Annotated in this window: 51 protein-coding genes; 32 read left to right on the top strand and 19 right to left on the bottom strand. The window is 54.1% G+C overall.

What is annotated here, in order from left to right; translation table 11 throughout:
• Positions 1–12 precede the first annotated feature (12 nt).
• The 5 genes from ACTHYN_RS08510 (at position 13) to ACTHYN_RS08490 (ending at position 5,242) form a co-directional block, all read left to right on the top strand.
• Positions 13–423 carry a MarR family transcriptional regulator gene (locus ACTHYN_RS08510; RefSeq protein ID WP_441812027.1) on the top strand — a complete coding sequence of 137 codons (411 nt, stop codon included), beginning with the start codon at positions 13–15 and terminating at the stop codon, positions 421–423.
• A gap of 4 nt (positions 424–427) precedes the next feature.
• Positions 428–1,822, top strand: a complete 1,395-nt coding sequence (locus ACTHYN_RS08505; RefSeq protein WP_441812023.1) for a DHA2 family efflux MFS transporter permease subunit — start codon at positions 428–430, stop codon at positions 1,820–1,822.
• Positions 1,823–1,904: 82 nt separating this feature from the next.
• Positions 1,905–2,942, top strand: a complete 1,038-nt coding sequence (locus ACTHYN_RS08500) for a L,D-transpeptidase family protein (RefSeq protein ID WP_441812022.1) — start codon at positions 1,905–1,907, stop codon at positions 2,940–2,942.
• Positions 2,943–2,996: 54 nt separating this feature from the next.
• Positions 2,997–4,457, top strand: coding sequence for an NfeD family protein (locus ACTHYN_RS08495; protein WP_441812021.1), 1,461 nt, complete (start codon positions 2,997–2,999; stop codon positions 4,455–4,457).
• Entirely contained in the window at positions 4,454–5,242 is a 789-nt protein-coding gene (locus ACTHYN_RS08490; protein ID WP_441812020.1) for a slipin family protein, read from the top strand. The genes ACTHYN_RS08495 and ACTHYN_RS08490 overlap by 4 nt, the downstream gene beginning before the upstream one ends.
• A 55-nt stretch (positions 5,243–5,297) precedes the next feature.
• Here the strand turns inward: ACTHYN_RS08490 and ACTHYN_RS08485 are convergent, their stop codons facing one another.
• From ACTHYN_RS08485 to ACTHYN_RS08475, 3 genes are all read right to left on the bottom strand, one after another.
• Complete coding sequence (locus tag ACTHYN_RS08485) at positions 5,298–5,579, bottom strand: Lpp/OprI family alanine-zipper lipoprotein (protein ID WP_441812019.1); 282 nt, start codon at positions 5,577–5,579, stop codon at positions 5,298–5,300.
• A gap of 202 nt (positions 5,580–5,781) precedes the next feature.
• Complete coding sequence (locus tag ACTHYN_RS08480; RefSeq protein ID WP_441812018.1) at positions 5,782–6,342, bottom strand: L,D-transpeptidase family protein; 561 nt, start codon at positions 6,340–6,342, stop codon at positions 5,782–5,784.
• A gap of 117 nt (positions 6,343–6,459) precedes the next feature.
• Positions 6,460–8,175, bottom strand: a complete 1,716-nt coding sequence (locus tag ACTHYN_RS08475) for a potassium/proton antiporter (RefSeq protein ID WP_441812017.1) — start codon at positions 8,173–8,175, stop codon at positions 6,460–6,462.
• A 294-nt stretch (positions 8,176–8,469) separates the two neighbouring features.
• Between ACTHYN_RS08475 and ACTHYN_RS08470 the strand changes: the two genes are divergently transcribed.
• Positions 8,470–10,134, top strand: coding sequence for an OFA family MFS transporter (locus ACTHYN_RS08470; protein WP_441812016.1), 1,665 nt, complete (start codon positions 8,470–8,472; stop codon positions 10,132–10,134).
• Between the two features lie 7 nt (positions 10,135–10,141).
• On the opposite strand, the gene ACTHYN_RS08465 is transcribed toward ACTHYN_RS08470, so the two are convergent.
• Positions 10,142–11,218: a substrate-binding domain-containing protein gene (locus ACTHYN_RS08465; protein ID WP_441812015.1), complete on the bottom strand. Its 1,077-nt coding sequence runs from the start codon at positions 11,216–11,218 to the stop codon at positions 10,142–10,144.
• A 94-nt stretch (positions 11,219–11,312) separates the two neighbouring features.
• Between ACTHYN_RS08465 and ACTHYN_RS08460 the strand changes: the two genes are divergently transcribed.
• From ACTHYN_RS08460 to ACTHYN_RS08425, 8 genes are all read left to right on the top strand, one after another.
• Positions 11,313–11,849, top strand: a complete 537-nt coding sequence (locus ACTHYN_RS08460; RefSeq protein ID WP_441812014.1) for a formate dehydrogenase subunit gamma — start codon at positions 11,313–11,315, stop codon at positions 11,847–11,849.
• Positions 11,850–11,866: 17 nt separating this feature from the next.
• The gene (locus tag ACTHYN_RS08455) at positions 11,867–13,426 is read left to right on the top strand and encodes a formate dehydrogenase beta subunit (RefSeq protein WP_441812013.1); all 1,560 of its coding nucleotides are present in this window, start codon (positions 11,867–11,869) and stop codon (positions 13,424–13,426) included.
• Between the two features lies 1 nt (position 13,427).
• Positions 13,428–16,349 carry a formate dehydrogenase subunit alpha gene (gene fdhF, locus ACTHYN_RS08450; RefSeq protein WP_441812012.1) on the top strand — a complete coding sequence of 974 codons (2,922 nt, stop codon included), beginning with the start codon at positions 13,428–13,430 and terminating at the stop codon, positions 16,347–16,349.
• A complete protein-coding gene (gene fdhD / locus ACTHYN_RS08445; protein WP_441812011.1) occupies positions 16,330–17,205 on the top strand; it encodes a formate dehydrogenase accessory sulfurtransferase FdhD in 876 nt (291 codons plus the stop codon). The genes fdhF and fdhD overlap by 20 nt, the downstream gene beginning before the upstream one ends.
• The gene (locus tag ACTHYN_RS08440) at positions 17,202–17,432 is read left to right on the top strand and encodes a formate dehydrogenase subunit delta (RefSeq protein WP_441812010.1); all 231 of its coding nucleotides are present in this window, start codon (positions 17,202–17,204) and stop codon (positions 17,430–17,432) included. Before fdhD ends, ACTHYN_RS08440 begins: the two co-directional genes overlap by 4 nt.
• Before the next feature lie 115 nt (positions 17,433–17,547).
• Positions 17,548–19,500, top strand: a complete 1,953-nt coding sequence (locus ACTHYN_RS08435; protein WP_441812009.1) for a diguanylate cyclase domain-containing protein — start codon at positions 17,548–17,550, stop codon at positions 19,498–19,500.
• A 166-nt stretch (positions 19,501–19,666) separates the two neighbouring features.
• Positions 19,667–20,977: a methyl-accepting chemotaxis protein gene (locus ACTHYN_RS08430; RefSeq protein ID WP_441812008.1), complete on the top strand. Its 1,311-nt coding sequence runs from the start codon at positions 19,667–19,669 to the stop codon at positions 20,975–20,977.
• Between the two features lie 149 nt (positions 20,978–21,126).
• On the top strand, positions 21,127–21,759 hold the full coding sequence (locus ACTHYN_RS08425) for a class I SAM-dependent methyltransferase (RefSeq protein ID WP_441812007.1): 633 nt from the start codon (positions 21,127–21,129) through the stop codon (positions 21,757–21,759).
• A 60-nt stretch (positions 21,760–21,819) separates the two neighbouring features.
• Here the strand turns inward: ACTHYN_RS08425 and ACTHYN_RS08420 are convergent, their stop codons facing one another.
• Positions 21,820–23,052, bottom strand: a complete 1,233-nt coding sequence (locus ACTHYN_RS08420) for a type II restriction endonuclease (RefSeq protein ID WP_441812006.1) — start codon at positions 23,050–23,052, stop codon at positions 21,820–21,822.
• A gap of 54 nt (positions 23,053–23,106) precedes the next feature.
• Positions 23,107–24,462: a DNA (cytosine-5-)-methyltransferase gene (dcm, locus tag ACTHYN_RS08415; RefSeq protein ID WP_441812005.1), complete on the bottom strand. Its 1,356-nt coding sequence runs from the start codon at positions 24,460–24,462 to the stop codon at positions 23,107–23,109.
• A gap of 339 nt (positions 24,463–24,801) precedes the next feature.
• Here dcm and ACTHYN_RS08410 point away from each other — a divergent pair, with 339 nt between their 5' ends.
• Together ACTHYN_RS08410 and ACTHYN_RS08405 are read left to right on the top strand one after the other, a co-directional pair.
• Complete coding sequence (locus tag ACTHYN_RS08410) at positions 24,802–25,398, top strand: hypothetical protein (protein ID WP_441812004.1); 597 nt, start codon at positions 24,802–24,804, stop codon at positions 25,396–25,398.
• Between the two features lie 95 nt (positions 25,399–25,493).
• On the top strand, positions 25,494–25,952 hold the full coding sequence (locus ACTHYN_RS08405) for a very short patch repair endonuclease (RefSeq protein ID WP_441812003.1): 459 nt from the start codon (positions 25,494–25,496) through the stop codon (positions 25,950–25,952).
• A 6-nt stretch (positions 25,953–25,958) separates the two neighbouring features.
• On the opposite strand, the gene ACTHYN_RS08400 is transcribed toward ACTHYN_RS08405, so the two are convergent.
• A complete protein-coding gene (locus ACTHYN_RS08400; RefSeq protein WP_441812002.1) occupies positions 25,959–26,366 on the bottom strand; it encodes a hypothetical protein in 408 nt (135 codons plus the stop codon).
• 591 nt (positions 26,367–26,957) lie between these two features.
• Positions 26,958–28,268 (bottom strand): NAD(P)/FAD-dependent oxidoreductase, encoded by a 1,311-nt coding sequence (locus ACTHYN_RS08395; RefSeq protein ID WP_441812001.1) that lies wholly within the window; start codon positions 28,266–28,268, stop codon positions 26,958–26,960.
• A gap of 197 nt (positions 28,269–28,465) precedes the next feature.
• Here ACTHYN_RS08395 and ACTHYN_RS08390 point away from each other — a divergent pair, with 197 nt between their 5' ends.
• Complete coding sequence (locus tag ACTHYN_RS08390; RefSeq protein WP_441812000.1) at positions 28,466–29,026, top strand: TIGR00730 family Rossman fold protein; 561 nt, start codon at positions 28,466–28,468, stop codon at positions 29,024–29,026.
• Positions 29,027–29,162: 136 nt separating this feature from the next.
• Entirely contained in the window at positions 29,163–30,476 is a 1,314-nt protein-coding gene (locus ACTHYN_RS08385; protein WP_441811999.1) for a nucleobase:cation symporter-2 family protein, read from the top strand.
• Between the two features lie 14 nt (positions 30,477–30,490).
• Here the strand turns inward: ACTHYN_RS08385 and ACTHYN_RS08380 are convergent, their stop codons facing one another.
• Entirely contained in the window at positions 30,491–31,237 is a 747-nt protein-coding gene (locus ACTHYN_RS08380; RefSeq protein WP_441811998.1) for a spermidine synthase, read from the bottom strand.
• 24 nt (positions 31,238–31,261) lie between these two features.
• On the bottom strand, positions 31,262–31,594 hold the full coding sequence (locus tag ACTHYN_RS08375) for an ankyrin repeat domain-containing protein (protein WP_441811997.1): 333 nt from the start codon (positions 31,592–31,594) through the stop codon (positions 31,262–31,264).
• Positions 31,595–31,746: 152 nt separating this feature from the next.
• Here ACTHYN_RS08375 and ACTHYN_RS08370 point away from each other — a divergent pair, with 152 nt between their 5' ends.
• On the top strand, positions 31,747–32,370 hold the full coding sequence (locus tag ACTHYN_RS08370) for a YbhB/YbcL family Raf kinase inhibitor-like protein (protein WP_441811996.1): 624 nt from the start codon (positions 31,747–31,749) through the stop codon (positions 32,368–32,370).
• A 35-nt stretch (positions 32,371–32,405) separates the two neighbouring features.
• On the opposite strand, the gene ACTHYN_RS08365 is transcribed toward ACTHYN_RS08370, so the two are convergent.
• Positions 32,406–33,161 carry a lipo-like protein gene (locus ACTHYN_RS08365; protein ID WP_441811995.1) on the bottom strand — a complete coding sequence of 252 codons (756 nt, stop codon included), beginning with the start codon at positions 33,159–33,161 and terminating at the stop codon, positions 32,406–32,408.
• Positions 33,162–33,302: 141 nt separating this feature from the next.
• Between ACTHYN_RS08365 and ACTHYN_RS08360 the strand changes: the two genes are divergently transcribed.
• The 6 genes from ACTHYN_RS08360 to ACTHYN_RS08335 all read left to right on the top strand — a co-directional run bounded on the left by ACTHYN_RS08360 (position 33,303) and on the right by ACTHYN_RS08335 (position 41,721).
• Positions 33,303–35,495, top strand: a complete 2,193-nt coding sequence (locus ACTHYN_RS08360) for an FAD-dependent oxidoreductase (protein ID WP_441811994.1) — start codon at positions 33,303–33,305, stop codon at positions 35,493–35,495.
• Between the two features lie 23 nt (positions 35,496–35,518).
• Positions 35,519–36,487, top strand: a complete 969-nt coding sequence (locus ACTHYN_RS08355) for a radical SAM protein (protein WP_441811993.1) — start codon at positions 35,519–35,521, stop codon at positions 36,485–36,487.
• A gap of 106 nt (positions 36,488–36,593) precedes the next feature.
• Positions 36,594–38,000, top strand: coding sequence for a sodium:solute symporter family transporter (locus tag ACTHYN_RS08350; protein WP_441811992.1), 1,407 nt, complete (start codon positions 36,594–36,596; stop codon positions 37,998–38,000).
• A 293-nt stretch (positions 38,001–38,293) separates the two neighbouring features.
• Complete coding sequence (gene ectA, locus ACTHYN_RS08345; protein ID WP_441811991.1) at positions 38,294–38,809, top strand: diaminobutyrate acetyltransferase; 516 nt, start codon at positions 38,294–38,296, stop codon at positions 38,807–38,809.
• A 143-nt stretch (positions 38,810–38,952) separates the two neighbouring features.
• Complete coding sequence (ectB, locus tag ACTHYN_RS08340; RefSeq protein ID WP_441811990.1) at positions 38,953–40,218, top strand: diaminobutyrate--2-oxoglutarate transaminase; 1,266 nt, start codon at positions 38,953–38,955, stop codon at positions 40,216–40,218.
• A gap of 54 nt (positions 40,219–40,272) precedes the next feature.
• Positions 40,273–41,721, top strand: coding sequence for an aspartate kinase (locus ACTHYN_RS08335; protein ID WP_441811989.1), 1,449 nt, complete (start codon positions 40,273–40,275; stop codon positions 41,719–41,721).
• Positions 41,722–41,733: 12 nt separating this feature from the next.
• Here ACTHYN_RS08335 and ACTHYN_RS08330 read toward each other — a convergent pair whose 3' ends face one another.
• The 3 genes from ACTHYN_RS08330 to pdxH are packed head-to-tail and all read right to left on the bottom strand — an operon-like array spanning position 41,734 to position 43,752.
• Entirely contained in the window at positions 41,734–42,342 is a 609-nt protein-coding gene (locus ACTHYN_RS08330; RefSeq protein ID WP_441811988.1) for a DNA-3-methyladenine glycosylase I, read from the bottom strand.
• 23 nt (positions 42,343–42,365) lie between these two features.
• Positions 42,366–43,148, bottom strand: coding sequence for a 4'-phosphopantetheinyl transferase family protein (locus ACTHYN_RS08325; RefSeq protein ID WP_441811987.1), 783 nt, complete (start codon positions 43,146–43,148; stop codon positions 42,366–42,368).
• Positions 43,117–43,752: a pyridoxamine 5'-phosphate oxidase gene (pdxH, locus tag ACTHYN_RS08320; RefSeq protein WP_441812026.1), complete on the bottom strand. Its 636-nt coding sequence runs from the start codon at positions 43,750–43,752 to the stop codon at positions 43,117–43,119. Before pdxH ends, ACTHYN_RS08325 begins: the two co-directional genes overlap by 32 nt.
• Positions 43,753–43,934: 182 nt before the next feature.
• Between pdxH and ACTHYN_RS08315 the strand changes: the two genes are divergently transcribed.
• A complete protein-coding gene (locus ACTHYN_RS08315) occupies positions 43,935–46,766 on the top strand; it encodes a DUF748 domain-containing protein (protein ID WP_441811986.1) in 2,832 nt (943 codons plus the stop codon).
• Between the two features lie 56 nt (positions 46,767–46,822).
• The gene (gene yfbR, locus ACTHYN_RS08310) at positions 46,823–47,404 is read left to right on the top strand and encodes a 5'-deoxynucleotidase (RefSeq protein ID WP_441812025.1); all 582 of its coding nucleotides are present in this window, start codon (positions 46,823–46,825) and stop codon (positions 47,402–47,404) included.
• Between the two features lie 32 nt (positions 47,405–47,436).
• Here the strand turns inward: yfbR and ACTHYN_RS08305 are convergent, their stop codons facing one another.
• A complete protein-coding gene (locus ACTHYN_RS08305) occupies positions 47,437–48,471 on the bottom strand; it encodes an SPFH domain-containing protein (protein ID WP_441811985.1) in 1,035 nt (344 codons plus the stop codon).
• Positions 48,472–48,473: 2 nt separating this feature from the next.
• Positions 48,474–48,932, bottom strand: a complete 459-nt coding sequence (locus tag ACTHYN_RS08300) for an NfeD family protein (RefSeq protein ID WP_441811984.1) — start codon at positions 48,930–48,932, stop codon at positions 48,474–48,476.
• A 243-nt stretch (positions 48,933–49,175) separates the two neighbouring features.
• On the opposite strand from ACTHYN_RS08300, the gene ACTHYN_RS08295 reads away from it, so the two are divergent.
• The 5 genes from ACTHYN_RS08295 to ACTHYN_RS08275 all read left to right on the top strand — a co-directional run bounded on the left by ACTHYN_RS08295 (position 49,176) and on the right by ACTHYN_RS08275 (position 52,863).
• Positions 49,176–49,979: a class II glutamine amidotransferase gene (locus tag ACTHYN_RS08295; RefSeq protein ID WP_441811983.1), complete on the top strand. Its 804-nt coding sequence runs from the start codon at positions 49,176–49,178 to the stop codon at positions 49,977–49,979.
• A 102-nt stretch (positions 49,980–50,081) separates the two neighbouring features.
• Positions 50,082–50,489 carry an NINE protein gene (locus ACTHYN_RS08290; protein WP_441811982.1) on the top strand — a complete coding sequence of 136 codons (408 nt, stop codon included), beginning with the start codon at positions 50,082–50,084 and terminating at the stop codon, positions 50,487–50,489.
• 79 nt (positions 50,490–50,568) lie between these two features.
• Positions 50,569–51,177, top strand: coding sequence for a TonB-dependent receptor domain-containing protein (locus ACTHYN_RS08285; RefSeq protein WP_441812024.1), 609 nt, complete (start codon positions 50,569–50,571; stop codon positions 51,175–51,177).
• Complete coding sequence (locus ACTHYN_RS08280) at positions 51,152–52,531, top strand: PepSY-associated TM helix domain-containing protein (protein ID WP_441811981.1); 1,380 nt, start codon at positions 51,152–51,154, stop codon at positions 52,529–52,531. The genes ACTHYN_RS08285 and ACTHYN_RS08280 overlap by 26 nt, the downstream gene beginning before the upstream one ends.
• Positions 52,528–52,863, top strand: coding sequence for a DUF3325 domain-containing protein (locus ACTHYN_RS08275; RefSeq protein WP_441811980.1), 336 nt, complete (start codon positions 52,528–52,530; stop codon positions 52,861–52,863). The genes ACTHYN_RS08280 and ACTHYN_RS08275 overlap by 4 nt, the downstream gene beginning before the upstream one ends.
• Before the next feature lie 31 nt (positions 52,864–52,894).
• Here the strand turns inward: ACTHYN_RS08275 and ACTHYN_RS08270 are convergent, their stop codons facing one another.
• The 3 genes from ACTHYN_RS08270 to ACTHYN_RS08260 all read right to left on the bottom strand — a co-directional run.
• Positions 52,895–53,554: a hypothetical protein gene (locus ACTHYN_RS08270; RefSeq protein WP_441811979.1), complete on the bottom strand. Its 660-nt coding sequence runs from the start codon at positions 53,552–53,554 to the stop codon at positions 52,895–52,897.
• A 316-nt stretch (positions 53,555–53,870) separates the two neighbouring features.
• Positions 53,871–54,389 (bottom strand): Hcp family type VI secretion system effector, encoded by a 519-nt coding sequence (locus ACTHYN_RS08265; RefSeq protein WP_441811978.1) that lies wholly within the window; start codon positions 54,387–54,389, stop codon positions 53,871–53,873.
• A gap of 209 nt (positions 54,390–54,598) precedes the next feature.
• A partial coding sequence (locus ACTHYN_RS08260) for an energy transducer TonB (RefSeq protein ID WP_441811977.1) occupies positions 54,599–55,102 on the bottom strand: 504 nt, incomplete at its 5' end.

The following is a 55,102-nucleotide window of genomic DNA, read 5'->3' as shown; positions in this document are numbered from 1 at the left end:
GCGGTTGCAGGTCTGGGGGTTGAATTAGGCCGTGTGAAGTCACGGATTCAGGTATTAGATGAACGCTTGAAAGATCTGGGGGTTACCCAGGCCCGGTGGACTACCATGGTTTATCTTCAGCAAGGTGGCGAAGGACTCACTCAGCGTGAATTGGCCAGCCTTATGGCTATTGAGAACCCAACACTTGTGCGCCTGTTAGACAGCCTGGAACAACAGGATTTGATCGAACGCCGGGCCTGCCCCAATGATCGCCGTGCGCGCCGCCTGTATCTCACCGACGGAGGGCGGGATTTTATGGAAGTGCTGTCTGTCCGGGCCAATGAGTTACGGGAAGGTATGCTTGAAGGTGTGAGCGATAATGATGTTGAGGTGGCCTTAAAAGTGTTCCATAAAATCATGGAAAATGCTGAAAAACAGAAATAATCACTTGGGTGACAACTCTGTTGAAGGCCTAATCGGTCGCTATGGCGCCAAATGGCGCTGGCTGGCCGTTTGTACGGTAATGCTTGGCACCATCGCGACCGTATTAAGTGCCACCGTGGTTAACGTCGCACTCCATGAAATCATGGTGGAATTCGGCATTCGTCAGGGCCAGGTGCATTGGCTGGCAACCGGATTTATCGCGGCCATGACAACCACCATGTTGGCTTCTTCGTGGTTGCTTGACCATTTTGGTGTGCGCAAAACCCTGGCGTTTGCCATGGCTATGTTTACGCTGATTTCGCTGGCTGGCGGATTAGCCAGTTCGCCAGGGCAACTGATTGCTGCCCGCATTGGCCAGGGGGCTATGGCGGGCTTAATGCAACCCATGGGCATGTACCTTGTGTTCCGCATCTTCCCCCGCAATCGGCGGGGACAGGCTATGGGCATCTATGGCATGGGGGTTGTTCTGGCACCTGCACTTGGACCGGTGCTGGGCGGTTTTCTGGTAGACCAGCTAAACTGGCGTTTTGTGATGTTTGCCCCGGCGCCCATTACCTTTCTCGGCGTGTTTATGGCGTTGCGGTTTTTGCCAACGCCCGAGTCCCGACCTACCCCTTATCAATTTGATTTGCCTGGGTTGATACTGCTGGGTGCCATCGTAGGGCTTTCCCTCGATACCCTCAATCGCATCCAGAACCTGGGTGGGCAGGAAGCCAGAGTGACTATTGAAGGGCTTGTGGCGTTGGTGTTTCTGGTCATGTTTGTGCGGCGCGAAAAGCGCATAAAACACCCGTTAATAAATGTAAGCCTGCTGCGCAAGCCCAGTTTTTTGTCTGCCAATTTAGGTGCTATGGCGTTGGGGCTGGCGCTGTTTGGGTCTACCTATCTGATACCACTATATGTTCAAACCGCGCTGGGTTATAGCGCGACAGAAGCCGGCCTTTTGATGCTGCCGGCGGGCATTGTGCTTGGCATGACATTTCCGTTGGTCGGGCGGCTGGCCGATCGTGGTGGTGATGCCCGAAAACTGGTTATCTTCGGAATGGCGGTGTTTGCCTTATCAGCCATTTTGTTTGCGTTATCTGAGCTCACCCTGGCGTTTGGCTGGCTTGCATTGTGGACGGTGTTCGGCAGGGTCGGAATAGGGTTTATGTTACCGTCTTTATCCATAGGCGCGCTGAACCCGCTCAGGCCCGAAGAATTAGGCGCTGGCTCCAGCACCATCAACTTTACCCGGCAACTGGGCGGGGCGTTTGGGGTGAATATTGTGGCACTGACCATTGAGTTCGGCGAGCATAACGCCGGTATACCCACCATTAACGCCTTCCACACGGCATGGTGGCTGGTTGCCGTATTTGTCGCTGTTGCCGTTGTACCTGTTTGGCGGATGCGAGTGTAGAATCATGCGGTGCAGGCTTGGAACTCCTGGGAGTATCCGATGTCACTGAACCTTAAGAAACAAGTTTTCCGGAATAGAATTTATGGGATTTATCAAGTACTCAGCACTGCTGTTGGCTGGAGCCTTGGCGCTGCAGCCGGTGTGGGCCGCGACGGAGGCCGGTGCGCCTGAAAAAACCGAAACACCCGATCGCAGTCCAAGGGTACCCACATTCAAAATAAACGGAGATTTGGCCGGGCAACTGGATGCGTTTACCACGCGCTATGAAGACACCTTTGCCGAAGTGGGAAACCAGCTGGCACTTGGCTATCTTGAGTTGGTGAAAGCCAACCCGGGCGTAGACCCCTGGTTACCCGGCGAGGGCACTATCATTACGCTACCGCGCCAGTATGTTATTCCGGAAGCCCGCCGGGAGGGTATCGTTATTAACCTGGCTGAGTACCGGCTTTATTATTTTACCGGCGACAGCGTAGAGGTTTATCCGGTTGGCGTTGGCACCACCGACAACCCGTCCCCACTGACCGATGCCGAGGTGACCATGCCGCTGGAGTCACCGGCATGGTATCCCCCGGCCAGCATTCGTGCAGAGCGCGAGGCGTCGGGTGATCCTCTGCCGCGAATGATTCCGCCCGGCCCTGGCAATCCGTTGGGCAGCCATGCCTTGATGCTGAGCGAGAAGGGCTACCTGATTCACGGCACTAACAAGCAGTTTGGTGTGGGCATGCCGGTCAGCCACGGTTGCTTTCGCATGTATAACGAGGATATATCCCGCTTTGTTTATCAAGTGGGTAAGGGCACATCGGTTCAGATCGTTAATGATCCTGTAAAGCTTGGGGTGTCCGGTGGCGAGGTATGGCTGGAGGTTCACCGTCCCCACGAAGAATATAGCCAGCAGGAACGGGAACGCTTGTGGCAGGAAGTCCTGCAGGAGGTTGAAGCGTTTCGCCAGAAGCATCCAGGCGTTGAGGTTCAGCGCAGGGCTATTGAGTTGGCGGTAGATCAGGCAGACGGCATTCCGGCCATGGTGGGTGAACAAGTTACCCATGTGGCCTCTGAGAAGGCAACAAAAGATGACCAGTCCCCGCAATCGGAGGAGCAAGAACAGACGTTGTACTTCTAACGTTCCAGTTTCTGGGTCATTATAACGATCAATCTTCTGGGTACAGGGGGCGCAATGCAGACCTACCATCCTTTGAGACCAGATCGCCAGAAGTGGCTCAGAGTTTGGGCCTTGGTTTTTATGGCCGGCACATTACTCGCATTGGTGTTGCTGGCTCACCAGGTATTTGCGCAACAAAATAGCTCGGAAAGCGCGCTGGTTCTAACCGTTGATGGCGCGATCGGCCCTGCCTCCATGGATTATGTGGTGCGCGGTATTCGCCGTGCAGAGGCCGCGGGGGCCGGGTTGGTGATTCTTGAGATGGATACCCCCGGTGGGCTTATGCAATCCATGCGGGAAATCATCAAAACCATCCTCAGTTCCGATGTACCAGTGGTCGCCTATGTAACCCCTCAGGGCGCACGCGCAGCCAGCGCCGGTACCTACATCCTCTACGCCAGCCACATTGCCGCCATGGCGCCTGCCACCAACCTGGGCTCTGCCACGCCGGTGCAGATGGGCGGGTTGCCCGGTAGCCAGGCTCCTCCGGCAGACTCCCAGCCCGATGATGGCACTACAGATACTGCCGATGATGACCAGAAAAACAACCCTGCCAAGGACCAGGGCAGCAAGCGCCGTGGTGACACGGCCATGGAACGCAAGGTTCTGGAGGACGCCGTCAGTTATATACGGGGGTTGGCAGAGCGCCATGGCCGGAATGCCGACTGGGCTGAAGAGGCGGTTCGTGAAGCGGTAAACCTTGGCGCCCGTGAGGCACTGGCCAACAATGTTGTGGATGTGGTTGCGGCTGACCTGCCAGAGTTGATGAGCCAAATTGACGGGCGTGTTGTACGCCTGGCTTCCGGTGACACCACTTTACAAACCGCTGATCTTGAATTTAACCGCATGCCTCCGGATTGGCGCACCAGCCTGCTGTCTGTGATTACTCACCCCAACGTGGCCTATTTTCTGATGATTATAGGCTTCTACGGCATTATTTTTGAGCTGGCCAGTCCTGGCGCCATTGTGCCGGGCGTGGTCGGGGCAATCTGCCTGGTTCTGGCACTGTTTGCCTTTCAGGTGCTCTCAGTTAACTACGCCGGCCTGGTGCTGATATTTCTGGGGTTGGGGTTTATTGTGGGTGAATCCCTGGTACCCAGTTTTGGCATGCTCGGTATTGGCGGCATAGTTGCGTTTATAACCGGTTCGATCATTTTGATGGATGGCAACCACCGGGCCCTTTCACTACCAGCCATTGGCGGCACAGCGGCGGTCGCGGCAGGTTTTATTCTATGGACTGTGACCCGGTTTATCGGGCTGCGCAAAAAGCGTCCGGTTATCGGCAGCGAGCAAATAACCGAAGAAAAAGCCATTGCACTGGATAACTTTCTGAAAACGGACAGTGGCTACTGCGGTCATGTGCACATGCGGGGAGAGCGTTGGAAAGCTGTGAGTCGTTCTCCCGTCAATCGGAGTGATTTAGTGCAGGTCACCGGAATTGATGGCCTGACTGTTAGCGTAAAGGAGGCTTTATGATTGGTAATCTGATTTCCTGGCTGGCACCCGTTGTGGTGCTACTGCTGATACTTGGGGCTGCCATCAAAATCCTGCCTGAGTACCAGCGCGGCGTGGTGTTCTTTCTCGGCAGATTTCAGGGCGTTAAGGGTCCTGGGCTGCTTTTCATCATTCCCGGCATTCAACAAATTGTTCGAGTGGACCTTCGCGTCATCACCCTGGATGTGCCCAGCCAGGATGTGATTTCTCAAGATAACGTGACGGTGCGGGTGAGTGCGGTGCTCTATTTTCGGGTGGTTGACCCGGAACGTGCGATTATCCGTGTTGAAGATTTTAACTCCGCTACCAGCCAGCTATCCCAGACAACGCTGCGATCAGTATTGGGCAAACACGACCTGGACGAAATGTTGTCAGAGCGGGATAAACTGAACGCAGACATTCAAGAGATTATTGATGCACAAACTGAGGAGTGGGGAATCAAGGTTGCCAACGTTGAAATCAAACACGTAGACCTTGATGAATCTATGATCCGGGCCATCGCGCGCCAAGCTGAAGCGGAACGAGAGCGGCGGGCAAAAGTGATTCACGCGGAGGGCGAACTGCAGGCCTCGGAGAAGCTGGTCGAGGCAGCAAAGATAATGTCTGCCGATTCAGGCGCTATGCAGCTACGCTACATGCAAACCCTGTCAGATATGAGTGACACCAATTCATCTACCATTGTTTTCCCGTTGCCGATAGATTTCATGAAAACGTTTATGGAGAAAGCATCATCGGCCCCAAACCCGTCAAAGCAGTCAGAACCCTAAACTGAAGTCATAAAAAAGGCCGGGAGCCCCGGCCTTTTCATACAACGCTTAAGCCTTACTTCTGGCTTGCACGCTCGAGCATACGCTTGGCGCGCTCGTTTGCCTGATCAGCAGACTTCTGTGCTGCTTTAGCAGCAGCCAGTGCCTTGTCTGCAGTGTTCTGTGCAGAACGCGCAGAGCTTGCAGCGCTGTTAGCGGTGTTCATTGCCTTGTCTGCAGTCTGGCCAGCAGTGCTGGCATTTGCGTTGGCTTCGTCTAAAGCGCCCTGGTCGGTGGTTGCACAACCTGCAGTCAGAGCAGTAGCCAGTGCGATTCCGGCGATCGTCAGTTTACGCATTGTAAATCCCCTTATTGGTCGAGTTATTTCCTGTTGATCCGAAAGTCAGTCAGTTGACTTCCTGTCAGCTTCGGCCCGATAGGCGTTGACTACCGGAGTCGTGAAACAGTGTAAAACAACCTGAGAGGAAATGTTAACTAAGTATACGTAATTTTTCATAAGCCATGACGACAACTTAATATTGTGGTCATGGAGAAAACGGTTACGGGGTGATGCGAATGGGGGTGCCGTCGTTAACCAGTTGCCAAATTTCGTCCATCTCCTGATTGTTTACAGCAATGCAGCCGTTGGTCCAATCCAGGCCTGTATAGGCAAACGCCATGTCTTCTTCGCCATTGGGCAAACCGTGAATCATAATGCTGCCCCCAGGGTTCAAACCCCAGCTTTCGGCCATCTCACGGTCTTTTGCGCTTGGGTAGGAAATATGAATAGACTTGTAGAAACTGCTTCCGGAGTTGCGCCAATCCAGCGTGTACTCGCCCTCTGGCGTGCGTTCGTCGCCTTCATACAGCTTGTGCCCCTCGGGATTATCGCCAAGGGATATGCGGTAGCTCCGTACAATTTCTTCGCCGTTCATTAAATCAAGGCGGCGCTTCTTTTTGCTCACCAATACCTTGCTAACCACCAGAGACTCACCTGGCGAGTGTTCTATAACAGGCATGCGGGTGTCTGCCTTTGCCAGCAGCTCTGAGCTGTAGGCGGGAAAACTTGCTGTGACAAACAGAGCCAGAAGGCACCGGGTTAATAAACGGGGCATAGCCATAACCTTAACTTACCAATGATTAATCTTTTCGCAGAGCTTGTTTATAACATAACCGGTCGATCAAATGTTAAGGGGTTTTGTTAAGTTTCACAGTTACCCGGTGTGCACATTACATGTTTATGGGTTTTCCATCTTCAAGCCAACCTTGCTGACCTGATCTGCCTCTATGGCTCTGGCCACCAAAGTGACCGGCCCCAGAACCACTTTGTCACCAACCACCGGGTGGCCTTTGGTGCGTATGGCAAAGCATTCGGCCAATGATAACCCGGGAGACAGTTCGTGGAACTCAATGCCATAAGCCTGCTCAACATCCCCAAGCAACGCATCTCCGTTTAGCACAAAATCGCCGAAGAAGGCTCGTTCCGCCAGATGCTTGGGTGCTTGACGGCCGCTGAGGGATTTGCCCAATTCTTTCAGTACGCTTGGGGTGGCGAACATGGCAAGCATATCACCGCTGGAAACCTCCAGGTTGGCCTTTGGCTGCAAGCAAACACGGTTGCGGAATACACCGGCAACGGCGGTATTTTTCGGAAAACGCAGCTGGCCTAGCATCGTGGGCGTTTCCCAGTTTTTCCCGCGTAGGGGAAACAGCATCAACTCGTGATCCCCAGCGGCTGGCGCATCCAGAGGTAAGCGTCGATAAGGTTCGCCATTTGCGGGTATTTCCAGGTGCAGCATACGGGCGAGAGGGGTGATGGTGGTGCCCTGAACCAATAAAGACACCAGCACAATAAAAAAGGCTGCGTGGAATACCAGTTGTGCCTCTGGTATGTCGGCAATAATCGGGAATAGCGCCAAAACAATCGGTACGGCACCTCTCAGCCCAACCCAGCTAATAAATCCCAACTCGCGACGATTGAAACCAAAGGGCCAGACAGTGGCCATAACAATAATAGGCCGAATCACAAAAATCAGTGCCAAAGCGAGTATCAGGCCGCTTCCGGCCAGGGGCAGAAGGTCTGAAGGGTTAACCAGCAATCCGAGGATTAAAAACAGACAAAGTTGGGCCAGCCACGCCAAACCGTCGTGCACCTGAAGAATCATCGGCATCATCCGCACCTGTCGGTTGCCGATAACGACACCGCACAAATAGATAGCCAAAAAACCACTGCCTCCAAGAGCGGTGGTGGCAGAAAACACCGAAAGGCCGGCAGCAACCACCAAAAGCGGATAAAGCGATGGATTAAGGCGAATGCGGTTAGCCAGTTCTGCGATCAGGAAGCCACCCAGAATGCCGCCTATGCCGCCTATGCTGAATTGTTTGACCAGTAAAATCAGTGAGTCCTGAATGGCATGGTCGCCCTTGCTGGTAATCAGGGTGACCATCATCAATGTCAGGAAGATTGCCATCGGGTCGTTACTACCCGATTCAATTTCCAGCGTGGCGCTCACACGCTCATTCAAGTGCAAACCGCGCCCTTGCAACAGGGAAAATACCGCGGCGGCGTCGGTTGAAGAAATAATCGAACCGATGAGCAGAGCCGTCATCCAGTGCAGATCAAAAACCAACCAGGCCACAAAGGCAGCCCCTAAGGCTGTCAAGGCAACACCAACCGTTGCCAGCATCATGGCTGGCTTAAGCCCCACACGGAAGGTTTCGGCCCGGGTGCGCATGCCGCCATCCAGCAGAATAACGCCCAGCGCCAGGTTGGCAACCAAAAATGACAGCTGAAAATCGTCGAATTCAATACCGCCCGGGCCGTCTTTGCCCATCATCATGCCCACGCCCAGAAAAATCAGCAGCACCGGCATACCAACCCGGCTGGAAATCGGGCTAAGAACGATGCTGATGACAAGCATCAGAGCACCTACCAGGGTAAGCATTGGATCCATCGGAACTCCATTAGAGAATACGAGCCGGGTACCGGCAGAAGCGCAGCACTGTAAGTTTGCCCATCGCGGGCCCGGTAAACAAGCGCAGCTGCCCGATCTCCCTGAAATAGGCATAGAAAATCATAATACTTTTAGCTAGTTGATGTTTTGTATCCTAACGAATCAAATCACTGCCGATGTGTTGGGTGTTTATTTATCAAAAAGATATGCACGTACATGCATATATGTATCGATAAAGATCAGTCAGCTCAAAGAGTGCCAATAACAAAACGACAAAAACAAAAGGGTTTGTTTATGGATGGAGTAGCCGACGATCAATCGTTCAGCGGCGATACCGCGAGCGCGAAGCCGGGTTTTTTCGACAGGGAAAATACTGTCGCCGGCCCGAACTTTAACCGCTGGCTGGTTCCCACCGCCGCTTTGGCAATCCACCTGTGTATCGGCATGGCCTATGGCTTTTCGGTATTCTGGTTGCCCATGTCTACGCTTGTGGCCGGCGCCGACCCGGTAGCCTGTGCTGATATCAGTTTCTTTCAAGCGCTAACGACGACGTCCTGTAACTGGGCTGTCAGCCATGTTACCTACACCTTCGGTATATTCATCGGCATGTTAGGCATATCGGCCGCACTTTGGGGTGCCTGGCTGGAGCATGCCGGCCCCCGAAAGGCTGGCGCTATCGCCGCCCTGTGCTGGGGTGGCGGTATGATCCTTGGTGGCGTGGGTGTGATGACTCACCAGCTCTGGTTGCTCTATTTAGGTTGCGGTGTTCTGGGTGGTATTGGCCAGGGGCTGGGATACATCACGCCGGTTTCAACCCTGATCAAGTGGTTCCCCGACCGCCGCGGCATGGCCACCGGCTTTGCCATTATGGGTTACGGCGGTGGTGCCATGGTAGGTGCTCCGCTGGCGGTTTGGCTGATGGGGCATTTCTCGGCAGACGGCGGAGCCGGTGTGGCCAGCACCCTGATGACTATGGGTGTTATCTATTTCTTCATCATGATGGCGGGTGCGCTGGGCTTTCGGGTACCGCCCAACGGCTGGAAGCCAGAAGGGTGGGAGCCGCCCGAGGGCCAGCAAGCTAATGCGATGATTACCCACGGCCATGTTCACCTGAAAAAGGCATGGAAAACCAAACAGTTCTGGCTGATCTGGAGTGTTCTGTTCCTGAACGTAACGGCTGGCATCGCTGTGATATCCATGGCCAGCCCGATGCTGCAAGACGTGTTTGGCGGCGCGCTTGTCGGTATTAAAGATTCCGCCGTTGCGCTTACAGAGGCACAGAAAGCCGCTGTGGTGGCTGCTGCAGCCGGCCTAGTAGGGCTTATCAGCCTGTTTAACAGTGTTGGTCGTCTGTTCTGGGCCTCGTTGTCTGACAAGCTGGGTCGCAAGAACACCTATCTGACCTTTTTTGTGCTGGGTGTTGGCCTTTACTGCTTGCTGCCAACCTGGGGCCACATGGGTATGGCCGGCCTGTTTGTGATCTCCATTTGCATCATTTTGAGCATGTACGGTGGCGGCTTTGCAACGGTGCCCGCGTATTTGGCTGATATCTTTGGCACGCAAATGGTCGGTGCCATTCACGGCCGCCTGCTAACCGCCTGGACAGCCGCTGGTCTCGTGGGCCCTGTGGTGATCGCGCTGATTCGTGAGGTGCAGCTGGATGCAGGCATCGAACCGGCTCTGGTGTACGACCGCACGTTGTACATTATGGCTGGCCTGCTGGTAGTCGGCCTGATTTGTAATGCACTGGTGCGCCCGGTGGATTTGTCCCTGCATATGACTGATGAAGAGCTGGCCCACGAGCGCATGTTGCAGCGGGACAATGGCGTCTCCTCAAAAGCGAAAACAGCCGCGCGTGGCGCGTTCGGAATCACCGGTGTGCTGGCCTGGCTGGCGGTGGGTGTGCCTTTCCTGATCGGGCTTTATATCGCCATTGCGAAGGCTGCAGCTTTGTTCTGATGTGCGTTCAGGCATCCCCGGCCGTCAGCGCCTCAAACGTGGTGACTTCACCGGGGTTGTCTGGTGCATAGCCAGGCACCAGGTTGATGCGATCAATCAGTGCCGGGGACTTCAGCAACGTGGTTAGGTGATCCAGTGTTTCCAGGGGTAGGCGATCTTCGCGGAAAATCAGCATGTAATGTTCGCTGGCCAGTTCAATAAAGTTCAAATTGAATTGCTCGGCGGCCGCCTGCACACCAAAACCAACTTCCGCCATGCCAGAGGCCACAAAGGCGGCAATGGCGGTGTGGGTAAATTCCTGCTGAGACGTGCGGTTGATGCCGTCTTCTGCAATGCCTTGCTGTTTTAATAAAAGATTGAAAAGGATGCGAGTACCTGAATGACGGTCGCGGCTGATAAAGCTGAGCCCCGAGGCACTTAAATCCTGCAGGGTGCGAACCTCATTGTGTTCGCCTTTGCGCATCATCAGGCCTTCGCGCCGGGTGACAAAACGAATCAGGCGGTGGTGGTTGCTGTCCAGGTGTCGCTGGTAATAACAAATGATCTGCTGGGCCAGTGCCGGGCAGGTAGGCAGGTGAAAACTGGCCGCATCGCATTCGCCGCGGTTGAGCGCTGAAAGTGCTTCTTCCGGGTTCCGGTATTGCAGGTTTACGTTGATCTGCTGCGACAACTCAGGCAGCAGCGCTACCGAATACCCATGACTGGCGTGCAGGCGCAGCGTGGGTTTTGCACCGGCCAGCAGCTGTTGAATCTGGTCGTTAAGCTCGGCAGTCATGCTGTCGATTTGCGGCCCCAGCCGGGCTTTTACCCGATGTTCGGCCCATAGAAGTTTTTCGCCCAGGGCAGACAGTCGGCTGCCGTGGCCTTTGCGCATAACTACCAGCGGCAGGCCCAGAGTATCGCCGCCACGGTTGAGAAGGTTCCAGGCATGGCGGTATGAGATGCCCGCAGCGGCGGCGGCTACCGTGAGCTTGCCGGTGTCGCGGATGTTCTCCAGCAAACGAAACAGTACCGGCTCAAAGAATTCGTTGGTGTCGGTGCGAAAAACCCAAGCGGGGGATATGTTCAGTTTCTTGTTATGCATGTGTGTTCATATTCCGTGGTTGTGTCTGGAGTGCTAGTTTGGCGTTATAACTTGTTTGGCTACTGTATCAGAATAAAAACAGGTAGGAATGATTATGCATATTTCAGAGAGAGCCAATCCGAATGGAACGGGAGTATTGCCTGCCGGCGACAGTGATTGGAGCCCGGAGGCTATCCGTGAGGAAATCGCCGCCCTGCAGCACGAGCCCGGTGCGCTCTTGCCTATTCTGCACGCCATACAAAATCGTATTGGCTATGTGCCGGAAGGCGCTGTGCCCATTATTGCGGACATGCTGCAACAGACCCGCGCCGATGTGCATGGGGTTATAAGCTTTTACCACCACTTCCGCACCCGCCCGGCGGGCAGCAACGTGTTGGAAGTTTGTCGTGCCGAAGCCTGTCAGGCCCGGGGCGGTCGTGCGCTGGAGCGCCATGTGCAGGAAAAGCTGGGCGTGGGCTACCACCAAACCACCGCCGATAACGAGTTCACCCTGGAGCCGGTCTATTGCCTGGGCAACTGTGCCTGCGGCCCTTCTATTCGAGTGAACAATGAAACCATTGGCCGGGTTACCCCGCAAACATTCGATCGGCTGGCGGACAGCCTGACAACCTCTGTTTTGCAGCTAAAATAAAGGCAGGAGCAAACGCCATGACAACAACAATTTATGTGCCCTGCGATACCACCGCCCTGTCTTTGGGGGCCGACCGCGTGGCGCAACAGTTGCAGAATCTTGCCGAGCAGCAAGATCTTGATATTCATCTGGTGCGCAACGGTTCTCGCGGTTTGTTCTGGCTGGAACCGCTGGTGGAAGTACAAACGCCTTACGGTCGTGTGGCTTATGGCCCGGTGGAACCCCATCAAGTGGAAGAACTGGTCGCCGCCGGATTGTTTGAAGGTAGCTCCGATCACCCGTTGTATCTGGGCGATATCGAGCAGCACGCCTATTTACAGCGGCAGCAGCGTCTTACCTTTGCACGCATTGGCATCACCGACCCCGCCTGCATCGAAGATTACATCGCCCACGGCGGTTTCGTTGGCCTGAAGAGAGCCGCAGCGCTAACACCCCAGGGCATTGTGGACGAAGTAAAAGGCTCTGGCTTGCGTGGCCGTGGAGGCGCGGCCTTCCCTGCCGGTATCAAATGGCAAACCGTGCTGGACGAGCCACATGACCAGCAAAAATACGTAGTGTGCAACGCCGACGAAGGCGATTCTGGCACCTTTGCCGACCGCCTGGTAATGGAATGTGACCCTTATATGCTGATTGAGGGCATGACCATTGCCGGCCTGGCCGTGGGCGCCACTGTGGGTTTTATCTACGTGCGTTCGGAATACCTTCTGTCCCAAACAATGCTGAACCAGGCCATTCGCACCGCAGAAGCCCACGGTTATCTGGGCGACAACGTATGCGGCAATGGCCGCTCGTTCCGCCTGGAAGTGCGTTTAGGCGCCGGTGCCTATATTTGCGGTGAAGAAACCTCTCTGCTGGAAAGCCTGGAAGGCAAGCGAGGGCTGGTGCGTTCCAAGCCGCCACTCCCGGCTATTAAAGGCCTGTTCGGCCAGCCTACGGTGGTGAACAACGTGCTGTCGCTGTCTGCCGTGCCCTACATTTTAGCCCACGGCGGCAAAGCCTATGCGGATTACGGCATGGGCCGTTCATTGGGCACACTGCCCATTCAGCTAGCGGGCAACATCAAACAGGGCGGTCTCATTGAGTTGGCCTTTGGCGTAACCCTGCGCAAAGTGCTGGAAGACTTTGGTGATGGCACCTTTACCGGCAGGCCTATCAAAGCTGTGCAGGTGGGTGGCCCGCTGATGGCCTACATGCCGGAAGAGCAGTGGGACACCCCCATGGATTACGAAGCTTTCGCCAAACTCGGTGCCGGCATTGGCCACGGTGGCGTAGTGGTGTTTGATGACACCGTGGATATGGGCGAGCAAGCACGCTTCGCCATGGAGTTCTGCGCTGTTGAATCCTGCGGTAAATGCACCCCCTGCCGGATTGGCTCGGTACGAGGTGTGGAAGTGATTGATCGTATTCGTGCCGGAGAAAACCGGGACAGCAACCTGGAATTGCTGGAAGACCTGTGTGAAACCATGGTGGACGGCTCCCTCTGCGCCATGGGCGGCATGACCCCCTTCCCGGTACAAAGCGTGATGAAGTATTTCCCTGAAGACTTGATGGCCAGCCCGCGCCCAGTGGAGGCATAACATGTTGCATTATTATGACCCGAGCGTTCAGCGCTACCAGCCGGGCAAAAACGATCTGAACCCTGATTTTGACTATGGCACGCCGGCGAGCCTATCCGAAGAGCTGGTCTCTATTTCGGTTGATGGCCGCCAGATTACCGTACCTGAGGGTACGTCTGTGCTTCGCGCCTCCGCGCTGGCCGGCATCAACATTCCCAAGCTGTGCGCCTCTGATAACCTGGAAGCCTTCGGCTCCTGCCGCCTGTGCGCGGTAGAAATCGAAGGCCGCCGTGGCTACCCGGCCTCCTGCACCACACCTGTGGCGGAAGGTATGTCAGTTACCACTCAAACCGGCAAGCTGGCCAAGCTGCGCCGTAACATCATGGAATTGTACATTTCCGATCACCCGCTGGATTGCCTCACCTGCCCGGCCAACGGCAATTGTGAGCTGCAGGATGTGGCCGGCACAGTTGGACTGCGGGAAGTGCGTTACGGGTTTGAAGGCGAGAACCACCTGGATTCGGAGATCGACGATTCCAACCCGTACTTCAGCTTCGATCCCAGCAAGTGCATTGTCTGCTCCCGCTGCGTGCGAGCCTGCGACGAGGTGCAGGGCACCTTTGCACTAACCATCGAAGGCCGGGGTTTTGATTCCAAAGTTGCCGCCAGCCAGAACGACCCGTTCATGGATTCCGAGTGCGTGTCCTGTGGCGCTTGCGTTCAGGCCTGCCCCACCACCTCGCTGATGGAAAAGAGCGTGATCGATGCCGGCCAGCCCGAGCACAGTGTGGTTACCACCTGCGCCTACTGCGGCGTTGGCTGCTCGTTCAAAGCGGAAATGAAAGGCGATCAACTGATACGCATGGTGCCCTATAAGGGAGGCGAGGCTAATCATGGCCACTCCTGCGTGAAAGGCCGGTTTGCCTTTGGCTATGCCACACACGACGATCGCATCAGAGAGCCGATGATTCGCGATTCCATCAACGACCCGTGGAAAGTGGTGTCCTGGGATGAGGCGCTGGAATTCTCCGCCAAAAAACTCAAAGGTATTCAGGCCGAGTATGGCCGCGAAAGCATTGGCGGTATTACCTCCTCACGCTGCACCAACGAAGAAACCTATCTGGTGCAGAAGCTGGTGCGTGCCGCCTTCGGCAATAACAACACAGACACCTGCGCTCGGGTATGCCACTCCCCCACAGGTTACGGCTTGAAAACAACTCTGGGTGAATCCGCTGGAACCCAAACCTTTGACTCGGTGATGAAAGCCGACACCATTATGGTGATTGGTGCCAACCCCACCGATGCCCACCCGGTATTCGGTTCGCTCATGCGCAAGCGTTTGCGCCAGGGTGCCAAGCTGATCGTGATTGATCCACGCCGTATCGACGTGCTCAACACGCCCCATGGCGGCGAGGGCATACACCTGCCCCTGCGCCCTGGCACCAACGTGGCCATTGTGAACGCATTGGCCCACGTAGTTGTGACTGAGGGGCTGGAAGACCAGAGCTTTATTAACAGTCGCTGCGATACAGACGCCTACAACACCTGGCGCACGTTTATTGCCGAAGAACGCAATTCCCCGGAAGCCATGGAAGAGGTTACCGGCGTGCCCGCCTCCAAAGTGCGCGAAGCCGCGCGGGTATATGCCGAGGCAGGCAACGGTGCTATCTACTACGGATTGGGCGTAACCGAGCACAGCCAGGGTTCCACCATGGTCATGGGTATTGCCAACCTGGCCCTGGCCACCGGCAACATCGGCAAAGAAGGCGGCGGTGTTAACCCCTTGCGCGGGCAAAACAACGTGCAGGGCTCCTGCGATATGGGCTCCTTCCCCCATGAACTGCCCGGTTACCAGCATGTGAACGACCCGGCAGTGCGTGCGCGCTTCCAGTCTGTGTGGGGCGTGCCCATTGATGACGAGCCCGGCCTGCGCATTCCCAACATGTTTGACGCCGCCATCGCTGGCACGTTCAAGGCGCTGTATGTGCAGGGCGAAGACATCGCGCAGTCCGACCCCAACACCCATCATGTAGAGGCGGCACTGAAGTCACTGGACTGCCTGATTGTGCAGGACATTTTCCTGAACGAAACTGCGAAATATGCCCATGTGCTGCTGCCCGGTTCCACCTTCCTGGAGAAGAACGGCACCTTCACTAACGCCGAGCGCCGTATCAATCGCGTGCGCAAAGTGATGGAACCCATTGCGGGCATGGAAGACTGGCAAGTAACCATGGCGCTGTCCAATGCCCTGGGCTACCCCATGCATTACGATCATCCATCGGAAATTATGGATGAAATTGCCCTGCTAACGCCCACCTTTACCGGTGTAAATTACGACAAGCTGGAACGGCTCGGCAGTATTCAGTGGCCGTGTAACGACGACAACCCGGACGGCACACCCACCATGCACGAGGTGGACTTCCCCATCGGCAAAGGCCGTTTTGCGGTGACCGAATACCTGGCCACAGAAGAGCGGGCCAGCCGTCGCTTCCCGCTGTTGCTGACCACCGGGCGCATATTGTCGCAATATAACGTAGGTGCACAGACTCGCCGCACCAGTAACAGTGACTGGCATGAAGAAGATGTGCTTGAACTGCACCCCAGTGATGCGGAACTGCGCGGTGTGAAAGACGGCGACTGGCTGGGCATCAGCAGCCGCGTAGGTCATACGGTGTTGCGGGCCAAGCTGAGTACCCGCATGTTGCCGGGCGTGGTGTACACCACCTTCCACCACCCAGGCAGCGGCGCCAACGTAATCACCACCGACAACTCCGACTGGGCGACCAACTGCCCGGAATACAAGGTAACCGCCGTTCAGGTTGAAGTGGTTACCCAGCCGTCGGATTGGCAACGTAACTTTGTAGATTTCGACAAGCGCCAACAGGCCTTGTTGAAGCCGGCGATGGATAAGCAGGAGGAAAACCATGCGCCTGCACACAAGTAACCTGGAGCCGGCTGCCGTGGCAGATTCACCCGCCAATGCCTCACCGCCACCGGTGAGTGACACCTGGGTGAATGTGCGTGGTGGCATTGAAGGTGCGCCATCACAGGATGTGGTTGCTGAAGAGATTCCCGTAGCCATGGTGTACAACGGCGTATCCCATGCGGTGATGATGGCTTCGCCCTGTGATCTGGAGGACTTTGCTCTGGGTTTCAGCATGAGTGAAGGCATTCTGCAGCGGCCAGATCAGCTATTCAGCGTCGAGATACAGCCAGGGGAAGACGGCATAGAAATCGACATGCACATTGCCGGCGATTGCTTTGCCCGTTTGCGGGAACAGCGCCGGAATATGACCGGCCGAACCGGTTGCGGGCTTTGTGGCACCGAATCCCTTGCCCATGTGGTACGTGCTCTGGGTGAAGTGGCACCGCAGCCCATGCCCAGCGATGAAGCCGTTCAGGCCGCGCTGCAAAGCCTGAAAAAACATCAGCCGATGCAGTTAGACACAGGCGCCACCCATGGTGCCGCCTGGTGTAACGCCGAAGGCGAAATTGTTCAGGCGCGGGAAGATGTGGGCCGCCACAACGCATTGGATAAGCTAATTGGCGCCCGCCTGCGTGAATTTGGCGACCGGGCCTTTATCGATGGCTTCGCGCTGATCTCCAGCCGTGCCAGCTTTGAGATGGTGCAAAAAAGCGCCAGCGCTGGAGCAGGCACCTTAGTAGCCGTATCTGCGCCCACCGCACTTGCCATCCGCGAAGCCCGCAAAAGCGGCATGAACCTTATCGGCTTTGCTCGCCCGGGCCGTCATGTCATCTACGCCCGCAGCGACAACCGCGCTCAGGAGAAACCATTGTGAGTGACCAGCAATTGAACAACCTGATCAAAATGATCGATCAGATTATCGCCAACAACCTGCACCAGGGTAACGATGACAAAGTAACCGACGTGGCGGCGGATCATTTGCACAAGTTCTGGGCCCGCAGCATGAAGCAGCAGGTAATTGCCTACGCGCACGAAAGCCCTGCAGAACTGTCTGCGCTAGCCCAATCCACGATTGCCAAATTGGAGGCTGTGCCCGAGTAAAGACCGCACTGGTGCATCTGCTTTTGCTGCCGGAACGTATGCTGAGCCATAGACAAAGCCACTCTATGGTTCATACTGCCGCAATATATTTTCTCTGAACAACATTTGGTAGCACATGTCCGGTATTCCTTGGCAAGAGCAGGGGTATGTTAAATCAGCCCTGACCGCAGGTTTGCTTTGCGCGTTAGCTTTTACAGTTATTGTATACGGCGCTCTGCGCTATCAGGCCGGACTACAAACTGCGGTCATAAAATCCGATGAATCCGCCAAGGTTAAACTGACATCCGGGCTATTAACGCAGATTTTTGATTACACCGCGAACGACCTGCGGGCGATATCAAAACTGCCAACAGCCGAAAGTTTCAGCAGTGACCGCACTGAGCGTGAAAAAGACCGATTGAAGCAAGCCTTCCGGGTGCAGTTAGAACAAAAACCGGATTACAGCCAGATCCGTTTTTTTGACAAAAAGGGGACTGAGCTTGTTCGACTGGACCGTGCATTCGGGCGCATTCTGGTTACCCCTGAACGCTACCTGCAATTTAAAGGAACCCGCTATTATTTTACCAACACCCGGGATATGCCTGAAGGCGATGTGTATGTGTCGCCCCTGGATTTAAACATCGAAAATGAAAAGGTCGATGTCCCTTACCTTCCCATGGTTCGGTTTGGTGTCCCCGTTTTTGATAAGAATGGGCAAAAACAAGGTGCCGTTATTTTAAACGTAAAAGGGCAATCGCTGCTGGACACCTTTCGCCTGAGCATGACAGATGCCTACCCTGCGTTTTTGCTCAACAGCGATGGCTATGTTCTTTCCGGCCCTGACAGCATTGAGGAGTGGGGATTCATGTTCGGCCTGCCGTCGGCATTCAAGCGGGAGTATCCCGAAGCCTGGTCGCAGATCGAGCAGAGCGACAGTGGTGTTGCTGAAACATCAGCGGGCCTGTTTATGTACGAGACCGTGAAGCCGCTAAAGCGACTTGACTCATCGAAATCCGGGCAAAACTATGAGTGGAAGGCCGTTTCGTTTGTGCCCGGAAGTTCATTGCCAACGTCGACCATCTATACGCATCCATCGGTTGTCAGCTTTTACATCTTTGGGCTCTTGATGACGTTGATAAGCGTGTTCTATTTCCAGTTTTCCCGCCAAAAACGCCGTCAGCTAAGACGTGAGAACCAGCAACAATCCAAGCGTTTCTGGAAAATATCCAGCGTACTGGGAGACGGGCTGATTGTGATGGATAAAGACGGAGCCGTTACATATATTAACCCCGAGGCAGAGCGAATTCTTGGCTGGCCTTCCGATGAAATAGTGGCAAAGCAAGGGCATGAGGTGTTTCATGTTCACGAAGGGGAGGCATCCAGCTGTTCCATTCTTGATGTGATGGACACGCGCCAGTTGTACCGTAGCAAAGATGAGGAGTTTCGCCGAAAAGACGACACGACTCTCCCGGTCATTTTGAATGCGGCGCCGTTAAGTAGCGATACCGGCGATGAGGGTGTGGTGATTTCTTTCCAGGATTTTTCCGAAACAAAACGCTACCAGGATAAAATCCATTCCCTTGCTTACGAAGACACGCTTACCGGGCTCCCAAACCGACGGGTATTAGAAGACCGATTGCAACAAGCCATTGCGTTCTCAGGTCGCCATGACAACCATCTGGGGTTGATGTTCCTGGATCTTGATCACTTCAAAGAGGTTAACGATACGTACGGCCATGATGCAGGCGACGTATTGTTAAAGGAAATTGCTTCACGGCTAACAAGCTGTGTTCGTAAAACCGACACAGTGATACGTATGGGCGGCGACGAGTTCATCATACTGCTTGCAGAAGTATCCGAACCGGATAATGCCTCGAGCGTGGCAGGAAAAATTATTCAGGCTGTGGGTCAGCCGGTCACACTTCCTGAGGGCGAGGCCCGCGTGGGCGTAAGTATTGGTGTTGTTGTCGCAACCGGTGACGGGGTAACCGGAGAAAGCCTCATGCAGGAGGCCGATGCCGCCATGTATGAGGCGAAAAGGGCGGGTAAAAACAGATGCGTTATTCAGACGCATCGCACGCCTTCCTGAGGGGCGTGGCGAAAGCTCTTGAAGTATTTGAAAAAATGCAGTTTTTAAGAAATATATACCCTTTTAAAATTTACATATTGAAGATCCTGTACCAAATTAAGGCATAGCACTAACAGGGGCAGGGTGGTCGTTTTGAGAAAAAATCTGCCGGTTACGGATACTGGGAATGGTTAAAAATCGCCGAAAAAATGGGGATTTTTACTGGGTAAGCGCTTATATAACGCCAGTCACCGAGAACGGAGCCGTGGTTGGTTACGAATCGGTTCGTTCTTGCCCATCCCGGGAGAACGTACGCCGCGCAGAAAAGCAGTACGCGAGAATTCGTGAAGGCAGGCGAACCATAGCGCGCCTGCAGGCATTTTCGCCAGCATCCCTGTGTTTGGCCACGGTTTTGGTTGTTGCCGCAATTACCCATTACGCAGGCTTGATCTTGATATCGCAGGCGACTCTGGTACTTGGTGGGTTTGTTTATATTTTGTGGGCTCACCGGTCCCGGCGACGGCTAATTACTTCCTTGACCAAATTGCTGGGCACCAGTTTTACAGACAATCTCGCGGCACAAACGTATACCGATGATGATCTGGAATCTGGTCGCATGAAAGTGGCCATATTGGCGCAAAAGGCCCATCTGGACGCCGTGCTTACGCGCATGGAAGAGTCTGCTGAAAAGGTTAAAGCCGGTGCTGTGCAAGGGTTAGAGGTAACCTGTGAATCCCACGGCGTGCTGAGAAAACAGCAAACAGAAATTCGCAGTGTAGCCGCTGCCGTTCATCAGGTAGCCCAGACAGTTACCGGCGTGTCTTCTAATGTTCAGAATACTGCTCACAAAGCTGAAGAATCGCGCAGCCTTGCAAACCAGGGCGCGGCGGTTATCGGCACTACTCGTGAAGTTATCGAGGGTTTACAAGCAACCGTACACAGCATTAGTGAATCGGTGGGGGAGCTGGCCACCGAAACCCAAAGAATTGCCAGCGTGGCCAAAATCATTGAAGAAATTGCGGAGCAAACAAACCTGCTGGCATTGAATGCGGCCATTGAAGCGGCCCGGGCAGGCGAGCACGGGCGTGGATTTGCTGTGGTTGCCGGTGAAGTTCGTGGCCTTGCCAGGCGAACCCAGGACTCAACCCGGGAAATCCATGGAACTATCGAAGCGCTACTAACGAGAACATCCACGTCTGTGCGCGCGACCGATGATGGAAAAAAAGCGGCTGACAGCGGGCTTTCACACATGCTTGAAGCCGAAACCACCCTTGGGCAGATAGCCGATTCTGTGGGTATTATCGCGGAAATGTCTATTCAAATGGCCGCTGCTGTAGAAGAGCAGGCTCAGGTGTTTGATCAGATTGACGGCCAAATAGAGGATATTTCCAGTCTGGGTAACGACAGCTTGCACAAAGGCGAGCAGGCTATAGGCCAAGTGCAGAACATAGAGAACATTGCAGGGGAGTTGCATGAGCTTGTGGTGAGGTTTAAATGAACGGGCAGAGAAGCCGATACCCAGCGTTGATTAATCGCTCGTTGCATCAGGGGAGTTCGCAGCAACTGCTTTACGTCTGCTCCTTTCCGGGCACCCACAGATAATATCGGAATCGCCTGCCTCGTCGCCAACAAAGAGACTTGCCCGGCATGAGCCAATCAGTTGCCTATTACAATACCCATGCTCAGGCGTTTCTGGATGAAACGCTGCATGTTGATATGACGGCGTTGTATGACGAATTTCTGCCCCACCTTCCGGAAAACGCTCACATATTGGACGCCGGCTGCGGTTCCGGCAGAGATTCCCGGGAGTTTCTGGCTCGAGGCTACCGGGTGACTGCCTTTGATGCCTCCGAAAAACTTGCCACATTGGCTTCTAAAGCCATACTCCACAGCGTTCTCGTTCGCACGTTTGAGCAGGTAGACGAATTTCAGGTTTACGATGGCATTTGGGCCTGTGCCAGCCTGATCCACTTGCCCCAGGAGCAGATACCTCAGGCGCTTGCTCAGTTATGGCGGGCTTTGAAAGCTGGCGGCGTTTTATATCTAAGCTTCAAACAAGGCGAAGGACACCACGAGCATAATGGGCGGCATTTTACCTACGCAACAGTTACCCAGCTTGAAAGCTGGGCTGGCGTTTTATCCGAACTTGAAAAAATAACCACCTGGCAAACGGCAGACTGCAGGCCGGGGCGGGATGAGTATTGGGTGAACGGGGTTTTTCATAAGCAAGCCGAGACGCCTGACAAGCTGATTACGGGTGGCGAGCCGTATTTGTTCTAGAGTTCAGGAATACCAGGTTCTGCAATTATAGTACTTTACAGGTGAAGTATCTGGCTGGTCTCAACTCCGGTGAACTGATTTAACCTCTTCAATAAAATCAGACACAGAATTTAGCCAATATTTCTGATCTTCGTTGAAGCTTCCATGGACACCTGAGGGAATTACCAGTTGCAGATTCTTGGCCCTCATCTCGTCGGTCTGGGTAGTGCTGATGCCCGCTTCGAGGGTCGCCAGAAATTTTCGGTCAAGTCGATCGCCCTCTGACAGGACCTGTCGCCAGCGATCTTTGCATGTTGTTTTGGCCCCGAGAAGAAACACCTTACTCACTGGGTAAGATGAGTCGTGGTACGCATTGAAGTCGGGAAAAAGGAAATCCGGTTTGGCTTTATTTTCTGTCACACGCGCTCCCCCCCCTTTCTCAAAGGGGAGCCCGTGTTCTCGGAAGACGAACCCAAGATGATTCTCAAAAGCATGACCAGCGCGAGATTTGCGACGGTTTTGAACACTCAGTGAAAATGAGATAAAGGCATCAACGTCGTCGCCATCAGGGCCAAAACCAAAGCGCAGTCTTTCAGACACTACGTGGCGCTCGTAAGCCCTGAAAAGCGATTCTTCGCGCTCCATCCAGCCAACTAATGCGTTATCAGGATCAATAACGCAATCGAAGTTGGTAACCTCTCTGGCAACAGCTGAGAATTCCGATGTTTTCGGGAGTTTGTCCGGGAATCTGGCAAGAAGCATATCAAGGTCATTTTGAACCTCACTCTCGTCGAAGGCCCGCACTCCAAGATCTTCCAGCAGCATCTTTATCGGGAGGATAAGGGTCTGTGTCGGCATGGACGCGGAAGTGAAATCCTTGTCGACATCTGATAGTCCGAAAAGATGCCGTAACTGAAACTCCACCGATGAGCCCGCAGGAGTAAAAAGAAGAAGCAGGCTTCCATCGCGCTTTTTCGCCACGAGGAAAAAATCGGTTGGCTGAATCAGCTCTGTTACAGCGTTCGATTTGTAATATAGCCGGTACTCGGGTGAACGTTTGGGGTTCTTTCTCCTTGAGTCATACCATGTGACCGAATCCTGGCACAGCTCAGCTTCTTCCTCGTCAGTGAGATATGCCATAAGACCGGGGAAACGATACTCATCAGATTTGCCGGGGGTGCCGAGGTAGCGTTTGAAGCCAACACTAGGTAGCCCGCCTATTTCGTGTTGGTTTGACCGTGACGGATCTGAATCTACAGCACTCAGATACTTGGCAGCCGCACCCTCAAATATCTCACTTACGGAATCGAGCACTTAGTTACCTCTGTTGTATGTCGAAGCTTCGGTTGATCAGGCTGTCAGCAGTCCTCAGGCAGCTTCAGTTCTGCGCCCCTCATTTCTGAGAATGGCTTCGAGAACAAAAGGCTTCATCATTTTCGCTACTGCCCGAAAAACCGGGACGGCGACGGAGTTTCCGAACTGCTTGTAGGCCTGCGTATCGGAAACAGGAACCTTGAAAGTCGACTCCCCGGGTTGGTCAAATCCCATCAACCTGGCGCATTCGGCCGGCGTTAGACGCCTTGGTCTGTTTGCTTGATTGATCATATCGTCAAAGCCAGCATCCGTATCCCACCCGCGATCTACAAGAATTTCTGAACCATCCTTGTAGTACCGCGCAGACAAGGTTCTTGCTACATCCCCAGATCCAGTAAGGCCAAACCCGAAACCATTGCCTTTTGCCTTGTGCTTGGCGGCGTAGTCATAGAGGTATTTCCAGAGCTTGGGCGTCAGAATATACTTGTTATCTACTTCAGCTTCAGGGTCCAGGGTTTCGCCGAATGAGGGCACTCGGTCAGGAAAGTGCTTGCTGATATCACGCAGAGTAAATCCTTGGTGAACATCAAGATCCCTACGGAAACCAACCAAAACGATACGTTCTCTGTGTTGGGGGACAAAGTTCTTGGCATCAACGACTTTCGGGTCACGGGCTCCGTCATAGTTAGCGTCTGCAACTTCGTAGCCCAGTTCATCGAGCGTTTCCAGAATTATCTTGAACGTTTTTCCTTTATCATGGCTCTTCAGGTTTTTAACATTTTCCAGTAAAAATGCGGCTGGCCGCTTGGCCTGAATAATACGCGCGACATCAAAGAAAAGTGTGCCTTGGGTATTGCACTCGAAACCGTGAGCTCTTCCCAGAGAGTTCTTTTTTGAAACACCCGCGATAGAAAAGGGCTGGCAGGGGAAGCCTGCCAGCAGAATATCGTGATCAGGAACAAGCTTATCGATATGAGCATAGGCCTCGTCCTCTGAAACCTCGGGGCGATCAGAAAGAGTAACTTCGCGGATATCTTCATTGAAAATATGTTCATCGTCACTGTAATGATTCGCTTTGTAGGTGCGCACTGCGTATTTGTTCCACTCGCTGGTAAACACACATTTGCCACCAACTTCTTCAAATCCTCTCCTGATGCCCCCGATTCCCGCAAAGAGGTCTACAAATCGGAATTCGTGCCCGGATTTTTGAAAAGGTTTTGGCAGCAACGTCTGAAGATGTTCAAACTCACCGTGACTGAGTTTTCCGTCTACCTTGCCTCTGACCCAGCGATTGATAGTTTCGCGGCACCATGAATCAAAACCCAGTTCGTTGAGGGTTTCAGCAATAAAACCCTGATCATAGATTTCAAGTAGCTGATTTATAAGAGTCAGACCTTCTTCGTCTTTCATTACCCGCTCCCTTCTGGGTCAATACTGTGATGTTTCGTCACGTAATCGTTCCATATTAATCGGTCTCAGGCAGCCTATCCAGGTATCCACTGGAATTAGTCAGAAAAACTTCGGTAGCCAAGCGACCATCATGCAATAATACTGTTTAAACATACAGTGTCCAGTAAAGGGCGAAAATTTTCGATAAAGTGGCGTATGCACTTTCTGTCAGAGCCAGCGCATCTCCCAACTGTTGGGTCGGAATGCGGCGGTTTATCAACGGTTACACGTGGTCGGAAATTGTGAACTAATGTGGTATGAATCGAATTTTTTCTGCCAGACGAACGATTCGGAGCAGTAATGACAAAAGCTGACGAGTTGTTGGGCCAAGCTTACGAGTATCTCAAGATCTCAGGCTTGTGCGACAGCGACAAATACAAAAAGATCGAGGATATAGTTGGTTACCTGGACTGGTTGAACTCGAAGTCAAAAATTCCGCCGGGAACAACAGGAACGATATCTGAGCGCCTCTGCAAACTAGGGCTGACAGAAGTTCCTGGAATACAAATCAGGCCATTTGGTAAAGCGTGGCAATGGGTTGGTGATATTCTGTTACCGGGCCATCCATACGATATCGCCGTTTCCATCAAGAGTTTCAAGGCGAAGGAACGCTTGATTGCAAGTGGCACAGGAAGCATTTTGACTCCGACGCTTGGATGGGGATTGTTTAACGACCCGAGTGAATGGGGTTTCGAAAGATGCAACTCCTATCTTTATCGAGGGTTTCTTGCGATCTACATGCCACGTAATCTTCTGAGCCAACTAGGTTCAGAGCAGCGAGAAATCAAGAATTTTAACGGAACAAGACTGTTACGGGATCTTCAGAAATTTCCATCTGATGTGCAGTCGGCAATGAGCCCCAAAAATAGTCACCGAATTGATATGCGGGAAATATGATTGATTTCAAGTTTGCCATTAAATGGCCGCCAGCGTCCTTTAATGGCGCTTCAGCATACCAGGCCTTTGAATGAATTCCATGTTTAAATGGCCAGATGGCTGATATTGTTGACAAGCAAACACGTTCACGAATGATGTCCGGAATTCGTGGCAAAAACACCAAACCGGAGCTTGTTGTCCGGCAAGCGCTGCATGCGAGGGGGTTCCGGTACCGCCTTCATCGAAGGGAACTTGCCGGGAAGCCAGACATTACACTTCCACGCTACAATGCTGTGATTTTTGTCAATGGGTGTTTTTGGCACGGCCACAACTGTCGCCTCTTCAAATGGCCGAAAACCCGGCCAGACTTCTGGCGCGCAAAGATCGGCGCTAACCAGGTACGTGACCGTAAAAACATCGACACACTGCTTAGCCAGGGCTGGCGGGTGTTCGTTCTATGGGAATGCTCCATAAAAGGCGCACACACTAAATCAATTGCCCCGGTCATTGATGATCTGTCAGCCTGGATTACTGGCCGAGACTTTTTCGGTGGAACCAGCCCGGATCGGCCTTGAGTCCTCTCAATTGAAAGAAGCTTCGATATCAATATAGTCGGCAGCGCTTCCTTTTCTCCCTGATCTCAGCCAGGCGCCAAGCGCATTTGCGACGGCATTGAAGTGGTCGCATATTTTCTGTGCATCCCAGCCCCACTCATAAAAGCTACCAACTTTGGAGCCTTGCAGGGCTTCGTCGATCAGGTACATATTGTGATCGCAATAATCTCCAATCACGGCGAAATCGGCAATGTCATCGGGTAGAAAGCTGAATTCAATATCCTGTTCTATCCAGGCTTGGGCGACGAGAACCCGATAGCGGATTACGTCTTCGGGCAAAACTGTGTCCGGGTTGGGAATCGGGATATTGAGACGGAGAGTTCTATCGATGCCTTCATCAAGAACGCTCTTTGAGGTTTGAAGTTCCTTCTTCATAGCGGGGCTCCCTGAAAATAAATGCTGTATTTATATACAGTATAGTGCAGAGGAGGATATTTGCAATTTTGAAGTTCCGCCCAGGTCACAAATTCGGGCGGCTTTTTCCGGGTTGTTCCTGGCTGTAGTGCAGTGGCCCCACCCAACCTAACCGTCCTTGATAACATCAATCATATTTGCCGGCGCAACAAAAACATCCTTGTTACCCATCTTGTACTTCCTTAACAGGTGAAAGTTGTCCGGGAGTGTCAATAGGTCGGTTCTCGCCGTCTGGTACGAAATTCCATGGGAGTTCTGGTGGGATTTGATCGTATATTCCATTCTCGGGTTATCCAGCCCGTTTTTCAGCAATCCCAACTGTCTGTAATTCAGAACCCCGCTCAGTTTCGATTTTTCAAGTAAGCGCTCAGCTTGCCTGTATTCGCTTGCCTTGCCCGCAAGATAGCCATGCGAATCCTTTATGGCCTTTTTTATAACGTCAAGCTGATGGAAAATAAAACAGGTTACGTCATTACTGTCGGTTTCTGTGTGCAGGTAGACATAGATAGGCTGACATAACGGCCCTCATTCGAGCCGCTCGTTTTCAGCCCATCAATGCAACTTCATCCTCGGCTGCATAGCTCGGCTGATCTTGTCCATAAACCAGATCACACCCGTGCGCAGAAAACCGTGTAAGGCCACCTGGTGCATGCGGTAGAGGGAAACGTAGAACAAACGGGCCACCTTGCCTTCAATGTACATGCTGCGGCCAGACAGGTTACCCATCAGGTTCCCGACGGTGGTGTAGTGGCTGAAGTTGATCAGCGAGCCGTAGTCGTTATACACAAAAGGTACGGCGTCTTTGCCTTCCAGGCGGTTGCAAAGGGTTTTGAACAGAGCATCCGCTTGTTGGTGAGCAGCCTGGGCACGGGGTGCTACAGGGCGGTCGGAATCGGGTTGCGGGCAGGCGGCGCAGTCACCGAAGGCGAATATATCGTCGTCTTTTGTGGTTTGCAGGGTCTGATGTACTACCAGCTGATTGCCACGGTTGGACTCAAGACCTTCCAGATCGGCCAGAAACGCCGGAGCCTTTATGCCTGCGGCCCAGATGGTCATTTCCGAAGGCAGTTCGGTGCCGTCCTTCATCACCACCATGCCAGGGCGAATTTCGCTGACTGGCTGGCCATTGCGAACGTTTATGTTCTGGCGTTCAAGCTCTTTGGAAGCAGCTGCCGAGAGCCTGCCGGGCAGCGCAGGCAGAATCCGGTCTGCGGCTTCTATTACGGTAATGGACACATCTGAGGCTTTCAGATGATTCATCCCGTACACGGGCAGCTCCCGCGAAGCGAGTCGCAGTTCGGCTGCCAGCTCAACGCCTGTGGCCCCGGCTCCTATAATGCTGATATTGAGCGCGTGGTCACGGCCTTGCAGTGCTTCGTGGTTCTTTCGTAAAAAGGCATTCAGCATCAGATTGTGGAAGCGCCTTGCTTGCTTCAGGCTGTCCAGAAACAGGCAGTTCTCCTGTGCCCCCTGGGTACCGAAATCGTTTGCGGTACTGCCTACGGCAATAACAAGGGTGTCGTACTTCAGATGGCGCTCGGGAACCACTTCGTTGCCTTCTTCATCCAGGAAGGGCGCTATAACAAGCTCTTTGGCCTCCCGCTCCACGCCATCCATGCGCCCTAACTGGAATTCATAGTGGTGTTTGCGAGCGTGGGCGCGGTAGTTCACTTCGTTGGAGTTGGCATCCAGCGATCCGGAGGCAACCTCGTGCAGAAGAGGCTTCCACACATGGGTCAGGCCGGCGTCCACAAGAGTGATGCGCGCTTTGCCCTTTTTACCCAGCTTTCTGCCCAGGCTGGTAACAAGCTCGAGACCGCCGGCACCACCGCCGACAACTACAATGTGATGAAGGTTATCCATAGCAATCAGACCTATAAGTAAAGAAAGCCAAGCGCTCTCACAGAAAACGCTTGGCTGTCGTCACTAAACACCCTGTCCGGAAAAGTCTGGCAGGTTAGGATACGGATACTGCCGGGCAAATACTAACGCGGCCTGGCTAACCGGTATAATGAACTGAAATATAAGATCATCCAACCTACAAGCAAGAGAAAGTATCTATGAAAATAGCGGTTTACTGTGGGTCCCGCGCAGGCAATGAGCCCCTGTACGCAGAAAAAGCCAGGGAGCTGGGCGAGTTTTTTGGCAGCAATGGCATAGAGGTTGTTTTTGGTGGCGGGCATGTGGGCCTGATGGGCATTGTTGCCGATGCTGCCTTGAGTAAGGGCGGCAGGGTTTATGGGGTTATCCCCCAGGATCTGGTGGATCGTGAGTTGGCGCATCCGAATCTTACGGAACTGCACGTTGTGAAAGACATGCACGAGCGTAAGGCTAAAATGGCAGACCTCTCAGATGGCTTTGTTGCGTTGCCGGGCGGTATAGGCACTTTGGAAGAGATTTTTGAGGCGTGGACCTGGGGACAACTGGGTTTTCACCGTAAGCCTTGTGCGCTTTATAACGTGGAAGGGTTTTACGACCCCCTGCTCGACATGGTTAAAACCATGGTGGCTTCCGGGTTTGTCCAGCAGGAGTATCTTGACATGGTCGTGCAGGCAGACGACCCCGGGCGCCTTGTTGACCGCTTTCAACATTACATTCATCCCCGCGAGAAGTGGGTCTGAAAACCTGACACAGAAATATAAATTCAGGCGACACTCCGTTTCTTCTGCTAGGTTTCATAGAAGTGCCCGGCGCGTGAGCACAGCATGGGGCAAACAATAAAAACGGCCGGCCGTGCCGGAGCTCAAGGAGTATTTTATGGACCTGATGTACCAAGTGGAAGACAAGCCACCCGTGCCAGTTTCCGTGTTACTCGCGGCTCAGCATTTGTTGGCTGCTCTGGGTGCCATTATTGCCGTTCCCCTGGTGGTTGGCGGCGTGTTGGGGTTGCCCACCAAGGATATGGTGATTCTGGTAAATGCGGCAATGCTGGTGTCGGGGGTTGTGACGATTCTGCAGTGCAAGGGCGCCGGGCCGGTTGGCATTCGGTTGCCATGCGTAATGGGCACCAGCTTCACCTTCGTGGGCGTATCCATTGCCATAGGGTTTGAGCATGGAGTGGCGGGTATTCTGGGCTCTGCATTGGTGGCATCTCTGGTGATGATTGTGGGCAGCTTTTTCATGCCTTTTATCCGCAAGCTGTTCCCACCGGTTGTGACTGGCACGGTTGTAACCTTGATTGGCCTGTCGCTGATTCCGGTTGCAGTTGACTGGCTGGCCGGTGGGCAGGTTGGCTCTGAGGGCTATGCCAAGCCCTCCAATTTGCTGATTGGGCTGCTTGTTCTGGCACTGGTTATTGCGCTGTCACAGTGGGGACGCGGCATTCTGGCGGCGGCGGCCGTGGTGATTGGTATCGTAGTGGGTTTTGTGGTGTGCATCGTATTCGGGCTGGTGGATTTCAGCCCGGTTAAGGAAGCCGCTGCCGTCGCCTTGCCCAGCCCGTTGCACTTCGGCCTGAGTTTCCCCATTAGCGGCATCGTTGGTATGAGCGTTGCCTATCTGGTAACCATCATGGAATCCACAGGTGATTTTCTGGCTCTGTCGGATGCCACTCACACCAAACTGTCCGGGAAGAAGCTTTCCAGCGGCATTCTGTGTGATGGCTTGGGCTCTGCACTGGCTTCCGTGTTTTCCACGACACCTTTTTCATCCTTCTCACAAAACGTAGGCATTGTTGCGATTTCCGGTGTGGCCAGTCGTCATGTGGTGGCCATTACTGGCGGCATGCTGATTCTGGCGGGCTTGTTCCCGGTACTGGGTGCTTTGGTGGTGTCTATTCCGCTACCGGTTCTGGGCGGCGCGGGCCTGGTCATGTTTGCCATGATTATCTCGGCTGGTATCAGCATGCTGTCGCGGATTGAGTTCAACAAACGCAACATGCTGATTATTGCGGTCAGTGTAGGCTCTGGCATGGCAGTGACCGTGCGTCCGGAACTGCTCAGCTATATGCCTGAGTTTGCCAAGGTGGCGCTGGCCTCCGGCATTACCACCGGCTCACTGGTGGCGCTGGTTCTGAGCGGTATTTTGCCTGGGCGTGAGGCCGTGGTGCTCGAGGACGATCCAGCGGCTTAAGTGCACGTCGCGATTTATAACCGGAGTTGGCTGACCCGCTTTAGCAGTCGGCTCCAGTCGATTGGCAGGCGCTTTTCCAGGCTCGCAAGCTGCGCCGCTTTCGGGGCCAGCATTTCAACCGGCTGTTTGCTGGCATACACAATGGTGTTGTTGGTTTTGCTTTTGAACACCAGCAGGGTGGCAAAGTGTTTTTGCAGCTGGCGAAAGTAGGGGCCGTCCGGGTCGGGGGCGCGATGGTAGTTCAATACTAACCAGCCTTTGCGGCTCAGTGCCCGGCTGCAATCTACTACAAACTGGCGCTGGGCCTGCGCCGGGCTCATGCGGTCGGCATTGTAGAGATCGGCAAAAATCATATCTGTACCGGCATCCGGGAGCCTGCCCAGGGCAACGCGCGCGTCGGCTATGGTAACCTCCAGGCGCTCGCTTTCCGGTAAGCCAAAATAGCCCCTGGCAACATCCAGCACCGCTTGTCGCAGTTCCACCGCATGTACCTGGCATTCCGGATAAAGATGCAGCAAGGCACCGGCCATAACGCCGCCGCCCAGCCCCAACACTGTGACGTGCTGCGGGTTGTTAAAGGCTGCTGGCAGCAGCATGGCACGGTTGTACTCGTGTACCGGCAGGTGTGGGAAGCGCCGATCAATTTTGCTTTGCTCAAACACCGAGTTGAAGGTTAATACCCGGTGTTTTCGGTAATCGATCACCAGAATGCTGCCGAGCTTGTCCCGGCTGTGGTGAATAATCTCGCCTTTGTGGAACATGTGGTGCTCTTTGCGACGGTCGGGCTACCGATCCAGGTGTTTGATGACTTCTCGTGCATCTATTTCACGGGCAAGGCTCAGGGCCGTATTGCCCTCTGAATCTTGTAGCGCCGGGTTCGCCCCTTTCTCCAAAAGAAGCTGCACCGTATCGGCCTGGCCGTTGCGGGCGGCTAGCATTAGCAAACTTTCGCCATTGCTGGTGCGTATGTCTACGGGCACGCCGGCTTCCAGTAGTGGCGTGAGCATTTTTGTGCCACCGTTGCGCGCAAGTTCAAAAATCCCCTGGGCAAAGGCGATGGCGTCTTCATCCTGTTGGTTTTCCGGATTATGGGGCTGGCCGGGCTTGTGCTCGCTCATCTGGGCTCCGTTTAACAGGTTGCTGAAAAGTTTGTGTAGACACAGGTACGATACCGTTGATACAACCTATTATCACAGAATGTTGTTGCCTCTGGCACAATCTCAGAGTAGAGGCGAGCTAATAACTGCAATAATCAACAGGAGAAAGCACCATGAAACTGAGCGTCGAGGGTATTGATGAGGGCAAACCGGTCCCGGAAATATTCGCGTTCGGCGTATTTCATCCGGAAGACCACATGAGCTTTGGTCCCAACCGCAACCCGGGAATGGCCTGGGACGATGCACCAGAGGGCACCAAAAGCTTTGTGATAATGATGTTTGATCCGGACGTGCCCAGCATTGCGGATGATGCAAACCAGGAAGGCAAAACAATTTCGAAAGACATTCCACGGGTGGATTTCTTCCATTGGTTGCTGGTTGATATCCCTGCCAATGTTAGCCGGATTCCCGAAGGCGAAGACAGCGACGGCGTGACCCCCAAGGGTAAAGACGGCGGCCCTGGCCCGGTTGGTTTGCGTGGCGTGAACAATTTTACCCAATTTTTAGCTGGCAATCCGGATATGGCCGGTACCTACAGTGGCTACGATGGCCCCTGCCCGCCGTGGAACGATGAGCTGATGCACCACTATCACTACGAAGTGCATGCGTTGGATGTGGAATCCCTGGGCCTGGATGGGGAGTTTGATGGCGAAGCCGTGCGCAAAGCCATGAAAGGCCACGTTCTGGCCAGTGGCCGGGTAACGGGTACTTATACCCTGAATCCGGATCTGCGCTAGCAGCAACGAGTGCCATCAACCCGCGATTAGGCTGGCTATAAATCCGCCCAGTTGATGGCTCGAAAATCGAAGGAGCTTTCCAGCGTCGGTTTGATAATCCGGAAATACGGGGATGCATCGAAATCCCTGGGTGTGAATAGGGACGTTTGCCGGATTCGGTAATGCTCGCGCACGCAATCCCGGCAGTTTGGATCATCTGAGGGAATAGTGTCGATGGTTGGAAGAATGGGATAGCGCAGGCGCTGGAACCCTTCGGCTATGAAGGTAGAGCAGATCGTCCGCGTCGGGTCGCCGCTTCCGAGCGTCAACAGTTTGTGTCTGTGCCGGGATGGAATCGGCGGTGTCCGGATAAGATAGCGGGCCAGATCAAATACGTTTTTCAGGTCGTACTGGTTGCCCAGCCGGCTTTGGGCATAGCTGGAGAGCATGCTTATATCGTGGTCATCAAGCCCTACGGGGCGGCAGATGCGAGTATGGCTGTTGCGATAAAACGACAATGGAAGAGGGCGAATGCCGAATTCCAGGTCCGCTTCAATAAGTGTGTGTGGCTGCCCGTCTTCTGAGGCTCCCAAACCGGCTTCTGGCCCAAGGTAGAGAGCCGAGTGGGACCAGGTAGACTGTGTCAGGTATTTTATTGCTACGCTGATGCGGGTATTACCCTCCACAAGCAGAACATCTCCGGGCCGGAGCGCTGTTTCCAGGGCTTCATAGGTTGAGGTAGGCACGGAATGCTGGGCCACTTGCCTGGAAAGGTAAGCGGCGAGATGCTTTGCGAGCCAGTTCAGCAACATTGTTCTCTCCGGTTATGTCTATTTAAATTTCCAGCCGCAGATAAGTTTCTCAAATTCTCTCCATACACGCTGTAACATTCGAACGGTGATCGTGTCAGAGCGATACACGTATTGTTTTATATACATCCAACAGGCTTAAACATGAATCGAAGTAAGCTGATACTGATTCTGGCTATTGTGGCCGTTACAGGTATTTTTATTGGCCTTGATGGCCACAAGGTGCTGACACTGGCAAACCTGCAGTCTAATCAGGAGAGCCTGGCACAGTGGATTGAAGCCCATCTTTTGCTGGCGGTATCAGGGTACGCGGCCGTTTATGTTTTAGTGACTGCCCTTTCCCTGCCCGGTGCATTGATCATGACGCTGGCAGGCGGTGCCTTTTTTGGCAACTTCTTCGGGCTGATTGCGGTATCAGTTGCGTCTACTCTGGGTGCGTCTCTCGCCTTTCTGGTGGCCCGGTTTTTAATGCGCGACACGTTGCGTGCCCGTTACCGCGAAGCCGTGGCAAAGATGGACCGGGGTGTGGAGAAAGATGGCGCTTTTTACCTTGCTACGCTGCGCCTGGTACCGGTTTTTCCATTTTTTCTGATCAACCTTGCCATGGGCCTTACGTCGATGAAGTTGCGAACTTACGCGTTGGTCAGCTGGATTGCCATGCTCCCGGCAACCTTTGTTTTCGTGAATGCCGGTACCCAGCTGGGCCAGATCCAGTCAACCAGTGACATAGTGTCTGCGGACTTGCTCATTTCCTTTGCGTTGTTGGGGGTGTTTCCTCTGATTGCCAAGTTCGCCGCCGGTTTTATTCGCAGTCGCCGTGTCTACGCAGGGTGGAAAAAGCCCGAATCGTTTGATTACAACCTGCTGGTTATTGGTGGTGGGTCTGCTGGTTTGGTGTCTGCTTATATTGCAGCGGCCGTAAAAGCCAAAGTGGCGTTGATTGAAAGGGATAAATTAGGCGGCGATTGCCTTAACACCGGCTGCATTCCCTCCAAGGCGCTGATCCGCAGTGCCCGAGCCGCGGATACCCTGCGCAATGCCAACCGTTATGGCCTGGAGTCCGTGCCGGTGAAAGGTTCTTTCCAAACCATAATGAACCGGGTGCGGAACGTGATTGCCAAAGTAGAGCCCCACGACTCTCCCGAGCGCTATCAGAAACTGGGTGTAGACTGCATCTTGGGGGAGGCCAGTTTCGTATCTCCCTGGGAGTTGGAAGTAAAGCACAAGGATGGTCGAACAGAACATATAACGGCGCGCAGTATCGTCGTGGCCACCGGCGGAAAGCCTGCGATGCCCCCGATACCAGGGCTTGTCGATATGGACCCACTGACCTCGGACAATCTTTGGGAGCTGAATGAGCAACCGGAACGGCTGCTGGTGCTGGGCGGCGGCCCCATTGGCTCTGAACTGGCCCACGCCTTTGTGCGTCTGGGTAGCCAGGTGATTCAGGTTGAGCGTGATGAATACCTGTTGGCCAAAGAAGACCGCGATGTGTCTGCGTTGGTAAAGAAGCAGTTTGAGATTGATGGGATTGATCTGCGCTTGAACCATGCCGCCACGAAATTTCGCATGGAAGACGGCGAGAAGGTTGTGTACTGCGATTACAAGGGCGAGCAGGTGCGCATTCCGTTCGATCAGGTGCTGGTGGCCGTGGGGCGCACTGCGAATACGGCAGGCTTGCATCTTAACCGTATCGGTGTGGAACCCTTGCCCAACGGTACCGTGCCCGTAGACGACGACATGAGTATGCGCTACCCCAACGTGTTTGCCTGCGGTGATGTGGCCGGGCCTTATCAGTTTACCCATGCGGCGTCTCACCAGGCCTGGTATGCGGCGGTAAATGGCCTGTTTGGTCAGTTCCGGCGCTTTAAAGTGGATTATCGGGTAATGCCGCGGGTAACGTTTACGTCACCGGAAGTGGCCCGTGTGGGTCTGAGCGAGGCAGAAGCAAAGTCCCGGGGCATAGCCTGTGAGGTAACCCGTTATGGCCTGGATGACCTGGATCGGGCGATTGCTGATAGCGATAACCATGGTTTCATCAAGGTCCTCACGCCGCCGGGCAAAGATAAAATTCTTGGTGCCGTAGTGGTAGGAGCTCACGCTGGTGAAATCCTGGCCGAATTTACCCTGGCCATGAAGCACGGGTTGGGCTTGAACAAGATTTTAGGCACCATCCATCCGTACCCCACCTGGAACGAATCAGCGAAGTTCGCGGCTGGAGAATGGAAGCGCGCCCATGCGCCGGAAGGCATTCTTAAATTGCTTGAAAAAATGCATGGCTGGCGGCGCGGTAAAAGCTCCCGTCGCGGGCCCGACGTAACAAACGTGGTGCACTAAGACCACAACACCAAGGAGCCTCTATGCCCCTAACCGAAACACGTCCTGCCGCAAAGCGTATTCCCGCGGTGGAAGTACTGGCGCCCAGAGGCCGCGACAGCTGGACCCACACCCGTAATGGTGACCCCCGGGGCTATATCGACGCGAATAAGCTGAAAGAGCTGTGGATTCACACTGGCACTGCCTGCAACCTGGCTTGCCCCTTCTGCCTTGAGGGCAGTCATCCCGGTGATGGCCGCATTCCCGGCATGAAACTCAGCGATGTGAAACCGTTTATCCACGAAGCTCTGAATATGGGTGTGGAGCAGTTCTCCTTTACCGGTGGCGAGCCGTTCGTGATTCGTGATTTTGTGAATATACTGGATTACGCCAGCCATCACAGGCCGTGTTTTGTGTTGACCAATGCGACCGAGCCGTTGCTCAAGCGCAGGCACCAGGTATTACCCTTGCTGGACAACCCGTACCCGATACACTTCCGTGTGAGCCTGGATTTCCCTGACCGCGCCCGCCACGACAAGGATCGCGGTGAGGGAAGTTTTGCTCAAGCGCTGGCAGGCATTCAGTGGCTGGTTGAGCAGGGTTTCAAGGTGTCTATCGCCCGCCAGACCGATCCTGAGGAAGTGCCTGCAGAGGTGGAGGCAGCTTTCCGCGGGATATTCCGCGAGTGGCAGATTCCGGAAAACCTGGCGTTTACGGCGTTTCCGGATCTGGGTACTCCGGGTTCGGAGGATGGTAGCCCGGAGATTACCGAAAACTGCATGGAGAAGTACCCAACGACTCAGAGTCAGTCGCATTTCATGTGCACGTACACGCGTATGTTGGTGAAAAAAGACGACGCAGTGCGTGTTTATGCCTGCACGTTAGTGGATGATGATCCGCAGTATGATTTGGGTGGGTCGCTGGCCCAGAGCATGGATGAGCGCATTATGTTGCGGCATCACAGGTGTTTTTCCTGCTACCGCTACGGGGCGAGTTGTTCGGCGCCGGGTTAGCTTTTTTTGGGGTTTTGGCTGGTTGCGGGGTGTCGCCCCATCAGAACCGATACCTTTGAGATATAACAACCAAACAAGCTACGGCCTGTAACGAGGAAAAACTTAAGTGAACACATCGGAAGCCGCCTTTTTTTGGGGGTTCTTGCTGGTTTATGGCGTGGTTATGTACGTTTGGTCGCCGAAAAGCAGGAACCCGGAGTCTTTTTACAGAGGGGCTGATGACCAGGGCAATGCGGTTAGTCAGTGGTTGCTGACAGCCAGTATTTTTATCAGTTGGATTTTTGCCAAATCGGTAACCAACGCGGCGAATTTGGGAGCGGCGTATGGGGTTACCGGTGGCTTGGCGTATGCCAGTTACTGGCTTTCGATTCCAGTGGCAGGTTATATCATCTACCTGATTCGCACCCAAACGGGTGCCCGCAGCCTCCAGGATTTTCTTACGTCGCGGTTTGGGCGGCTGGCCGGGCTGGCGTTTGCAGCGGCTATATTGATTCGGTTGTATAACGAGGTCTGGAGCAATACGGCGGTTGTGGGTGGTTATTTCGGGCTGCCTGGTGAGTGGGAGTATTACGCTGCTGCTATGGTGTTCACCGCGTTTACGCTTGCCTACAGCCTCAAGGGCGGGCTGCGTTCTTCCATTTTTACCGATGTTATTCAAACCTTTGTGTTCGTGTTTTTTTTGGGCGCGGTGCTATTCATGATCATTCCGGCTAACGATACGTCTGCGTTGCTGAGCAAAGGCGAGTTCCGACTGAATGCGGGGTTCGATTTGTTATTGGTGGCGTTGCTACAGATGTTCAGTTATCCGTTCCATGATCCGGTGCTGACGGATCGGGGCTTTGTGAACAACGAAAAAACCATGCTCAAGAGCTTTGTGGTGGCAGGCGTATTGGGCTTTGTTGCGGTGTTTGTTTTCAGTTTGGTGGGGGTTCATGGGCGCCTGAATGGTATCGATGCCATGGGTAATGCGCCGGTTGCTGTTGGGCAGTCGCTGGGGATGGCGGCGTTGTTTTTTATGAGCGTGGTGATGATGACTTCTGCCGGCTCGACACTGGACTCTACCTTCACCTCGCTAGCCAAATCTCTGGCCGTTGATTTGCCGCGCCTGGCGCAGCGGGCAACAAACCGGTTACCGAGCATGCGAGTGGGCGCAGCGGTAATGATTGTGTTCGCGTTGATTGGCAACCTGCCCATGTTTGCCGGTACGGATATTCTCAAGGCTACCACCGTGTCTGGCACTATGGTGATGGGTCTGGCACCGGTATTTCTGTTCTACGGGGTTGCTCGCTGGTCGCCATGGAGCTTTCACCTTAGTTTCTGGAGTGGTCTGGGTCTTGGTGTTCTGCTGGCGGCTGGGCTGATTCCGGCAAGTTGGGCCATTGGCGATGGTAATTACGCCACGCTGCTGGGTGTGAATGCCTATGGGTTTCTGATCTGCACGGCGGGCTTCTTCCTGCCGCTGATCGCGCGCCGATTGGTTGGGAAATCTCTGGCAACGGGAAAAGTAAGGTAACGCAAGGGAGCAGTGATCACTTTGGGTTATGAGCTGGCTACGTTGAGCACTGGTGCGGGCCTGTCTTCCTGGATACCACTGCGTGTTACTTGGAGGACTAAATAATTCCTTGTTTGATGGCGATCCGGAATCTCCGGCCAGGGGCCTTTATGCCGCGGGTTCATGGGATAATTCGGTCTATTCATCGGGTGTGCACGACCGTTTCTTGAGGCTGCATTGATAATCCCGACTTGAAATATAGTTCGAGGTCTATATAATTTAAGCCTAACTTTTTGAGGCGAACTGACCACGTTATGACATCAAAAGGATCGAATACCACCGCCATCAACCTTCGCACACCCGTTAAGGATGATGGCAACAGGCTTCATCAGCTGGTAACAGAATGCCCCCCTCTGGACGCCAACTCAATTTACTGCAACCTTCTGCAGTGCAGCCATTTTGCCGAAACCGGCGTGGCGGCGGAGAAAGACGGCGACCTGGTCGGCTTTATCTCCGGGTATATCCCTCCCCAACAGCCCGACACCGTTTTTGTATGGCAGGTAGCCGTTCACGAGAAAGGGCGTGGACAGGGCTTGGCCAAGCGGATGCTGAAAGAAATTGTGGCCCGGGATGCGTGCAAAAACGTGACCCATATGGAAACCACAATCACCGCAGATAACGAGGCCTCATGGGCGTTGTTCCGTTCGTTTGCGCGGGATATGGGCGCTGACATTGTCGACCATGAGCACTTCGAGAAAGACACCCACTTTGGCGGCAAGCACGATTCCGAATTTTTGCTGCGTATTGGGCCGTTTACCAAGAACTCCTGATGGCTTTTCGGGGCTTTGGCGGTGGCGTGAATCACATTCGTGTTTTTGATGATTTTCGAGCGCCCTACCCGCTGATGTACCCCGCCACAGAGTTACTTTTAACGAATTCTATTTAAAAGCCGAACAGGCTAAGAGGAAATATAATGGACGTTTTCAAGAACGAATCTGAAGTACGTGTATACAGTCGCGCTTTTCCGGTGGTTTTTAATCGCGCCAAGAACGCGCACCTTTACACTGAAGACGGCAAGCAATATCTGGATTTTCTGGCAGGTGCCGGTTCACTGAACTACGGTCACAACAACGATATCCTGAAAAAAGCTCTGCTTGAGTACATTGAAGCCGACGGTGTGAGCCAGGGTCTGGATTTGTACACCACTGCCAAGCATGGCTTTATGGAAGCCTACAAGAAATACATTCTGGACCCCCGTGGTCTGGACTATAAAATGCAGTTTACCGGCCCAACCGGTACTAACTGTGTAGAGGCAGCCCTCAAGCTGGCCCGTAAAGTAAAGGGGCGCACTGGCATTATCTCGTTCACCAACGGTTTTCACGGTGTAACCACTGGTGCGGTTGCTGCAACGGGTAACAAGCATCACCGTGGTGGTGTTGGTGCGCCTCTGAGCAATGTGGATTTCATGTTCTACGACGGCTATCTTGGTGAAGATGTAGACAGCCTGGCAATTATGGACAAGCTGCTGTCTGACAGTTCGTCCGGTGTTGAGGTGCCTGCCGCAGTTATTGTGGAAGCGGTTCAGGGTGAAGGTGGCTTGAATGCGGCCCGTGCTGAGTGGCTGAAAGGTTTGGAGACTCTGTGTAAGAAGCACGATATGCTGCTGATTCTGGATGACATCCAGGCAGGTAATGGCCGCACCGGTGAGTTCTTCAGCTTTGAATTTGCAGGCATTACTCCTGACATCGTAACCGTTTCCAAGTCTTTGAGTGGCTATGGCTTGCCGATGGCGGTGGTGCTGCTCAAACCGGAGTTGGACATCTGGGGCTCGGGTGAGCATAACGGTACCTTCCGTGGTAACAACATGGCGTTTATCACGGCCCGTGCTGCCATAGAAACCTATTGGAAAGACGACGCGTTTGCCAACGAAGTGAAGGAAAAGATTCAGGTTCTGGGCGACGCGCTGCAGGCAATATGTGATAAGTACCCGAACGAGTTCACAATGAAAGGTCGTGGCTTGATGCGTGGCATTGAAGCCAAAAACGCAGAATTGACAGACCCGATTACCTCGCGTGCGTTTGAGCATGGGCTGATCATCGAGACAAGTGGCCCGAATGATGAGGTAATCAAGTGCCTGATGCCGCTGACAACCAGCAAGGACGACCTGAAACTGGGCGCCGAAATCCTGGGCAAGAGTGTGGATGAAATCATGCAGGAAGGAATCAGCAAGGCGTCGTAAGGCGCCTCTGCCATCAGGGACATTCATTCTGCAGGGTAGCCAAGGTTGGAAACTATGAGTAGCCAATTACATACCGCCGAGAAGATCGGCGGTACCTCAATGAGCAATTATGAGGCTGTACGCGATAACATTATTGTCGCGAAGTACAGCAACGAAGAGCTTTATCAGCGCATTTTTGTTGTGTCTGCCTATGCCGGCGTAACCAACGAACTGTTGGAGCACAAAAAAACCGGCGAGCCCGGTGTTTACGCGCTGTTTGCCGATGCGGAGTCAGACTGGGCCTGGGCAGATGATCTTACCAAGCTGATCCAGTTCATGACGGACATTAACGGTGAGCTGTTTGAAGACCCCATGCTGAAGCAGCAGGCGGATCAGTTTATTACTGATCGCATTGAAGGGGTTCGCGGTTGTTTGATCGACCTGCAGCGCCTCTGTTCTTACGGCCAGTTTCAGTTGGAAGAGCACCTGCTAACGGTTCGTGAAATGCTTGCGGGCATTGGCGAGGCGCACAGTGCCTTCAACACCACCTTGAAGCTGCAGCAAGAGGGAATCAATGCACGCTTTGTGGATCTGACCGGCTGGCGCGACACCGAGTTGCTGCCGCTGGATGAGAAGCTGAAACAGGCGTTTGATGCGGTGGACCTCACCCGTGAGCTGCCCATTGTTACCGGCTACGCCCAGTGTCAGGAAGGCTTGATGCGCACCTTCGACCGGGGCTACAGCGAGATGACGTTTAGCCGAGTGGCGGTTATTACCGACGCCCGCGAAGCCGTCATCCACAAGGAGTTTCACCTGAGCTCTGCCGACCCCAACATTGTGGGCGCTGAAAAAGTGGTCCCGTTGGGTCGCACTAATTACGACGTGGCCGACCAGCTGGCGAACCTTGGTATGGAGGCGATTCACCCCCGTGCCGGTAAAGGTCTACGCCAGGCAGAAATTCCACTGCGAGTGATGAACACGTTCGAGCCAGAGCATACCGGCACCTTGATTACCGGTGACTATGTGAGCGAAAAGCCACAGGTTGAAATTATTGCTGGCGCCAAAGGTGTGTTTGCAATAGAGGTGTTTGATCAGGACATGCAGGGCGAACCGGGCTCCGATCGTCGTATTCTGGATATCCTGAGCCGCTTTAAAGTGCGCTTTATGGCCAAGGACACCAACGCCAACACGATCACCCACTATGTAGGTAGCACGCTTAAGCACGTTAAGCGGGTAGTGAAAGCGCTGAAAGGGGAGTTCCCTAACGGTGAAGTCAGCACCCGTAAAGTTGCCATGGTTTCCGCCATTGGCAGTGATATGAAGGTGCCAGGCATCCTCGCCCGGTCGGTTAAGTCGTTGGCAGATGGAGAAATCAGCGTGTTGGCTATGCACCAGTGTATGCGCCAGGTTGATATGCAGTTTGTAATCGATGAAGACGATTACGAAAAAGCGATCATTGCATTGCACGGTGTTCTCATTGAACCGCACAACCATGAATACGCGATTGTAGCTGCCCAGTCTTAATGGCAGCCAGGATCACAGTGCCAGGGAGCGGCACAGGCTATGCTGGGGGCATGCAATCAAGTGGTCGTTAACCATGCCCACCGCCTGCATAAATGCGTAAACAATCGTTGGTCCTACAAAGGTAAACCCTGCCCGTTTAAGCGCCCTGGACATGGCTTCGGATTCCGCAGTGGTGACTGGTACTTCCTCAATGCTGCGCCAGCTATTCTGGATGGGGTTGTCTTCCACAAACGACCAGAGAAAGCGGGAAAATTCAGTGCCTTTCTCCTGCAAATCCAAATACCCTTTGGCATTTTTGATAATCGACTGAACTTTCAGTTTGTTCCGCACAATCCCCGGGTTTGCCAGTAATTCTGAAACTTTTTTGTCATCGTACTGAACGATTTTTTCCGGATCGAAATAATCGTAGGCAGCCTGATAGTTTTCCTGCTTGCGCAGAATAGTGATCCAACTTAGCCCTGCTTGCTGGCCGTCCAGGCAAAGCTTCTCGAATAGCGCCAGGTTGTCATATTCGGGCCGGCCCCAAACCGTGTCATGGTAATTCACATAAAACGGATCGGTGCCGCACCAAGGGCAACGCCCGGAAGCGGGCACGGTTTCGTTTTTGTCGGCAATGGGCATATCTCGTTACTCCGGTGCCGTTATCAGCATTTTGAACGAATTCGGCGCTGAAACATCGGCTCCCAGTGTGTATCCAGTGGTTCCGCTTTGCTCAGATTGTAATCATCGGGCGGCGGTTCCAGCAATGTGATTGATGGCCACGAGCCAGGCTGATCATCGGCCGTTTGCTTGTATACCAGTGTGGCCAGGAACCCCTCTGTGTAAAAGCAGCAAGCCTGCCAGTGGTCATCTGGCTGGTCACCATAAAGCTCAAAGTTTCGGCGCACTTCCAGGGACTGTAAGTTACCAGCAATACCCCGGCCAGTGGCTTTTAACCAGGCCTCTTTTAAAGTCCAGGTCCGCAAAAAACTGTGAGGATCGTCTTCTTTGAACAACCACTCCTGTTCAATGGGGGAGAACCAGCGCTTAACCACTTTTTGCCAGTGGGGGTGTCGTTTGCTGGGCTCGATGTCTATTCCCAGCGCAGAGCCGTACTGAGTGCCGCAGGCCGATAGCCCGTGGCTGTGGCTCAGCGACAGGTGCCAACCTGCGGGGCTGGCGGAGGTGGTTGGGCGCCCCTCCTCCGGCCAGCACTGGTCGGGCCTTACAGAGCCTGCTTTACCCAGCGCCTGGCGTATCAGCCAGCGGCTGGTGAGGAACTCCGACGCCCGGGTGTTGCTGAGCCCGGCAAACCTCTTGCGCTCATGAGCCGTTAGCCAGTCAGGCGCAATGGCCGGAACTTGTCCGGTTTGGTGGCACAGCTTGATAGCCGGCTTCTGCCGAACGCCTGTGGAATCAGGGTTGAAGTCGCTGGATGAGCCAGTCATCGCCTTCCTTTACGTATTCAAATCGATCGTGGAGGCGGCTGGGCCGGCCCTGCCAGAATTCGATGCGCTCGGGCACCACTCTGTAACCACCCCAAAAATTAGGTAATGGCACTTCGCCTTCGCTGAATTTGCGTTTCATTTCCGCCACTTTTTGTTCCAGAAGCCCGCGAGACGTGATGGCTTTGCTTTGCTCGGAGACCCAGGCACCAATTTGACTGCCCCGTGGGCGCGACGAAAAATACTTAAGCGATTCGGTTTTACTGACCTTTTCAACCTTGCCCTGAATGCGCACCTGGCGATTCAGACCAATCCAGGGAAACAGTATGGCGGCCCGTGGATTCTCATCCATTTCGTGAGCTTTGCGGCTTTCATAGTTGGTATAGAAGACAAAGCCCCGCTCATCGAAATACTTCAGCAGCACCGTACGCAAGTCGGGCATGCTGTCGGCACCGGCCGTAGCCAAAGACATGGCGTTGGGCTCAAGAATACCGGCTTCCCGGGCCTCGCCAAACCACCTTTCGAATTGCTCAACCGGGCTGCCGCTCAGTGCTTCGCGATCCAGTCCCTCACTTTCAAAGTCGCGACGCATATCGCCGATATCCATAACCTCGGGCCCTCGTTGTCTGATCATCAGGCGTGTTCTGACGGGTGGTTTACGAACGTTCAGGATATAGAGTTCACATGCACCTGTCAGCGATGGCGGCATAGTGGCTGACAAAAGGGGGGTGGGCCGACTATCCTTATGTAGTGGCTTTATCAGGAATGCATATCCGAAAGGAGAAACCAGTGGCCCATAGCCGTCAGCACAGTCATCTTCCCGGAAACCTGGTGATCGGTGCGCTCGTACTCATCGTGTTGTACAGCCTGGCGGGGTTTTTGCTGCTGCCCTGGTGGTTGAAGCGTGCTCTGCCTGATCAGTTGGAGAAACACATGGGGTGGCAGGCTGAGGTTGAGGATGTCAACAGCAACCCGTTTGCGCTCAGTGTTGAGGCCCTGAATCTGTCGGCCCACGATGGCGATAACGAAAAAGTGGTTGGCCTCGATCGCCTGTATATCAACCTGAACTTTTTTAAACTGTTTCGAGGCGTTGTCGGATTTGAGGCCATTGAACTGGAGGAGCCATTCATTCGGCTGGACCTGCTTGAAGACTACAATGTTAACGTCGTGCGGGATTTTCAAGCGGCCAGCGCAGGCAAAGACAGCCCGTCACCAGAGCAGACTGAACCAGAAGAAGATCAGGCACCGCCTTCGCTGTATTTTCAGCAGTTCACGATTAACGGGGGCGAACTACTATTCCGGGATTTTACTCAGCCTGAAAGGGCAGAGTTCCGGATTACACCGCTGGACCTTACTCTGAACGACCTTGCCACCTGGCAACGAGATGGCCAACGAAGCGACTACCATCTGCAGGCGGCCCTGGGAAATCAGACCATTGAGTGGCAGGGTAGCCTCAGTGTTGCACCGCTGTTTTCCAGCGGCAGCCTGGCTGTTTCAGGCATGGATCACAACATTATCGGGCATTTCCTGGCGCCCTACCTGCCCTATGACCTGCGTGGCGGTAAAGTCACTGTGCGCTCAGATTATGAGCTTCAGTTTGCCGATACCCTGTACCTTTCCACCAGCAATGGCCAATTGTCCGTGAAGGAATTGGCGGTTGCTCTGAATAAGCAAAGCGAGCGGCCCCGCTTAACAACGGCAGCCATTGCGATAAAGGATATCGGGTTTGATTTGAATGCCCGTGAAGCCAGTGTCGGGCCGATTTCCTTCGAGCAGCCTGAAATTGCAGTGGCCCGTAACAAAGCGGGAGAGATTGACTGGGTGGCCGCGCTTACCGCTTTTGCGAACAACAATGAAACGGAAGAAACGACGGCAGGCGTATTGCAGCCAGAAGCGAATGATCAAGCTTTCCGCTGGTCGTTGGCAGGTATGACTGTTTCTGATGGCCGCGCGCTTTGGCAGGACCAGCAGCCGGGCCAGCCGGCAGAGCTGGCGCTGGAGCAGTTGTCGCTTTCCACCGGAGGTATCAGTAGCGAGATGGAAGAGCCCATGTCGTATAAGCTTCAGGCAACTCTTGCCAGCGGCGGGCAACTCTCGTTGAACGGCCAGGTGACGCCTGAGCCATTTACTCTGGAAGCGGCTGTTTCCGGCGCAGACATCATGTTGCCCGCGTTTGAGCCTTATGTGCAGGAGACGGCCAATCTTGCAGTGGCTGACGGCAAGTTGGGACTGGATGGGAATCTGGATCTGGATGGCCAACAGGAGCCCTTAACAGGTACTTTCAGCGGCACGGCTGAAGTTGCAGGCCTGAACCTTCAGTTGCCGGGCAGCAGTAAACGGTTGATATCATGGAAAACGCTGCGTTTGGCGCCCATTGAATACAATGTATATCCGGCCAGGTTGGAAATTGGCACCATCACCCTGGCTCAACCCGCCATCAACCTGGTTCGTAACGCCAATGGCGTGCATAACGTAGAGCAGATTGTTCCAGCGCCAGAATCTGGCGAGGCCCCTGCAGAACCGCAACAGGATGCAGGCGAAGAAAGGCAGTTTATCTTTCGCATTGGCCAGTTAATGCTCGAAAAGGGTGAGCTTGACTATACCGACCGAACCCTGGACCCGGCTTTTACGACCACGCTAGACCAGCTAAATGGCACGGTAACTGGTCTTAGTAACGTGTCGCCCCAGCAGGGAAAGGTTTCCCTGAATGGCCGTGCAGGTGGTAGTGCCAGCGTTGAGTTTGATGGCGACATTGGCACCTTGGGTACAGACGAAACAAGCAATTTGAAATTAACGATGAGCGGCTTGTCGTTGCCTGGCCTTTCACCCTATCTTGGACATTATTTGGGCTACGGAGTAGACAGCGGCAAGCTGAATCTCGATTTGGATTACGAGATTACCGGCAGCCGGATTGATGGCTCGAATAAAATCGTTGTGGACCGGTTGGGGCTGGGGGAACCCGTAGCCAGTGAAGATGCAATCAATGCACCTGTGAAGCTTGGGCTCGCCTTACTCAAGAACAGTAACGGCGTTATCGAAGTAAACCTGCCAGTCAGCGGCAATATGGATAGCCCTGAGTTCAATGTTGATCAGGTGGTTATGGGAACCTTTGTAAATGTGCTTGCCAAGGCTGCAACGTCACCCTTTAGTGTGCTGGGTTCGATTGCAGATCTTGCCGGCTTGAGTGGTGAAGAACTGGGCCAAATGAGCTTTGAGCCAGGCACAGCCAAACTTGCTCCGGGCGAGGCCGATAAGCTGGCCGTTCTGGCGGAGGCGCTGCACGACCGCTCCGAACTGTTACTGAATATCCGGGGTGGCGTGTCGCCTTCTGCCGATGGCGTGGTGCTTTTGCATGATGAGCTGGCAAAGAGCCAGGATGGAGGGCTTACCGAGCAGGACTGGAAGGAGGCCCGCGAGGCCTATCTTGCAGGCGAGCGAACACTGGCAGCGCCCGAGGCACTCACGAATCTTGCCAATGGCCGGGGGGCGATGGTTCAGGACCTACTGCGAGATACCCACGGGGTTCCGGCTGAGCAGTTGTTCACGCTGGACCCGTCCCGTGACGCTGAAGTGACGGACGATGGCAACGTAGTCGTAGAGTTTACTCTGGACGTTCGCTAAACAATTGCCGTCTTACACCAAACAGCTATAAAGGAACTCGGCGCGTGCCACATGCCATGAGTCATTTTTTTGCTTACGTTTCCCGCCTGCGCTGGATCAAACGCTGGGGGCTGATGCGCAACGCCATTGAAGAAAACGTCGCTACGCATTCCTGGGAAGTGGCCACGCTGGCCCACGCATTGGCGTTAATTCGCAACCGGCACTTTGGCGGGCAGGTGAATGCCGACAGAATCGCTGCTGCGGCGCTCTACCACGATGCAACCGAAGTGATCACGGGAGACATGCCCACACCCATCAAATATCACTCCAGGGTAATGCGCGAGGCTTTCGGTGACATTGAACACAAAGCAGAGGCAGAGTTGCTGTCATTGCTGCCGGCGGACCTGCGTGAGGATTTTTCACCGTATTTGCGGGAGTCCCGGCATACGGCACAAGAGCGCGAGTTGATCAAAGCGGCAGACCGTTTGTCAGCATGGCTTAAATGTCAGGCAGAAGTGCGTGCGGGTAACCGGGAGTTTGAACCGGCAGAGAGGCAAATCAGGCAGAAGCTTGAGCAGGAGTCGTTGCCAGAGGTGATGTACTTTCTGGATGTATTTGCGCCCAGCTACGATGAGCCGCTGGACAACCTGCTGGGCTGATGCCAGAAGGTTGTCCAAGGGTTTGTGAAGGCTTAAACGTTGCCAGCACCGCCAACCAGCCCGCCACGCAGGCCGTCTTTTTGCAGCGACTGACGAACCACATCTTCAGGGCTACCGGCCAGCTCCCGGAACATACCCATGGAGCCCAGCAAAGCAGACGATTCGTAGGGCACAAACACCCGTTCGCCCTCCTGGGCCATGGTCGGCAATATCTTGATGTAGCTTTGCCCCAGCAGATAACCGATAACCGTTTGCTTGTTTTCTTCCGAATCGCCCATGGCGCTAAGCACCAGACGAATCGATTCCTGTTCACCCTGAGCCCGTAAAATGGACGATTCTTTGTCGCCCTCAGCGTTAAGAATGGCAGATTCTCGCTGGCCCTGGGCCTTGGCAATGGCCGCTGTTTTCTCACCCTCCGCCTCGGTGACTGTGGCTCGACGCTTACGCTCGGCGGCCATTTGCAGGCGCATGGCGTCTTCAACTTCTTCCGGCATATTTATGTCCTGAACTTCCACCCGGGTGAGTTTTACACCCCATTTAGAGGCTGCTTCTTCCATTTCGGCCTGAATGGCATTGTTCACCTCAGCCCGGGATTCAAACAGCTTATCCAGCTCCATTTTGCCCACCACCGAACGCAAAGTGGTTTTAGCCAGCACTTCTACTGCCTGGCTCATGTTGGCCACTTCATACACGGCGCGGCGAGGATCGATGATCTGGTAATAAAGAGCGCCGTTGATTTTCACGGTGACGTTGTCGGTGGTTACCACCGGCTGTCCCGGGAAATCCATAACCGTTTCCCGGCGGTCTATGCGGGTTTCATCGCTGGTCATCGGGTGGTACTCCTCGCCCATGCGCATGTAGCGAATCATGGTGATTGGGCGCGGCCGTTCAACAAACGGAATAATGATGTTCACGCCGCTTTCCAAAACCCGATTGAAAGAGCCCAGGCGCTCAATAACCATCACTTCAGACTGGCGGACGATAACCAACCCTTTTGCGATAATGAAAACGCCGATGGCGACAACAATCAGGCTGATGATCAACCCTGGTGTGAGATAGGATTCCATGTTTACAGTTCCTTGTGTGTGTCTAATTGTACAATGGCGGTGGTGCCATCGAATTGTTTGAAAATAACGTCGGTTCCTTCCGGAAGGTCAGTGGCGCCGGTTGTTTCGTCCCGCAGGCGATAAAAATCGCCGTTGACTTTGATACCTGTCGCGCCGTCGAAATCCCGCTTCAGGGTGTGATAACGCCTGCCCTGCTCAACGCCGGTACCTGTGGTGCCGTAAGCGACGCCTTTGGGTGAAAATCGAGGGCGAATCCAGCGGATAGCGATAGGCACCAGCACGCCCGAGAACGCGCCCATGCCAACAAGCTGCCACTCGAACGATAGGCCGGTGAATGCCAGCACAGCGGTTAAAGCTGCGGCAATGCCCAGTGCGAGCAGCAGAAGCACCCCGGATGTCAGTTCAGCCAGGCCTAATATGAGGGCCAAAATTAGCCAGAAATGCGTAAGGCTCCATTCCATACAGAAAATCCGCAGATTCAGGGTTTAAGAGATCCAGGAGGCAGAGGCCACTGGAGAGTCGGAATTGTACCCAAAAGTTGGGGCCGAGTCAGAATGGCTCAAGCACCATGCAAAGCAGATTGCCATAGTCGGATTCAGGGGCTGGCTGAAATTTCCGTAAGGGGGCAGAAGGGCCACTGGCTTGGCTGCCCAAGTGCGGTATTCTTACAGTTGTTATTCTGACACCGGAAGGAGCCGCATTTTATGTGCGAACTACTGGCCATGAGCGCCAACACGCCCACCGATCTTTGTTTCAGCTTTACCGGCCTGACTCGCAGAGGGGGCGACACCGGCCCACATAAAGACGGCTGGGGCGTGGCGTTTTACGAAGGCAAAGGTGTGCGGGCCTTTCACGATGTGGATGCAAGTTCAAACTCCCGGCTCGCCGAAGTGGTTCAGACCCACCCTATCAAAAGCGAAGTGGCTATTTGCCACATACGCCAGGCCAATGTGGGTGAGATCTGTCTGGCTAACACCCACCCCTTCAAGCGCGAACTCTGGGGTCGGTACTGGGTATTTGCCCACAACGGGCAACTTTCTGAGTTCCGGCCATCACCGGGATTTTACGAACCGGTGGGTGACACAGACAGCGAGGCGTTATTCTGCGATATACTCAATCATCTGCGCGAGCACTGTGATCGAAACGATCCGGTTGAGGGTTTGACAGAGCATTTGGTTAAGCTGTCGCAGATGTATGCGGCCCAAGGGGTTTTTAACCTGTTGCTGAGCAACGGCGATTGGCTGTTCACCTATTGCACGACCAAAATGGCCAGCATTACCCGCCGCGCACCTTTTGGCCCGGCAAGGCTGAAAGACGCCGACGTTATTGTGGACTTCGAATCTGAAACCACCCCGAACGACATTGTAAGCGTGATCGTTACCGAACCATTGACCAGCGATGAACAGTGGGACATCTACCAGCCCGGGGAGTGGCGGTTATGGCGCAAGGGGATTGTGGAAGCGAAAGGCATTGCGGTGAGCGGGGTTGCCCAAGAGCCGGGGTCGTAAACCCTGCATCCCGGCCCGCCACTGTGCCCGCAGGACTTGCGGAACAAGGGGGCTGGCCCCATATATATAAAACCACGAATTTAATCGTCACCGGGTCCCTTTATGGTTAATCGACAAAATACTCACAGCGTGTTGCTGGGATACTTAATCTGGATTTTCGGGTTTCTTGGCTCCCATCGTTTTTACTACGGCAAGCCCATAACGGGAACAATCTGGTTTTTCACCTTTGGCCTGTTTTTCATCGGCTGGATTATCGACCTGTTTTTGATTCCATCCATGGATGCGCAGGCAGACAGTCGGTTCCGTGAGGGTGACATTAACTACAGCATTAGCTGGTTATTGCTGACCTTTACCGGTGTTTTCGGTTTGCATCGAATGTACATGGGCAAGTGGTTTACCGGCATTATTTACCTGCTGACCGGTGGCTTGTTCCTGATTGGTATTCTTTACGACTTCTGGACGTTGAATGAGCAGGTTTCAGAGCGTAATCGCGATGTGAAGAGGTGGTGACCAAGACGTTTTTGACACGTTGGAAGGGTTCGCAGGCCTGACCACCAGCAGTACCGGCTGAGATGACGGTGCGAGTCATATCCGAAACATTCAGGTGCGTGGCGTTACCAGTCATCAGACCCTCATCAATGGCATTCGCATGTATAACACCACGTTCTCGGGCAGTATCGTGCGGGGCGTCGATAATCTGGAATCGGTGGAACTACTGCGGGGACCGGCGGGCCTGTACTACGGTTCGGCCCAGCCTTCAGCAACACCTGAAGATGCCTGTTACGAACTCGCTGGGCTGACCCGTGCGCAAGGCGTAGAACTGCGCTTATCCGGGCAGTTGATGGATGGCTGGGTTGCACAAGTCGGCTATTCGTTTACCGATACCAAATACGTCGATACAGACAATGAGTTTGCCGAGGGCCGTAGCGTGAAATACACCCCCCGCCACAGCCTGGCGCTCTGGAACAAGTTTCGCGTACACCGCAGTGCGTCGCTGGGTGAGTTCAACCTGGGCCTGGGCATGAGGGCCTGGTCGGAAACACACGATTCATGGACGGACACAGGCACCAACTGGAACCCCGGTTATGGCCTTGTGGATCTGGGCGTGTTCTGGGACAAGGATCTATCAGCGAGTAAGCGGCTGAAGGTGTCGCTCAACATCAGCAATCTGTTTGACAAGCAATGCCGAAGGCTATGAGGGAACCCAGCGTGCCGAACTCAGCGCCGCTACGGGCGAACGCATCCGGGCGCGTGAGACGCTCGGAGGCAACGTTTTATATCGCTTTCACTACCAACTGCACGCCATTCCAAAACTTTGGGGGCGATGGATTGTCGGGCTTGCGACCGGCTTCATGCTGGTGGCACTGATCAGTGGTGTCATTGTCCACAAGAAAATCTTCAAGGATTTTTTTACGTTTCGGCCGCGCAAGGGGCAGAGGTCCTGGCTGGATGCGCATAATGTCACCTCGGTTCTGGCACTGCCTTTCTGCTTCGTGATTGCGCTCAGCGGCTTGATATTGCTTGCCACGGAGTTGATGCCCTGGGGTGTCAACGCAGCCTATGATGGCGACCGCCAAACCTACAACGCTGAGAGGCGAGGTCTTGGTACGGCAAATAACGGGAGCGCAGCCACTACAGGCCAGGGTAAGGATGTGCGCTCGCAGCCAGTCCAATTGGCGCCAGCGCCGCTCACCAATATGCAACCGGTATTGGCGGAGGCCGAACGCCGCTGGCCCGAGCGCGGGGTGGGTACTATTGTGGTGAACCAGCCGGGCACCAGTCAGGCCACGATCGAATTGCGCGAACAAGGTGGTGACAGCATGGTCAATCGTGGGATGGGTGAGCGCCTTATTTTTAATGGTGTAAGCGGAGAGCTTCAGCAAGCACCGGGCATTGCTGCGCCACCAGCTGCGAAGGCTGTTTATAACGTGTTAACCAGTGCCCACATGGGTCGGCCTCGCATCCCTTTGCTGCGTTGGCTGCTGTTTTTTTCTGGCATTGTTGGCACAGCCATGGTGGCCACGGGCATGGTGCTCTGGATTATCAAACGCTCACCCAAGCGTAAAAAACTTGGTTATACACCCTGGACGCATCGCTTCGTCGAGGTAATGAATGTGGGTGGCATTGCGGGGTTATCGCTTGCCACGGCCGCCTATTTTTGGCTCAACCGGCTTATTCCCGGCGAACTGGCCGGCCGCGCAGAGGCAGAGGTGTACGGTTTCTTTACGGTGTGGTGTTTGACCTTTGTATATGCGCTGGTGCGGCCGTACCGCCAGGCCTGGCGGGAACAAATGGCGCTCGCTGCGTTGATGTTTGTACTGCTGCCGGTGATCAACCCGCTCACTGGTGGCAATGGCCTGGTGACTGCGATTGCAGCGGGGCAATGGAGCGTTGCCAGCTTCGATCTTGCCATGCTTTTGCTCGCAGCGTTGCATGGTTTAGTGGCTTATAAGCTGCGTAACCACCTGTCAGTAGCCCCGTCGCACCGTCGAACACCTAACACACAACAGCAACCAAGAGCTGAGCAGGTGGTTACAGGAGGCCCGCTATGAGCACCTGGCTGGCACTGGCGCTAAGTTACGCAGGTTTTGCGTTTCTTGCGATGGCGATGAAACGCTATGCGCTGGACATGCTGGGGTATGTTTTGACCTTGGGGAAACAGCGCGCCGCACGGGTGACAGGAACAGCCCTGCTGGTTATATCTCTTGTGCTGTGCGTGCACGTTTGGGGAAGTTCGGTAGGTAGCACAGTTTGGCTCGTGTTGCTGACATTAAGTGGGCTGGGGTTGGGGCTCCAGCTAACGTACAAACCGCGTCAGGTTATACTGTTTGCCATGGTGCTGGCCTCACTCGGGTTGACGGCAAGTGTTTTTATCGCTTTATGAGTGCGCGCCATTTAAAGCTGCCCAGGTGCTCCTAACCAGCTATCTGTCGCAGCATCTGCATAGGTACCCGGTAACGTACACCCCGGAATTTACCGGTGCCATCCACAGTGCAAGTCTTGCGGTTGACCCTTACAATTTCACCTTGAAAGCGGCGCAAACCGTGATCGAAGCACACCGCTTCACCCACATTCCAGCCTGTCCTCTGAGGCCCTGAGTTCGACAACTCAAAGGCTTGCCCTGGCAAAGGTATTGCGGCCCTGCCCGCTCTGTCTGCCAGTTCTTTGCGTACCGCCGCCGCTCCGCCACTTGCATGCATTTCATCAAGAATTTTGTAGAAGTGCCGGTTGTGAACGGAACCACGGAATCGTTGCCCTGCGCTGTGTTGCAGCAAATGCGCAAACTCGTGACAACAGGTGTGTGCCAGCAGGTTAAGCGTGCTTAGCTCGCCGCCAAAATAACCCCGCTTGTGGATCTCCCGGGCAGAGAGCCAGCCACTGGCTGTATCTGGTTGGTGTTTGGCCTGAATCATGCGCAGGCCATAGGTAATCTGGTGCTGCTTGTATTGTGGATCAAAACGGTGATAGGTGGCTTGGCCAGAGCCGACTCGGCAAATCAAGGTACTGTTGGAATCACGGCTTTTTACCCAAGCGGCGGCGGGTTGCCAGAGAGTGCTTTGCGTAACGTCGCACATGAGTTCGCCGAGTTGATGCGTTTGAGATGTCGGGTGTTTCATGTCAGTCGAAGGACTACACGCCTCATGATTTAGTAAATAGGGAGAGATATCATACCAGCTAATTTACTAGATTCTCGGTGACGAGCCAGGCAAAACGTCGCCAGATAACCATAAGTGGTGGCAGTTTGTCTGAATGCGGCGAATTAAATTCCGGGCGAGACAGACCTGGCAATCTCATCGAAGATATCTTCCGGGACGGGCTCAACCCTTTTCCTTTTGATAGGTGGAAAAAGAGGGGGTCATGGCTCCCCTCTTTTTGACATCAAAGCGTAAGTTACGCCTCGATTGGCGAACGCCAGTCGTCTGCACCGGAAGTACCGGCAACAGCGTGTTCCCAGGTTACTTTACGGTAGGACAGAGAAACCGTAACCAGCTGCGTGAAATCAGCGCTGGCCGTGTCCTGGCAGTGGGGCATGCTGCAGTTGATGTCGATGATGGTGGCGTCTTCCAGGATGGTAGAGAAGAAGTGCTCCTGCTTGCCCTCGACAGACGTGCGGTACCACTTAAGTTCAACCTTTGGCAGCATTTCGCCGGAAGCCAGAGCGTTGTACATCAACGGTGTGGATTTGTTCAGTGCCGATGTAAATTTGAACGGCTTGTGTACACGCTGACCGGAAGGCTGGCCGGACTGGGGGTCTGTAGGCACAGTGACAACGTGGCTGAATTCCTGAACCAGTACTTCGTCTTCGTGGCCTTCAACGTAAATGTTACCAACAGAGTCGGAAGTGAATGCACCAGCGGTAATGTTGCCCTGGGTTTTGCCTTCGATAGCGATATAACAAGGAGTTGGCATAGTCTGCTCCGTGACGTTTGAATGAGTTTTTGTCCTTGGGTGTTCCCTGGACGACAAAGATGTAAACAAACTCCATGCCAGGTTTGAAAAGTATTTTTAAAACAATCGTTAATGAATATTTTCTGGGTTGGTTGGCCATGGCGGGCAAGCTTGTGCCCGGCTTTTGAGCGAGGAATTGCTGACCGGGCGAAAACTTGCCCGGCGAGGGGTTAACGCAGGCTGAACCTGACCGGCAGTGCGTAACTGAAGGTGCGGCCAGCCATGTCATCTGGCACAGGTGGTAAAGGGGCTGCTTGTTCAAGCATCGCGAGGGCTGCCTTATCAAGCAGAGAGTGGCCGGATTTTGTGCGCAGGCTATGGCCGATGAGTGAGCCGTCCCGGCGGAACTTGAAGGTTATAACGGGGGCGCCTTCTTGCCCCAGCCTGCGAGCGCGACGGGGGTATTCGTAAAACCGGGATAGATGCCTGCTGAGTGTCGCAAGATAGTCATCGACCGCTGAGGGGTTGCCTGCATTTTGCAAGGGTACCGAAGACTGCGATTGAGCTTCGCCACTTTCTTGCGATAGCTCAGGCGTCTCGCTTGCGGACGTTTCTGGCGGATTCTCTGGCTGCTCCTGTGGTGTTGTTTCTTGCACTTCAGGCACGGACTCCGCTACCGTTTCTGGTTCTGGTTCTGGTTCTGGTTCTGGTTCTGGTTCTGGTTCTGGTTCTGG

Source organism: Marinobacter sp. (genome assembly GCF_052091845.1).
GTDB lineage: Bacteria > Pseudomonadota > Gammaproteobacteria > Pseudomonadales > Oleiphilaceae > Marinobacter.
This window is presented reverse-complemented; position numbering and strand designations above follow the sequence as displayed.

What these genes read in the sequence shown, in the direction of transcription:
- ACTHYN_RS08365 (WP_441811995.1), bottom strand. Translation starts at nt 33,161, where the DNA reads ATGTTGCTGAACTGGCTCGCAAAGCATCTCGCCGCTTACCTTTCCAGG.
- ACTHYN_RS08330 (WP_441811988.1), bottom strand. Translation starts at nt 42,342, where the DNA reads ATGCCCATTGCCGACAAAAACGAAACCGTGCCCGCTTCCGGGCGTTGC.
- ACTHYN_RS08435 (WP_441812009.1), top strand. Translation starts at nt 17,548, where the DNA reads ATGTCCGGTATTCCTTGGCAAGAGCAGGGGTATGTTAAATCAGCCCTG.
- ACTHYN_RS08360 (WP_441811994.1), top strand. Translation starts at nt 33,303, where the DNA reads ATGAATCGAAGTAAGCTGATACTGATTCTGGCTATTGTGGCCGTTACA.
- ACTHYN_RS08295 (WP_441811983.1), top strand. Translation starts at nt 49,176, where the DNA reads ATGTGCGAACTACTGGCCATGAGCGCCAACACGCCCACCGATCTTTGT.
- ACTHYN_RS08455 (WP_441812013.1), top strand. Translation starts at nt 11,867, where the DNA reads ATGACAACAACAATTTATGTGCCCTGCGATACCACCGCCCTGTCTTTG.
- ACTHYN_RS08475 (WP_441812017.1), bottom strand. Translation starts at nt 8,175, where the DNA reads ATGGATCCAATGCTTACCCTGGTAGGTGCTCTGATGCTTGTCATCAGC.
- ectA (WP_441811991.1), top strand. Translation starts at nt 38,294, where the DNA reads ATGACATCAAAAGGATCGAATACCACCGCCATCAACCTTCGCACACCC.
- fdhD (WP_441812011.1), top strand. Translation starts at nt 16,330, where the DNA reads ATGCGCCTGCACACAAGTAACCTGGAGCCGGCTGCCGTGGCAGATTCA.
- ACTHYN_RS08470 (WP_441812016.1), top strand. Translation starts at nt 8,470, where the DNA reads ATGGATGGAGTAGCCGACGATCAATCGTTCAGCGGCGATACCGCGAGC.
- ACTHYN_RS08370 (WP_441811996.1), top strand. Translation starts at nt 31,747, where the DNA reads ATGAAACTGAGCGTCGAGGGTATTGATGAGGGCAAACCGGTCCCGGAA.
- ectB (WP_441811990.1), top strand. Translation starts at nt 38,953, where the DNA reads ATGGACGTTTTCAAGAACGAATCTGAAGTACGTGTATACAGTCGCGCT.
- ACTHYN_RS08385 (WP_441811999.1), top strand. Translation starts at nt 29,163, where the DNA reads ATGGACCTGATGTACCAAGTGGAAGACAAGCCACCCGTGCCAGTTTCC.
- ACTHYN_RS08400 (WP_441812002.1), bottom strand. Translation starts at nt 26,366, where the DNA reads ATGAAGAAGGAACTTCAAACCTCAAAGAGCGTTCTTGATGAAGGCATC.
- ACTHYN_RS08335 (WP_441811989.1), top strand. Translation starts at nt 40,273, where the DNA reads ATGAGTAGCCAATTACATACCGCCGAGAAGATCGGCGGTACCTCAATG.
- pdxH (WP_441812026.1), bottom strand. Translation starts at nt 43,752, where the DNA reads ATGGATATCGGCGATATGCGTCGCGACTTTGAAAGTGAGGGACTGGAT.
- ACTHYN_RS08480 (WP_441812018.1), bottom strand. Translation starts at nt 6,342, where the DNA reads ATGGCTATGCCCCGTTTATTAACCCGGTGCCTTCTGGCTCTGTTTGTC.
- ACTHYN_RS08485 (WP_441812019.1), bottom strand. Translation starts at nt 5,579, where the DNA reads ATGCGTAAACTGACGATCGCCGGAATCGCACTGGCTACTGCTCTGACT.
- ACTHYN_RS08410 (WP_441812004.1), top strand. Translation starts at nt 24,802, where the DNA reads ATGACAAAAGCTGACGAGTTGTTGGGCCAAGCTTACGAGTATCTCAAG.
- ACTHYN_RS08405 (WP_441812003.1), top strand. Translation starts at nt 25,494, where the DNA reads ATGGCTGATATTGTTGACAAGCAAACACGTTCACGAATGATGTCCGGA.
- yfbR (WP_441812025.1), top strand. Translation starts at nt 46,823, where the DNA reads ATGAGTCATTTTTTTGCTTACGTTTCCCGCCTGCGCTGGATCAAACGC.
- ACTHYN_RS08380 (WP_441811998.1), bottom strand. Translation starts at nt 31,237, where the DNA reads ATGTTCCACAAAGGCGAGATTATTCACCACAGCCGGGACAAGCTCGGC.
- ACTHYN_RS08265 (WP_441811978.1), bottom strand. Translation starts at nt 54,389, where the DNA reads ATGCCAACTCCTTGTTATATCGCTATCGAAGGCAAAACCCAGGGCAAC.
- ACTHYN_RS08500 (WP_441812022.1), top strand. Translation starts at nt 1,905, where the DNA reads ATGGGATTTATCAAGTACTCAGCACTGCTGTTGGCTGGAGCCTTGGCG.
- fdhF (WP_441812012.1), top strand. Translation starts at nt 13,428, where the DNA reads ATGTTGCATTATTATGACCCGAGCGTTCAGCGCTACCAGCCGGGCAAA.
- ACTHYN_RS08325 (WP_441811987.1), bottom strand. Translation starts at nt 43,148, where the DNA reads ATGACTGGCTCATCCAGCGACTTCAACCCTGATTCCACAGGCGTTCGG.
- ACTHYN_RS08495 (WP_441812021.1), top strand. Translation starts at nt 2,997, where the DNA reads ATGCAGACCTACCATCCTTTGAGACCAGATCGCCAGAAGTGGCTCAGA.
- ACTHYN_RS08425 (WP_441812007.1), top strand. Translation starts at nt 21,127, where the DNA reads ATGAGCCAATCAGTTGCCTATTACAATACCCATGCTCAGGCGTTTCTG.
- ACTHYN_RS08275 (WP_441811980.1), top strand. Translation starts at nt 52,528, where the DNA reads ATGAGCACCTGGCTGGCACTGGCGCTAAGTTACGCAGGTTTTGCGTTT.
- ACTHYN_RS08390 (WP_441812000.1), top strand. Translation starts at nt 28,466, where the DNA reads ATGAAAATAGCGGTTTACTGTGGGTCCCGCGCAGGCAATGAGCCCCTG.
- ACTHYN_RS08355 (WP_441811993.1), top strand. Translation starts at nt 35,519, where the DNA reads ATGCCCCTAACCGAAACACGTCCTGCCGCAAAGCGTATTCCCGCGGTG.
- ACTHYN_RS08300 (WP_441811984.1), bottom strand. Translation starts at nt 48,932, where the DNA reads ATGGAATGGAGCCTTACGCATTTCTGGCTAATTTTGGCCCTCATATTA.
- ACTHYN_RS08270 (WP_441811979.1), bottom strand. Translation starts at nt 53,554, where the DNA reads ATGTGCGACGTTACGCAAAGCACTCTCTGGCAACCCGCCGCCGCTTGG.
- dcm (WP_441812005.1), bottom strand. Translation starts at nt 24,462, where the DNA reads ATGAAAGACGAAGAAGGTCTGACTCTTATAAATCAGCTACTTGAAATC.
- ACTHYN_RS08395 (WP_441812001.1), bottom strand. Translation starts at nt 28,268, where the DNA reads ATGGATAACCTTCATCACATTGTAGTTGTCGGCGGTGGTGCCGGCGGT.
- ACTHYN_RS08430 (WP_441812008.1), top strand. Translation starts at nt 19,667, where the DNA reads ATGGTTAAAAATCGCCGAAAAAATGGGGATTTTTACTGGGTAAGCGCT.
- ACTHYN_RS08375 (WP_441811997.1), bottom strand. Translation starts at nt 31,594, where the DNA reads ATGAGCGAGCACAAGCCCGGCCAGCCCCATAATCCGGAAAACCAACAG.
- ACTHYN_RS08460 (WP_441812014.1), top strand. Translation starts at nt 11,313, where the DNA reads ATGCATATTTCAGAGAGAGCCAATCCGAATGGAACGGGAGTATTGCCT.
- ACTHYN_RS08465 (WP_441812015.1), bottom strand. Translation starts at nt 11,218, where the DNA reads ATGCATAACAAGAAACTGAACATATCCCCCGCTTGGGTTTTTCGCACC.
- ACTHYN_RS08490 (WP_441812020.1), top strand. Translation starts at nt 4,454, where the DNA reads ATGATTGGTAATCTGATTTCCTGGCTGGCACCCGTTGTGGTGCTACTG.
- ACTHYN_RS08305 (WP_441811985.1), bottom strand. Translation starts at nt 48,471, where the DNA reads ATGGAATCCTATCTCACACCAGGGTTGATCATCAGCCTGATTGTTGTC.
- ACTHYN_RS08290 (WP_441811982.1), top strand. Translation starts at nt 50,082, where the DNA reads ATGGTTAATCGACAAAATACTCACAGCGTGTTGCTGGGATACTTAATC.